The organism is Pseudomonas sp. L-22-4S-12, from assembly GCF_009799935.1.
GTDB lineage: Bacteria > Pseudomonadota > Gammaproteobacteria > Pseudomonadales > Pseudomonadaceae > Aquipseudomonas.
Genome location: NZ_WELL01000009.1, coordinates 74015 through 129873 on the forward strand (window position 1 = coordinate 74015; position 55859 = coordinate 129873).

At 65.8% G+C, this 55859-nt stretch carries 54 protein-coding genes and 1 tRNA gene (1 of these 55 cut by a window edge); 30 read left to right on the forward strand and 25 right to left on the reverse strand.

What is annotated here, in order from left to right; translation table 11 throughout:
- Together F3I16_RS18495 and F3I16_RS18500 are read left to right on the forward strand one after the other, a co-directional pair.
- Window positions 1-2708 (forward strand): type I secretion C-terminal target domain-containing protein (locus F3I16_RS18495; protein WP_160495014.1); only part of this gene is annotated, 2708 nt, incomplete at its 5' end.
- 139 nt (window positions 2709-2847) lie between these two features.
- Window positions 2848-3189, forward strand: a complete 342-nt coding sequence (locus tag F3I16_RS18500; protein ID WP_160495015.1) for a tryptophan synthase subunit beta — start codon at window positions 2848-2850, stop codon at window positions 3187-3189.
- Between the two features lie 78 nt (window positions 3190-3267).
- Here the strand turns inward: F3I16_RS18500 and lapD are convergent, their stop codons facing one another.
- From lapD to F3I16_RS18520, 4 genes are all read right to left on the reverse strand, one after another.
- Window positions 3268-5214 carry a cyclic di-GMP receptor LapD gene (lapD, locus tag F3I16_RS18505; RefSeq protein ID WP_160495016.1) on the reverse strand — a complete coding sequence of 649 codons (1947 nt, stop codon included), beginning with the start codon at window positions 5212-5214 and terminating at the stop codon, window positions 3268-3270.
- 9 nt (window positions 5215-5223) lie between these two features.
- The gene (gene lapG, locus F3I16_RS18510) at window positions 5224-5922 is read right to left on the reverse strand and encodes a cysteine protease LapG (RefSeq protein WP_160495017.1); all 699 of its coding nucleotides are present in this window, start codon (window positions 5920-5922) and stop codon (window positions 5224-5226) included.
- A gap of 84 nt (window positions 5923-6006) precedes the next feature.
- Entirely contained in the window at window positions 6007-6408 is a 402-nt protein-coding gene (locus F3I16_RS18515) for a YbaN family protein (protein ID WP_160495018.1), read from the reverse strand.
- Between the two features lie 9 nt (window positions 6409-6417).
- Complete coding sequence (locus F3I16_RS18520; protein ID WP_160495019.1) at window positions 6418-7005, reverse strand: YecA family protein; 588 nt, start codon at window positions 7003-7005, stop codon at window positions 6418-6420.
- Window positions 7006-7133: 128 nt separating this feature from the next.
- Between F3I16_RS18520 and recQ the strand changes: the two genes are divergently transcribed.
- From recQ to F3I16_RS18545, 5 genes are all read left to right on the forward strand, one after another.
- Entirely contained in the window at window positions 7134-9260 is a 2127-nt protein-coding gene (gene recQ, locus F3I16_RS18525; protein ID WP_160495062.1) for a DNA helicase RecQ, read from the forward strand.
- Between the two features lie 95 nt (window positions 9261-9355).
- Window positions 9356-10504, forward strand: coding sequence for a diguanylate cyclase (locus F3I16_RS18530; RefSeq protein ID WP_160495063.1), 1149 nt, complete (start codon window positions 9356-9358; stop codon window positions 10502-10504).
- Window positions 10505-10586: 82 nt separating this feature from the next.
- Window positions 10587-11603: a DUF2804 domain-containing protein gene (locus tag F3I16_RS18535; RefSeq protein WP_160495020.1), complete on the forward strand. Its 1017-nt coding sequence runs from the start codon at window positions 10587-10589 to the stop codon at window positions 11601-11603.
- Between the two features lie 120 nt (window positions 11604-11723).
- Window positions 11724-12158, forward strand: a complete 435-nt coding sequence (locus F3I16_RS18540; RefSeq protein WP_160081531.1) for a MarR family transcriptional regulator — start codon at window positions 11724-11726, stop codon at window positions 12156-12158.
- An 8-nt stretch (window positions 12159-12166) separates the two neighbouring features.
- On the forward strand, window positions 12167-12460 hold the full coding sequence (locus F3I16_RS18545) for a SelT/SelW/SelH family protein (protein ID WP_160495021.1): 294 nt from the start codon (window positions 12167-12169) through the stop codon (window positions 12458-12460).
- Between the two features lie 3 nt (window positions 12461-12463).
- Here the strand turns inward: F3I16_RS18545 and F3I16_RS18550 are convergent, their stop codons facing one another.
- Genes F3I16_RS18550 through F3I16_RS18560 form a run of 3 tightly spaced genes read right to left on the reverse strand, consistent with a single transcriptional unit; the run spans window position 12464 to window position 14488 of the window.
- Window positions 12464-13336, reverse strand: coding sequence for a DMT family transporter (locus F3I16_RS18550; protein ID WP_160495022.1), 873 nt, complete (start codon window positions 13334-13336; stop codon window positions 12464-12466).
- Window positions 13333-13668, reverse strand: coding sequence for a tRNA-binding protein (locus F3I16_RS18555; RefSeq protein ID WP_160495023.1), 336 nt, complete (start codon window positions 13666-13668; stop codon window positions 13333-13335). The genes F3I16_RS18550 and F3I16_RS18555 overlap by 4 nt, the downstream gene beginning before the upstream one ends.
- Before the next feature lie 58 nt (window positions 13669-13726).
- A complete protein-coding gene (locus F3I16_RS18560; protein ID WP_160495024.1) occupies window positions 13727-14488 on the reverse strand; it encodes an AraC family transcriptional regulator in 762 nt (253 codons plus the stop codon).
- A 134-nt stretch (window positions 14489-14622) separates the two neighbouring features.
- On the opposite strand from F3I16_RS18560, the gene F3I16_RS18565 reads away from it, so the two are divergent.
- On the forward strand, window positions 14623-15429 hold the full coding sequence (locus F3I16_RS18565; protein WP_160495025.1) for a UDP-2,3-diacylglucosamine diphosphatase: 807 nt from the start codon (window positions 14623-14625) through the stop codon (window positions 15427-15429).
- Complete coding sequence (locus F3I16_RS18570; protein WP_160495026.1) at window positions 15426-16457, forward strand: glycosyltransferase family 1 protein; 1032 nt, start codon at window positions 15426-15428, stop codon at window positions 16455-16457. Before F3I16_RS18565 ends, F3I16_RS18570 begins: the two co-directional genes overlap by 4 nt.
- 138 nt (window positions 16458-16595) lie before the next feature.
- Here the strand turns inward: F3I16_RS18570 and F3I16_RS18575 are convergent, their stop codons facing one another.
- Together F3I16_RS18575 and F3I16_RS18580 are read right to left on the reverse strand one after the other, a co-directional pair.
- On the reverse strand, window positions 16596-17987 hold the full coding sequence (locus tag F3I16_RS18575) for an adenylate/guanylate cyclase domain-containing protein (protein ID WP_256670230.1): 1392 nt from the start codon (window positions 17985-17987) through the stop codon (window positions 16596-16598).
- A 237-nt stretch (window positions 17988-18224) separates the two neighbouring features.
- Window positions 18225-18542 carry an Mpo1-like protein gene (locus tag F3I16_RS18580; protein WP_160081517.1) on the reverse strand — a complete coding sequence of 106 codons (318 nt, stop codon included), beginning with the start codon at window positions 18540-18542 and terminating at the stop codon, window positions 18225-18227.
- A gap of 126 nt (window positions 18543-18668) precedes the next feature.
- Here F3I16_RS18580 and F3I16_RS18585 point away from each other — a divergent pair, with 126 nt between their 5' ends.
- Window positions 18669-19670: an AraC family transcriptional regulator gene (locus F3I16_RS18585; RefSeq protein ID WP_160495028.1), complete on the forward strand. Its 1002-nt coding sequence runs from the start codon at window positions 18669-18671 to the stop codon at window positions 19668-19670.
- A gap of 151 nt (window positions 19671-19821) precedes the next feature.
- Here the strand turns inward: F3I16_RS18585 and F3I16_RS18590 are convergent, their stop codons facing one another.
- Complete coding sequence (locus F3I16_RS18590) at window positions 19822-21276, reverse strand: TrkH family potassium uptake protein (protein WP_160495029.1); 1455 nt, start codon at window positions 21274-21276, stop codon at window positions 19822-19824.
- A 70-nt stretch (window positions 21277-21346) separates the two neighbouring features.
- The gene (locus F3I16_RS18595) at window positions 21347-22801 is read right to left on the reverse strand and encodes a TrkH family potassium uptake protein (RefSeq protein WP_160495030.1); all 1455 of its coding nucleotides are present in this window, start codon (window positions 22799-22801) and stop codon (window positions 21347-21349) included.
- A gap of 162 nt (window positions 22802-22963) precedes the next feature.
- On the opposite strand from F3I16_RS18595, the gene F3I16_RS18600 reads away from it, so the two are divergent.
- Complete coding sequence (locus tag F3I16_RS18600; RefSeq protein WP_160495031.1) at window positions 22964-23524, forward strand: nitroreductase family protein; 561 nt, start codon at window positions 22964-22966, stop codon at window positions 23522-23524.
- 49 nt (window positions 23525-23573) lie between these two features.
- Here F3I16_RS18600 and F3I16_RS18605 read toward each other — a convergent pair whose 3' ends face one another.
- The 6 genes from F3I16_RS18605 to F3I16_RS18630 form a co-directional block, all read right to left on the reverse strand.
- Window positions 23574-24905, reverse strand: a complete 1332-nt coding sequence (locus tag F3I16_RS18605) for a HAMP domain-containing sensor histidine kinase (RefSeq protein ID WP_160495032.1) — start codon at window positions 24903-24905, stop codon at window positions 23574-23576.
- A 67-nt stretch (window positions 24906-24972) separates the two neighbouring features.
- Window positions 24973-25416: a Spy/CpxP family protein refolding chaperone gene (locus F3I16_RS18610; protein ID WP_160495033.1), complete on the reverse strand. Its 444-nt coding sequence runs from the start codon at window positions 25414-25416 to the stop codon at window positions 24973-24975.
- A 114-nt stretch (window positions 25417-25530) separates the two neighbouring features.
- Window positions 25531-26208, reverse strand: a complete 678-nt coding sequence (locus F3I16_RS18615; protein WP_160495034.1) for a response regulator transcription factor — start codon at window positions 26206-26208, stop codon at window positions 25531-25533.
- A gap of 8 nt (window positions 26209-26216) precedes the next feature.
- Window positions 26217-26621, reverse strand: a complete 405-nt coding sequence (locus F3I16_RS18620; RefSeq protein WP_160495035.1) for a translation initiation factor 2 — start codon at window positions 26619-26621, stop codon at window positions 26217-26219.
- Window positions 26622-26694: 73 nt separating this feature from the next.
- Window positions 26695-26994 (reverse strand): YciI family protein, encoded by a 300-nt coding sequence (locus tag F3I16_RS18625; RefSeq protein ID WP_160491270.1) that lies wholly within the window; start codon window positions 26992-26994, stop codon window positions 26695-26697.
- A gap of 1 nt (window position 26995) precedes the next feature.
- A complete protein-coding gene (locus F3I16_RS18630) occupies window positions 26996-27586 on the reverse strand; it encodes a septation protein A (protein WP_160081497.1) in 591 nt (196 codons plus the stop codon).
- A 332-nt stretch (window positions 27587-27918) separates the two neighbouring features.
- Here F3I16_RS18630 and F3I16_RS18635 point away from each other — a divergent pair, with 332 nt between their 5' ends.
- Window positions 27919-28788 (forward strand): PHP domain-containing protein, encoded by an 870-nt coding sequence (locus F3I16_RS18635; protein ID WP_160495036.1) that lies wholly within the window; start codon window positions 27919-27921, stop codon window positions 28786-28788.
- A gap of 13 nt (window positions 28789-28801) precedes the next feature.
- Window positions 28802-29431, forward strand: coding sequence for an L-threonylcarbamoyladenylate synthase (locus F3I16_RS18640; protein WP_160495037.1), 630 nt, complete (start codon window positions 28802-28804; stop codon window positions 29429-29431).
- 47 nt (window positions 29432-29478) lie between these two features.
- On the opposite strand, the gene F3I16_RS18645 is transcribed toward F3I16_RS18640, so the two are convergent.
- Window positions 29479-29835: a PA2779 family protein gene (locus tag F3I16_RS18645; protein ID WP_160495038.1), complete on the reverse strand. Its 357-nt coding sequence runs from the start codon at window positions 29833-29835 to the stop codon at window positions 29479-29481.
- Window positions 29836-30155: 320 nt separating this feature from the next.
- Between F3I16_RS18645 and F3I16_RS18650 the strand changes: the two genes are divergently transcribed.
- From F3I16_RS18650 to rluB, 3 genes are all read left to right on the forward strand, one after another.
- Window positions 30156-30854, forward strand: coding sequence for a ScpA family protein (locus tag F3I16_RS18650; RefSeq protein ID WP_160495064.1), 699 nt, complete (start codon window positions 30156-30158; stop codon window positions 30852-30854).
- Window positions 30854-31630 (forward strand): SMC-Scp complex subunit ScpB, encoded by a 777-nt coding sequence (gene scpB, locus F3I16_RS18655; RefSeq protein ID WP_160495039.1) that lies wholly within the window; start codon window positions 30854-30856, stop codon window positions 31628-31630. The genes F3I16_RS18650 and scpB overlap by 1 nt, the downstream gene beginning before the upstream one ends.
- Window positions 31631-31788: 158 nt before the next feature.
- Window positions 31789-32970 (forward strand): 23S rRNA pseudouridine(2605) synthase RluB, encoded by a 1182-nt coding sequence (rluB, locus tag F3I16_RS18660; protein ID WP_160495040.1) that lies wholly within the window; start codon window positions 31789-31791, stop codon window positions 32968-32970.
- A gap of 52 nt (window positions 32971-33022) precedes the next feature.
- Here rluB and F3I16_RS18665 read toward each other — a convergent pair whose 3' ends face one another.
- The 5 genes from F3I16_RS18665 to F3I16_RS18685 form a co-directional block, all read right to left on the reverse strand.
- Complete coding sequence (locus F3I16_RS18665; RefSeq protein ID WP_160495041.1) at window positions 33023-33949, reverse strand: GGDEF domain-containing protein; 927 nt, start codon at window positions 33947-33949, stop codon at window positions 33023-33025.
- Between the two features lie 206 nt (window positions 33950-34155).
- Window positions 34156-34896: a YciK family oxidoreductase gene (locus F3I16_RS18670; RefSeq protein ID WP_160495042.1), complete on the reverse strand. Its 741-nt coding sequence runs from the start codon at window positions 34894-34896 to the stop codon at window positions 34156-34158.
- Window positions 34897-34943: 47 nt separating this feature from the next.
- Window positions 34944-35615, reverse strand: a complete 672-nt coding sequence (gene mupP / locus F3I16_RS18675) for an N-acetylmuramic acid 6-phosphate phosphatase MupP (RefSeq protein ID WP_160495043.1) — start codon at window positions 35613-35615, stop codon at window positions 34944-34946.
- Between the two features lie 5 nt (window positions 35616-35620).
- Entirely contained in the window at window positions 35621-36319 is a 699-nt protein-coding gene (ubiG, locus tag F3I16_RS18680) for a bifunctional 2-polyprenyl-6-hydroxyphenol methylase/3-demethylubiquinol 3-O-methyltransferase UbiG (RefSeq protein ID WP_160495044.1), read from the reverse strand.
- A gap of 11 nt (window positions 36320-36330) precedes the next feature.
- Entirely contained in the window at window positions 36331-37665 is a 1335-nt protein-coding gene (locus F3I16_RS18685; protein ID WP_160495045.1) for a TRZ/ATZ family hydrolase, read from the reverse strand.
- A gap of 106 nt (window positions 37666-37771) precedes the next feature.
- Between F3I16_RS18685 and mtnA the strand changes: the two genes are divergently transcribed.
- The 14 genes from mtnA (at window position 37772) to F3I16_RS18755 (ending at window position 55398) form a co-directional block, all read left to right on the forward strand.
- Window positions 37772-38851, forward strand: coding sequence for an S-methyl-5-thioribose-1-phosphate isomerase (gene mtnA, locus F3I16_RS18690; RefSeq protein WP_160495046.1), 1080 nt, complete (start codon window positions 37772-37774; stop codon window positions 38849-38851).
- Between the two features lie 234 nt (window positions 38852-39085).
- The gene (gyrA, locus tag F3I16_RS18695) at window positions 39086-41881 is read left to right on the forward strand and encodes a DNA gyrase subunit A (RefSeq protein WP_160495047.1); all 2796 of its coding nucleotides are present in this window, start codon (window positions 39086-39088) and stop codon (window positions 41879-41881) included.
- Between the two features lie 7 nt (window positions 41882-41888).
- On the forward strand, window positions 41889-42974 hold the full coding sequence (serC, locus tag F3I16_RS18700; RefSeq protein ID WP_160495048.1) for a 3-phosphoserine/phosphohydroxythreonine transaminase: 1086 nt from the start codon (window positions 41889-41891) through the stop codon (window positions 42972-42974).
- The gene (pheA, locus tag F3I16_RS18705) at window positions 42974-44071 is read left to right on the forward strand and encodes a prephenate dehydratase (protein ID WP_160081467.1); all 1098 of its coding nucleotides are present in this window, start codon (window positions 42974-42976) and stop codon (window positions 44069-44071) included. Before serC ends, pheA begins: the two co-directional genes overlap by 1 nt.
- Before the next feature lie 9 nt (window positions 44072-44080).
- A complete protein-coding gene (gene hisC, locus F3I16_RS18710; protein ID WP_160495049.1) occupies window positions 44081-45193 on the forward strand; it encodes a histidinol-phosphate transaminase in 1113 nt (370 codons plus the stop codon).
- 4 nt (window positions 45194-45197) lie between these two features.
- Window positions 45198-47429, forward strand: a complete 2232-nt coding sequence (locus F3I16_RS18715; RefSeq protein WP_160495050.1) for a bifunctional prephenate dehydrogenase/3-phosphoshikimate 1-carboxyvinyltransferase — start codon at window positions 45198-45200, stop codon at window positions 47427-47429.
- Window positions 47426-48115 carry a (d)CMP kinase gene (gene cmk / locus F3I16_RS18720; protein ID WP_160495051.1) on the forward strand — a complete coding sequence of 230 codons (690 nt, stop codon included), beginning with the start codon at window positions 47426-47428 and terminating at the stop codon, window positions 48113-48115. Before F3I16_RS18715 ends, cmk begins: the two co-directional genes overlap by 4 nt.
- Window positions 48116-48257: 142 nt before the next feature.
- On the forward strand, window positions 48258-49943 hold the full coding sequence (rpsA, locus tag F3I16_RS18725) for a 30S ribosomal protein S1 (protein ID WP_160081459.1): 1686 nt from the start codon (window positions 48258-48260) through the stop codon (window positions 49941-49943).
- Window positions 49944-50210: 267 nt separating this feature from the next.
- Window positions 50211-50495: an integration host factor subunit beta gene (ihfB, locus tag F3I16_RS18730; RefSeq protein ID WP_137971639.1), complete on the forward strand. Its 285-nt coding sequence runs from the start codon at window positions 50211-50213 to the stop codon at window positions 50493-50495.
- Window positions 50496-50516: 21 nt separating this feature from the next.
- Window positions 50517-50804, forward strand: a complete 288-nt coding sequence (locus F3I16_RS18735) for a lipopolysaccharide assembly protein LapA domain-containing protein (protein ID WP_256670231.1) — start codon at window positions 50517-50519, stop codon at window positions 50802-50804.
- A 153-nt stretch (window positions 50805-50957) separates the two neighbouring features.
- Complete coding sequence (locus F3I16_RS18740) at window positions 50958-51923, forward strand: SDR family oxidoreductase (RefSeq protein ID WP_160495052.1); 966 nt, start codon at window positions 50958-50960, stop codon at window positions 51921-51923.
- Complete coding sequence (locus F3I16_RS18745) at window positions 51920-52927, forward strand: glycosyltransferase family 4 protein (RefSeq protein WP_160495053.1); 1008 nt, start codon at window positions 51920-51922, stop codon at window positions 52925-52927. The genes F3I16_RS18740 and F3I16_RS18745 overlap by 4 nt, the downstream gene beginning before the upstream one ends.
- A gap of 47 nt (window positions 52928-52974) precedes the next feature.
- Window positions 52975-54975 (forward strand): nucleoside-diphosphate sugar epimerase/dehydratase, encoded by a 2001-nt coding sequence (locus tag F3I16_RS18750; RefSeq protein WP_160495054.1) that lies wholly within the window; start codon window positions 52975-52977, stop codon window positions 54973-54975.
- Window positions 54976-55065: 90 nt separating this feature from the next.
- A complete protein-coding gene (locus F3I16_RS18755; RefSeq protein WP_160495055.1) occupies window positions 55066-55398 on the forward strand; it encodes a ComEA family DNA-binding protein in 333 nt (110 codons plus the stop codon).
- Window positions 55399-55556: 158 nt separating this feature from the next.
- Here F3I16_RS18755 and F3I16_RS18760 read toward each other — a convergent pair.
- Window positions 55557-55632: transfer RNA gene (locus tag F3I16_RS18760), tRNA-Asn, on the reverse strand.
- Between the two features lie 67 nt (window positions 55633-55699).
- On the reverse strand, window positions 55700-55859 hold the end of the coding sequence (locus F3I16_RS18765) for an amino acid aminotransferase (protein ID WP_160495056.1). It continues 1037 nt past the right edge of the window; 160 of the gene's 1197 nt are visible here — the last part of the coding sequence; its start codon lies beyond the right edge, outside the window; it ends in the stop codon at window positions 55700-55702.

Below are 55859 nucleotides of genomic sequence, written 5' to 3' on the forward strand. Positions count from 1 at the left end.
ACACCCTGGCCGACAACGAAACCCATGCCGATGCGGCGGGCGAGAACAGCCTGTTCGAAGACTTCGCGGTGCTGCTCACCGACCAGGACGGCCAGTTCGACAGCGACACGCTGTCGGTGAACATCATCGACGACGTGGCCGAAGCGCAGAACGACACGGACTCGCTGGCGGCCGGTGGATTTGGCCCGGCGACGGGCAACGTGATCACCGATGCGGCGGCGGGCGATGCGGGCGACAGCGACACGGGCGCGGACACCCGCGGCGCGGACGGTGCGCAGGTGTCCTCGGTGACGGCGACGACGGCCGGTGGTGCGCCGACGGTGGTGGCGGGCGCGACCGTGGTGCAGGGCGAATACGGCGTGCTGACGCTGAACCCGGATGGTTCCTACAGCTATGTGCGCGATGCCGGTACGCCGGGCGGCGTGTCGGACGTATTCACCTACACGCTGCAGGACGGCGATGGCGACACGGACACGGCGACGCTGACGATCGCGATCGGCAACACGCCGCCGGTGATCAGCAACCTGACCCCGTCGGCCAATGGCGGCGACGTGACGGTGGACGAGGATGACCTGGCCGATGGCTCGGACAGCTCAAAAGAGAGCCTGACGCAGTCCGGCAGCTTCACCATCAGCTCGCCTGATGGCGTGGCCGCGCTGACGATTGGCGGGGTGAGCTTCATCAGCAACGGCGTGTTCACGGCGGGCTCGTTCGTCACGGACCTGGGCAACACGCTGAGCGTCACGGCCTACGACCCGGTAACGGGCGTGGTGAGCTACAGCTACACCCTGGCCGACAACGAAACCCATGCCGATGCGGCGGGCGAGAACAGCCTGTTTGAAGACTTCGCGGTGCTGCTCACCGACCAAGATGGCCAGTTCGACAGCGACACGCTGTCGGTGAACATCATCGACGACGTGCCGACGGACTTCTGCCCGGATGGCGCGCATGTCGTGCTGGGAGTTGCCTCGCCTTTGCCTCAGCCTCTGGTGATCGAACGGGCCCTGAACTTTGCCGCGGGCGCCGGGGCGGATGGAGTCGGCAGCGTCGCGTTCAACCTGAGCCTGAACGTGGACAGCGACAACAACGGCATTATGGATGCGCAGGCCTTCACGGATGCGGATGGCCTTCAGCTCTACATGCGCAACGAAGAGTTGTTCCTGTCCTATGATGGCGATACCCAGCACCTTGTCGCCAAGACCCTGGACGGCGAGGTGGCCTTCACGGCCGTGATAGATGCCGATGGCGATGTGTCCATCACCATGTTCAGCGGCTCCTTCATCAGCAACACGGTCATCACCACGGTGACGGATCTTAGCGGAGTCGGTGGCGGGGATGTGCCCTTCAAGGGCCTCAACCTCACTATCAAAGATGGCGGCAAGACAGTGCCGGATCCGGATGACAGCAACGACGTGCTGGTGTCCTCGGAAATCCGGCCCTTCAACGATGCCGATGCCGGGAGTGTCAACAGTAACGCCAATTCACTGGGGGTTGGCCAGGGCAATGAGGTTTCCAATGGCGAGGTCATTCGTTATGACCTGGTTACGGGGCTGAGCATCAACGACCAGCAAAACAATGAGAGCTACAGCTTCGATGGCTATCAGGAAACCTTCGCCTTCCGGCAAAAGATCCTCATCGAGGGTGGTAGCAAGGATGCCGACTTCAAACTGCGGATCTACAAGGAGACAGGTGCCTTGTCTGGCACTACGTCCCTGGTGGGCTCGAGTCTGGTGGCGCAGCAGCTGGCCCTGCTCATTGCTGAAATCACCCTCTACGACGCCCAGGGCAACGAACTCAGCGATGCCGATAAGCAGAATCATGTGGCCCTGGACCCGGACGACAGCAACGGCCTGATTCTCTTCGATATTGCCGATGGCTGGACCTTCGAGATCAACAGCGTCGACGGGCTTGGCCAGAAGCAAGCCTTCAACGCCATCGAAATCGAGGCTATCGAGTCCACCAACGGCGTCGTGAACGCTGACGGCACGGTGACCAGCTTCAAGCTGGGCGAGTTCTCCTTTGGCGAGTCGACAGATATCAATCCGGTCTCGTTCGAGTTGCCCGTGATCGGTACCGATGGCGATGGCGATTCGGTGACCAGCTCGATTGACGTGACGGTCTACCCGGACACCAAGAGCATTGTGGGAACCTCGGCGATTGATACCCTCACCGGCGATGGCGGGGAAAACTATCTCTTCGGGCTTGCCGGCAACGATACCCTGGTGGGCAATGGCGGCGACGACATCCTGCTGGGTGGCTTGGGTAGCGACAGCCTGGATGGCGGTGCCGGCAGTGATGTCTTTGTCTGGCAGGCCGGCGAAGGTGTCGGTGGGGGGGTGACCGATACCGTGCTGAATTTCGCCAAGGGCTTCAATACCGGCGGCGACCAACTCGACCTGTCGGATCTGCTGACCTGCGAGGATGGCGGGGTGGGCAATCTGGGCAACCTGCTGCAGTACATCGACATCTCAACGGCCAACATGTCGGGAGACGCGGGATTGCTGGATACCGTGATCAAGGTGAGCACCACGGGCGACTTCAACCCGCTCGATCCCACCGGGACGGCGCCCGCTGCCGGCCTGGTCGACCAGACCATCGTTCTGCAGGACGTCAACCTGATGGATGCCGGGTCAGGTTACGGCTCCACCGAAGGCAGTGTGATCCTGGGGATGCTCGGTGACGGCACGCTGAAGATCGATACCGTTTGACCTGCGTGTGTACGATCAGCCCGCTACCCTTGCTGGGGTAGCGGGCTTTTTTATGCACGGTTCCGTTCACTAGCTGCATGGGCTTTGCCGTGTTGCAGCGCTCAAGCGGGGCTTGGTTTTCATGCCTGGAGGGCATCGCATGGTGTATGTGCAACGGGACGATGAAGGGCGTTTGCTGCGGGTGGAGCACGACCCTTTCGACGGGATGACCGAAACCCTGGCGATTGAAAGCGCGGAGCTGCATAGCTGGCTGAGCGCCAAGGAGGAAGTGAAGGAACGCCTGGCCAGCCTGAAAGAGTCCGACCTCGAACTGGTGCGCGTGCTGGAGGATGTGGTCGGTGTGCTGGTGGCCAAAGGCGTGATCCGCTACACCGACCTGCCCGAGGCGGCGCGGCGCAAGCTGGACCGGCGCGCGGTGACGCGGGCGGAGATCGAGGGGCTCAGCGGTCTGCTGGGCGAAGACGAGGGGCATCTGATCTGATCCGTAGCGCTGGCGGGGCGCTCTGCATGCGGCACGCGAGCTGCCGCGGGCTGCCTTTGCCGTACGCCAGGCTGCTTGTCAGTTCTTCCAGGGCGCCGGCGCGCCGATCAGGCGGCCCATGGCGCCCTGGATGCCCAGCTCGCTGAGCGCCGCCAGCTCGCCTTCGGTCTCCACCATCTCGGCTATCAGCGGCAGGTCGATGCTGTTGGTGGCGCGGAAGATGGCTTCGATGAACAGGCGCTTGTCGCTTTCCTGGTCGATGGCGCGGATATAGGTGCCGTCGATCTTCAGGTAGGCCAGGCCCAGGTGGGTCAGGTTGCCGATCAGGCTGAAGCGCCCGCCGAAGTGCTGCAGGCCCAGGCTGAAGCCGGCTTCGCGCACGCTCTGGCTGAGCTTCTCCAGTTCCGCAGGAGGCGGCAGGTGGCGTTCGTCCAGCTCCAGGGTCAGCAGCGGGCCTTGCTCCGGGTGCTCCTTGAGCAGGCCGAGCAGCTTCGCCAGGCTGGCCGGTTCGCGCAGAGTCGCGGCGGACAGGCTGAGCGCCAGGGGCTGCGGGTGCTGGGCGAGATGCGCCAGGCTGTGTTCGAGCATGACCAGGTCGAGGCGCGCGGCCCAGCCCAGGCGCTCGATCCAGGGCAGGAAGCGACCGGCGACCACGGCTTCGCCCTGCGGGTCGAGCAGGCGGGCGAGCACCTTGAGGTGCAGCGGCTGGTTGCGATCGGCGCAGCGGGTGACCGGCTGGAAGTACAGCTGCAGCTTGCTCTGGCTGAGCGCTGCGTCGATCCAGGTGCGCCAGTCGTGCAGGCCATGTCCGTTGTTGCTGGTGAAGTCGTCCAGGCGCTCCCATGGCTTGCCGGGATTGCTCTGCGCCTGGGCCAGCGCCTGGTCGGTACGGCCGATCACATCGCCGACCGCCTCGCCGGGGCGGAAGGCGGCAATGCCCAGGTGCGCCACCGGCGTGCAGTCGCTGGCACCGGTCTGGCGCAGGCTTTCCAGGCCCTCGATCAGTTCCTGGGCCAGGCGGTCGGCGTCTTCGCCGGCCAGGCCGGGGGCGAGCAGGGTGAACTCGCCGCCGCGGCTGCGCGAGGCCAGCCAGTCCGGGGTGCCGCGCTCGGCCAGCAGGCGGGTGAGCAGTTCGCCGATGGCGCTGATCAGCTGGTCGGTCTTTTGCCCACCCAGGCGCTGGTTGAGGCCGCCCAGGTCGTTGACGCGCAGGAACATCAGGTAGCCGGCGACATGCTGTTCGGCCAGGCTCAGCTGGTTGGCCAGGCGGATGTCGAACAGCCGCCGGTTGGCCAGGCCGGTGAGGCTGTCCTGGTAGGCCTCTTCGCGTAGCTTTTCGCTGCGCGCGGCCTCTTCGGCGAACAGGGTCTTGAGCTTCTCGACCATCTGGTTCATGGCCATCACCACCCGTTTCAGTTCGGGGGTGCGCGGCACCTTGGGCAGGGTGAGGAACTCGCGGCGGGTGATGGCCTGGGCCTGCTGCACCATGGTGTCGAGCGGGCGCAGCTGGGTACGCAGCAGCCAGCCGCCGAGAATGGCGCTGACCAGGCCGCACAGCAGCAGCCAGAGCAGGCTGCCGATGGCGCTGTCCCAGAGTTTGGCCAGGGCGAACTGCGGGTGGCTGAGTACTTCGACCCGCGCGGCCTGTTCCCAGCCGCGCATGATCAGCGCGTCGCCGCCCTGGGGCTCCAGATCGACCAGGTCGACGAACCAGGACGGCACCTGGTCCGAGGTCACCGTGGTGCGCCGCTCGACTATGACTTCCTCGCTGGGGATGCGCACCACGCGGATGGTGGCGAAGTAGCCGCTGTCGAAGATCGAGCTGACCATCAGCTCGATCATCGCCGGGTCGTCCACGTGCGGGGTCATCGACAGGCCCAGCGCCGTGGCGGCATCCTGGGCGTGCGAGCGCAACTGGCTGAGCAACTGCTCGCGGGACGACTCCACGCCGGCGATGAAACTGCCGGTGAAGGCCACCACGAGGAACAGGCAGATGGCGAGAAATAGCTGTTTCAGCAGAGACATAGCGTTCTCCTAACCCTCTCCGATGGCGAAGCCTTCGGCCCGCATCTTCTTCAACAGATCCTGCCAGCGCGACAGCTTCTTGGAGTCGCTCTTCTTGCCGGTCGTGCCCGGCAGGTACAGGCCTTCGGCATTGAAGGCATAGACCGGCAGCAGATCCTGGCGCTGGGAGGCCGGGCGAATCTCGCCGACCAGGTTGTCCAGCACCAGGGGCTCGGCGCTCGGGCTGGCGTAATAGGTCAGCACCATGTGCGCCTGGTTGTACTGCAAGGCTTTGACGTAGGTGATGCGCAGCTTTTCACTGGGGATGCCGAGGCGGCGCAGGGTGAAATACTTGGCGATGGAGTAGTCTTCGCAGTCGCCGGCGCCCTTGATCAGCGCCTCGAGCGGGGTGGCCCAGTAGTCGTCCTGGCGCCAGTTGCGGATGTCGTCGGTGAAGCGGAACTGGCGGTTGAAGAAGCGGTTGACCACGGCCAGCTTCTCGCGCTCGGGCAGCTTGGCGCTGCTCTGGATCAGTTCGTCCCAGGCTTCGATGCGGCCCTTGCCGACGCTCAGGGTGCCGTAGCGCTTTTCCGCAGTCTGGATGACCAGGGCGAAATCCCAGTTGGCCCGCGCCGCGACCCCCAGCAACAGGCCCAGCAGCAGGCCGAGCGCCAGCCACGCAGCCGGGCGGCGCGGTGCTCGTCCCTGAAGGCGTGGCCGAGGTGGCATGCGATCAATCCTCGCGGAAAGTTCAGCAAGTCTAGGCAGCGTGTCAGGTTTTTGCCGGCTTTGTTCGCCGGCCAGGCGGGCTGGTCAGCGGCTGGGCAGGGTTTTCTGGCGGAGGATGTACAGGCTGACCAGCACGGCGCTGGCCAGCATGCCGGCGCGGGCCCAGGGCAGCGGCACCAGGTAGCAGGAGAAGGCGATGCTCAGCCACATCAGGCCGATGGCGTAGGCCTTGGCCTTGAGCGGGATGCCGTTGCCTTCCAGGTAATCGCGGATCCACGGACCCAGGTGGCGATGGCCGACCAGCCAGTGATAGAAGCGCCGCGAGCTGCGCACGAAGCAGGCGGCGGCCAGCAGCAGGAAGGGCGTGGTCGGCAGCACCGGGACGAAGATGCCGATCACCCCCAGCAGCACGCTCAGCCAGCCCACCGCCAGCAGCGCATAACGCACGCTGCGGTGACGGCTCTGCTGGATGTCGCTGTGCGCCATCAGCGCGCCTTAGTGATGGCGGGGCTTGAGCAGCGCCGGCTTCTCTTCCGGCGCGTGGCACAGGAGGAACAGGGCGGTGAGCAGCTCGGGGATCTGGTCGACCATGCTGTCCACCAGATCGCGGTCACGGGCGATCTCGGCGAACTCGGGCTGTTCGTCGAACAGGCCGGAGGCGACCATGATCGGCAGCAGCAGCTCGCTGACCTCGTCTTCGGCGTCTTCGAACCACACCGATTCGCGCAGGAACACGCCTTCCATGAAGCCGATGCACCAGCCGCGCAGGTCGGAGTCGTCCGGCACTTCGCCGAGGTCGACCTCGCAGGGGAATTCCGGATCATCGTCGCTGGCCAGCTGGCGGCCGATATGGCCCTTGAGCTGCAGCAGGGTGGCTTCGATTTCCTCACGCTCGGCGTCGCTGCGGTAGTGCGGCGGCTCGGCGAACAGGGCGTCGATCCACTCGCGCTCCGGTACCGGCTCCGGGCAGATCGACAGGGCGGTCAGATAGCCGTGTGCGGCCACGTAGTCCAGGGCCTCCTCGTGCAGTTCATCGGCATCGAGAAAGGCTTGCAGACGGGACAGTTGCTCGGCGAAAGACATCGTGGGCTACCTTGAGAAAAGAATCTTTTCGATTCTAGCCCCCTGAGTGGGCAAAAGCACGGCCGACAGGCGTTGGCTGCAGGGGCATGCCGCTCGCGTATACTGCGCCGCTGCATATGGAGACCGGCATGCTCGACCAGGCGCTACGCATTCTCAAAGACGTTTTCGGCTACGACGCCTTCCGCGGCAACCAGGCGGCGATCATCGAACGCGTGGCGGCGGGCGGCGATGCGCTGGTACTGATGCCCACCGGCGGCGGCAAGTCGCTGTGTTTCCAGGTGCCGGCGCTGCTGCGCGAAGGCCTGACCGTGGTGGTGTCGCCGCTGATCGCGCTGATGGACGACCAGGTCGCCACCCTCGACGAGCTGGGCGTGGCCGCGGTGGCGCTCAACTCCACCCTGGACGCCGAGGCCCAGCGCGAGATCGCCGAGCGCATCCGTCGCGGCGAGATCAAGATGCTCTACCTGGCCCCCGAGCGCCTGGTCCAGCCGCGCATGCTGGCCTTCCTGCAGCGCCTGCAGATCGGCCTGTTCGCCATCGACGAGGCGCACTGCGTGTCGCAGTGGGGCCACGACTTCCGCCCCGAATACCTGCAGCTGGGCCAGCTCGCCGAACTGTTCCCCAATGTGCCGCGCATCGCCCTGACCGCCACGGCGGACATGCGCACCCGCGAGGAGATCGTCCAGCGCCTGCACCTGGAAAACGCCGAGCGCTTTCTCTCCAGCTTCGACCGGCCGAACATCTTCTACCGCATCCTGCCCAAGGATCAGCCGCGCAAGCAGCTGCTGGCCTTCCTCGCGGCGCGCAAGGGCGATGCCGGCATCGTCTACTGCCTGTCGCGCAAGAAGGTCGAGGAGGTCGCGGCCTTCCTCAGCGAGCAGGGCTACCCGGCGCTGCCGTACCACGCCGGCCTGGCCAACGACCTGCGCGCCTACCACCAGAAGCGCTTCCTCAACGAGGAGGGGCTGATCATGGTGGCCACCATCGCCTTCGGCATGGGCATCGACAAGCCCAACGTGCGCTTCGTTGCCCACCTCGACCTGCCCAAGTCGTTGGAAGCCTACTACCAGGAAACCGGCCGCGCCGGCCGTGACGGCCTGCCGGCGGATGCCTGGATGGCCTACGGCCTGCAGGACGTGATCTTCCTCAAGCAGATGCTCAGCAATTCCGAGGGTGACGAACGGCACAAGCGCGTCGAGCAGCACAAGCTCGATGCCATGCTCGCCCTGTGCGAGGAGACCCGCTGCCGCCGCCAGGCGCTGCTGGCCTACTTCGACGAGGATATGCCGCAGCCCTGCGGGCATTGCGACAACTGCGTCGACGGCGTGCAGACCTGGGATGCCACCGAACCGGCGCGCCAGGCGCTGTCGGCGATCTACCGCAGCGGCCAGCGCTACGGCGTCGGCCACCTGGTCGACATCCTGCTGGGCCGCGAGAATGACAAGATCCGTGCGCCCGGCCATCAGCACCTGGCCGTGTTCGGCATGGGCAAGGCGCTGAGCGAGGGCGAGTGGCGCACCCTGTTCCGCCAGCTGGTGGCCCGCGGCCTGGCCGATGTCGACCTCGACGGTTACGGCGGCCTGCGCCTGTCCGACAGTTGCCGGCCGCTGCTGCGCGGCGAAGTCAGCCTGCAGCTGCGCCGCGACCTCAAGCCGCAGCAGGCGGCCAAGGCCTCCGGCAGCAGTGCCAGCCAGTTGGTGCGGGTGGATGAGCGCGAGCAGTGGGAGGCCCTGCGCGCACTGCGGCGCAAGCTGGCCGAGGAGCACGGCGTACCGCCTTACGTGATCTTCCCCGATGCCACCCTGCTGGAAATGCTGCGCAGCCGCCCGGCCTCGCTGAGCGACATGGCCCAGGTCAGCGGCGTCGGCGCGCGCAAGCTGGAACGCTATGGCGAGGCCTTCCTCGAAGTGCTCAATGGCGCCGTGGAGACGGCCCCGGTGGTGGCCGACCTGCGCCACGAGTTGGTCAGCCTGGCGCGCGCCGGGATGACCCCGCTGCAGATCGCCAGCCAGCTCAAGTGCAGCGAGAAGAACGTCTACAGCCTGCTGGCCGAGGCCATCGGCCGCCAGCAGCTGAGCCTGGAGCAGGCGCTGGATCTGCCGGAGGACCTGCTCGGCGAGATCCAGGACGCCTTCCTCGATGGCGAGGGCGAACTGCCGCCGGTGGCGGCGCTCGCCGAGCAGTTCGCCGGGCGCGTCGAGGACGGCGTGCTGCACTGCGTGCGCGCCGCCCTGCAGGCCGAGTTCGAGGTGTGAGCGGCGGCGCTGGGCTTGTCGCCGGCACCCCCGCCCTCTAAGGTGGCTGCACAGGTTCGCGTGTCGAGGTGTCGGTGTCGCTGTATCGCACTTGGTTGGCCGATGTGCCCGCAAATCCCTATGCCGAGCAGCTCAAGCAGGGCGTGCAGCGCCTGCGCTTCGCCCGCCCGCTGGAGCGCCAGTACCGCCTGTACCAGCGTCAGGAAAGCTACGGCCTGCGGCGCATAGCCCTGGCCTTCGGCGTGCTGGTCTGGCTGGCGTTCGCCGTCCTCGATCAGCTGGTGATCGGCGCGCCGGAGCGCTGGTGGGCGCTGGCCCTGCGCCTGGGCGTGCTGGTCCTGCTGCTGGGCTACGCCTGGTTGCTGCTGCGCCAGCCGCATTCGCCCTGGCTGGGGCCCTTCAGCCTGCTGTGCATCACCGCGCTGGGCGTCTCGGCCACGGCGGTGGTGGGCATCGCCCACCTGCGCCATCCGCACTTCCCCTACGAAGGCCTGCTGCTGATCTGCATGGCCGCCTACTTCCTGGTGGGCCTGCGCCTGAGCGAGGCGCTGCTCAGCTCGGCGATCATGCTGGCCGCCTACCTGGCATTCGACAGCTGGGCCGGCACCGCGCCGGCGCGGCTGGCCAACAACCTGGTGTTCCTGCTGTTTGGCAACCTGATGGGCGCGGTGGGCTGCTACCTGCTGGAGTACCGCTCGCGCGAGCACTTCCTGGTGGGCAACCTGCTGCAGGCGCTCGCCGAGCAGGACAGCCTGACCTGCCTGCACAACCGTCGCAGCTTCGACCGCCAGCTCGAGCGCCTGTGGCGCCAGGCCCAGCGCGAGCGGGTGCCGGTCGCGCTACTGCTCGGCGATGTCGACCACTTCAAGGCCTACAACGACCGCTACGGCCACCAGGCCGGCGATGCGGTGCTGCGCCAGGTCGGCCAAGTGTTCCAGCAGGCCGCCCGGCGCCCGCTGGACATGGCCGTGCGCATGGGCGGCGAGGAGTTCGCCGTGCTGCTCTACGACATCGATGCCGCGCAGATGCTGCAGCGCGCCGAGGCGTTGCGCCAGGACGTCGAGGGCCTGCAAATCGAGCATGCCGGCTCCACCAGCGCCGCCGTGGTGACCCTGTCGATCGGCGTGGTCTGCCTGCTGCCGCAGCCCGGCCAGGCCCCGAGCAGCCTGTATCAGCAGGCCGACCGCTGGCTGTACGAGGCCAAGGCGTTTGGCCGCAACCGGGTGATGAGTACGGCGCTCTAGGTCCGTCGCTTTGGCGCATTCTGTCGCCAGACGCACGCCGGCCGGCTGCTAGCATCGCCGTTTTCGCCGCCGAGCAGTGCCGATGCAACGACTGATCCAGGCCAATGGCCAGCCCCATTACGGCATCTTCGCCGAGGCCCCGGGCCTGGTGAACTACCGCGACTTCGACTTCCGCTCGCCCATGGGCCGGCGCCTCGGTGCCCTGGCCAAGTGGCGGCGCTTCCATCAGTTCCAGTACTTCGGCCTGGTCAGCCACGAGCTGATCGGCGGCTGCGCCCTGGGCAACCTGAGCCTGCTCGGCGTCGGCTTCGTCTATCTGTTCCATCCGTCCAGCGGACGCCTGATCGAACGCCAGTTCCGCCTGCCCCTGGGCTTTGGCAGCCGCTTCTCGCAGCAGCCGGACGACGGCATCTGCGAGTTGCGCAGTGGCGGCAACCTGCTGCGCCTGGAGAATCGCCCGCAGCCGAAGGAGAAGCGCCTGCTGGTCGAGCTGGACGACGGCACGCGCATCGACGCGTACTTCTCCGAGCAGCAGCCGGCCTTTCAGCCCATGTGCATCTGTACGCCCACGGCGGTCAACGGCTGGGTCTACGCGCAGAAGGTCGCCGGGGTGCGCTGCCGCGGTACGGTGCAGAGCGCGCTGGGCGATTTCGATCTGCAGGCGCTGGACGCCTTCGCCCACCACGACTGGTCGGCCGGCTACATGCGCCCGGAAACCCACTGGAACTGGGCCTGCCTGTCCGGCGAGGTGGGCGGCGTGCGGGTCGGCCTGAACCTGTCCTGCGGGGTCAACGAAACCAGCTTCAGCGAGAACTGCTACTGGCTGGACGGCGAGCTGATCCAGGTCGGCGGCGTGCACTTCCAGTTCGACCGCGACGACCCGCTGCAGCCCTGGCAGATCCGCTCCGCCGATGGCCAGGTCGAGCTGCGTTTTCGCGGCCACGGCCTGCACCGCGAACGGCTCGACCTGGGCCTGCTGGCGAGCAACTTCAAGCAGGTCTTCGGCTGCTTCGAGGGCGTCCTGCGCCCACCGGGCCGGGCTCCGCTGGTGATCGAGCAGCTCTGGGGCTTCGTCGAGGATCAGTATGTGAAATGGTAACGGCGGGCTTGGCGGGGGCCCGCGGCGGAGTTATGGTTAGGTGACTAATAATTAGGTTTTTCTGCTGTCTGCCCGCCATAGGGGCAGGCGGGCGGTGGCAGGAACCGGGAAATCGTCACTATGAATAACTTTGCGCAACACAGTTTCGGCATGCAGCTGGCTCAACTTTCCCGCGCCTGGCGCGCCGAACTGGATCGCCGCCTGGCCGGCCTCGGCCTGTCCCAGGCGCGCTGGCTGGTCCTGCTGCACCTGGCCCTGCACCAGGAGCCGCCGACCCAGCGCGAGCTGGCGAAAACCGTCGGGGTCGAGGGGCCGACCCTGGCCCGCCTGCTCGACGGCCTGGAGGCCCAGGGCCTGGTCCAGCGCCAGGCCGTGCCGGAAGACCGGCGGGCGAAGAAGGTGCTGCTCAGCCCGCAGGCCCGCCCGCTGATCGAGCAGATCGAGAGCATCGCCATGGGCCTGCGCAAGGAGCTGTTCGCCGGCGTCAGCGAGGAAGACATGCAGCTCTGCCAGCGGGTCCATGCCCAGGTCCTGGCCAATCTGGAAAAGAACTGAGGTTGCCCATGAGCGAAGCCACGCGAGCCGCCAAACCCGAGGTGGTCATCACCTACTGCACCCAGTGCCAGTGGCTGCTGCGTGCCGCCTGGCTGGCCCAGGAACTGCTCAGTACCTTTGCCGACGAGCTGGGCAAGGTCAGCCTGGAACCGGGCAGCGGCGGGGTGTTCCGCATCAGTTGCGACGGCAGCCAGCTGTGGGAGCGCAAGGCCGATGGCGGTTTCCCCGAGGCCAAGGTGCTCAAGCAGCGCCTGCGCGACCTGATCGACCCGGCCCGAGACCTGGGCCACAACGACCGCTAGCGGTCAGCTGAGGTCGTCGACGCTCGGGCTGTGCTTGCTCAGGCGTGCCGAGAGCACCGTGGCCAGCACGATCAGCGCGCCGCCGCAGAGCATGCGCAGCCCCGGCTGTTCGTGGAACAGCCACCAGGCGAAGGCGATGCCGTAGACCGGCTCCAGGGCGAACACCACCGAGGCGTTGCGCGCGTTGAGCACGCGCAGGCTGGCGACGAACAGGCTGTGCGCCAGCGCCGTGCAGAGCAGGCCGAGCAGGCCGATCCACAGCCAGTCGAGCGGGCGCACCGCGGGCAGCAGGCTCCAGGCAAAGGGCAGGCTGCACAGCAGGATGCTGACGTTCTGCCACAGCGCGGCCTGGGCCGGGTGCAGGCCGCGGGTGGTGGCGCGGTTGCTCACCGACACCAGGGCGAACAGCAGGCCGGACAGCACCGCCCAGGCCAGGCCGAGGGTAGCCTGGTTGCCGAAGTCGAAATTCGGCGTGACCAGCACCAGGCCCAGGCAGACCAGGCCGACCACCGCCCATTCGCCACGGCGCACCCGCTCCTTGAACAGCAGCCCTTCGAGCAGCACGGTAAAGGCCGGGAAGGTGGCGAAGCCGAGGGTGGCCACCGCCACGCCCGCCACCTTCACCGCGATGAAGAAACTCCACCAGTGCCCGCCGAGCAGCAGGCCGGCACCGGCCAGGGCCAGGCGGCGCTGCCAGCTGGGCCGCTCCTGGCCGGCGGCGGAGCGGGCGAACAGGCCCAGGGCGCCGACGGCGAACAGGGCGCGGCCGAACACTATGACCACCGGGGCGGCCAGGGCCAGCTTGCCGAAGATCCCGGACAGGCCGAAGAACAACGCGCCCAGGTGTAGGGCCAGAAGTGCCTTGCGCCGGTTCATGCCAGGCGGGCGCCGTTGGGCAGCGGATGCTCGAAGCTGGCCAGCACCACCTTGCCGCCCTCGTCGTAGACGCCGGTGACCAGCACCTCCGAGCGGATCCCGGCGATGCGCTTGGGGGCGAAATTGCACACGCAGAGGACCTGGCGGCCGATCAGCTGCTCGGCCGAGTAGTGCGCGGTGAGCTGGGCGCTGGAGGTCTTGATGCCCAGCTCGCCGAGGTCGACTTCCAGCACATAGGCGGGTTTCACGGCTTTCTCGTTGAGGCGGGCGCTGCGCAGGGTGCCGACGCGCAGTTCCACGCGCTCGAAATCCTGCCATTCGATGGTTTGCATAGGCGACTCCTGAATATCGGCAGAGTCTAGACGGCGCCCGCGCGCCCGGTCTGTCGGGCTACTCCCGGGATTTGTCGCGAGACTCGCGGCGCAGCTGGCGCGGCGTGCTGCCGAGCTGGCGTGCCAGGGCCGCGGTGAAGGCGCTCTGCGAGGCGTAGCCGACCCGCGCGGCGACTTCGCCGACCGCCAGGTTGCTGGCCAGCAGCAATTCGCGGCCCAGCTGCAGGCGGCGGCTGCGCACGTAGTCCATCGGCGTCTGCCCGGTTTCGTCGAGGAAGCGCGCATGGAAGCGCGCCACCGACAGGCCGCACAGGCGTGCCAGGTCGGCCACCTGCAGCGGGTGGGCGCAGTGGCGCGCGATATGCGCATCCAGCGCGGCCAGCGGCAGGCCCGGGCTCGCCGCCGGCGGGCTGCTGCTCAGGCTGGCCAGCAGCAGGGCGGCGCCTTGCTGGGCGATCACCTCATCGTTGATCGGGCTGGCGGCCAGCCAGTTGACCAGCTGGCTCTGCGCCGGATTGAGCAGCACCCGGCCGGGGCGTTCGAGCAGACGCCGGCCGGCATCGGCATGGGCGCCCAGGCGCTGCTGCAGCCAGCCGTCCGCGGGCACGTCGAGCACCAGGCAGTGGCTGCCGGCGGCACTGGCGCAGGCATGGTGAGCGCTGGGCGGCACCACGGCGAGGCTGTGGCTGAGCACCTGGCAGCCCTGGCCGGCGACTTCGAAATCCAGGCAGCCGGACAGGCCGAACACCAGTTGGGCGTGCTCATGGCTGTGGGCGATCTGTTCGTGGCGGTACTGGCGCAGGGAGAGGACCGGGTGCATGGCGGGCTCCTGAAACGAGCTGGCAGTCTACACCGTGGTCGCGCTCGGGTGCTTGTCATCGCGCTGCAACCTGGATGTCACGGTGCCTTCACCGCTGGCGTGCACGCTCGCGCTAAACCCAGCGGAGAACGCCGATGAGCATCGCCGAGCGCAGCACACCCAGCCGCAAGCAACGAGTCCGCACCCTGTGGATCTCCGACGTGCACCTGGGCACCCGCGACTGCCAGGCCGAGCGCCTGGCCGAGTTCCTCAAGCGCTACCAGGCGGACAGGATCTACCTGGTCGGCGACATCATCGACGGCTGGAAGCTGCGTGGCGGCATCTACTGGCCGCAGGCCCACACCAACGTGATCCGCCGCCTGCTGACCATGAGCAAGCGCGGCACCGAGGTGATCTATGTCACCGGCAACCACGACGAGTTCCTGCGCCGCTACTCGCGGCTGATCCTCGGCAATATCCAGCTGGTCGATGAGGCCGAACACCTCACCGCCGACGGCCGCAAGCTGCTGGTGATCCATGGCGACCAGTTCGACGTGATCACCCGCTACCACCGCTGGCTGGCCTTCCTCGGCGACAGCGCCTACGAAGTCACCCTGACCCTCAACCGCTGGCTCAACCACTGGCGCGAGCGCTACGGCTACGGCTACTGGTCGCTATCGGCCTACCTCAAGCACAAGGTCAAGACCGCGGTGAACTTCATCAGCGACTTCGAGGAGGCGATCGCCCACGAATGCGTCAAGCGCGGCTTCGACGGCGTGGTCTGCGGGCATATCCACCACGCCGAGATCCGCCGGGTCGGCGAGGTCGAGTACCTCAACTGCGGCGACTGGGTGGAGTCGTGCACGGCGCTGATCGAGCACCTGGATGGCGGCATCGAGCTGTACCGCCTGGCCGAGGCCCAGGCCCGCGAGGCCCAGCTGGCCATCGGGCAGGTGGCATGAGGATTCTCATCGTCAGCGATGCCTGGCTGCCGCAGGTCAACGGCGTGGTCACCAGCCTGCAGGCGCTGGTCGCCGAGCTGCGCGGCCTCGGCCACCTGGTCAAGCTGCTGTCGCCGCAGGATTTTCGCACGCTGCCGTGCCCCAGTTACCCGGAGATTCCGCTGGCCTGGGACCTGTGGCGGGTCGGCCCGGCGCTCCGCGAGTTCCGCCCGGACTGCGTGCACCTGGCCACCGAGGGCCCGCTCGGCTGGGCCGCCCGGCGCTGGCTGGGCCGGCGCGGGCTGGCCTTCTCCAGCGCCATCCATACGCGCTTTCCGGAATACGTGCACGGCCGCTGGCCGCGGATTCCGCTGAGCTGGGGCTACGCCTACCTGCGCCGTTTCCACCGGCCGAGCCAGGCGGTGCTGGTGAGTACCGAGCGCATGCGCGAGGCGTTTGCCGCCCACGGCCTGCGACGCCTGCAGCTGTGGCGCAAGGGCGTGGATGGCACGCAGTTCCGACCGCAGCCAGGACTGCCGGGCGAGCCGGTGTTCCTCTACGTCGGGCGCCTGGCCGCGGAGAAGAACCTGCGGGCCTTCCTCGACCTGGACCTGCCGGGTGAGCAGCGCGTGGTCGGCGACGGCCCGCAGCGCGCCGAACTGCAGGCGGCCTATCCCCGGGCGCGCTTTCTCGGCTACCAGCAGGGCGCCGAGCTGGCGCAATCCTTCGCCACGGCCAGCGTGCTGGTGTTCCCCTCGCGCACCGACACCTACGGCCTGGTGATGCTCGAAGCGCTGGCCTGCGGCACGCCGGTGGCGGCGTTCCCGGTGGCCGGGCCGCTGGATGTACTGGAGGAGGGCGTCAGCGGGGTGATGCGCGAGGATCTGCGCGAGGCCTGCCTGGCGGCCCTGCAGCTGGACCGCGGGCGGTGCGCGGCGCTGGCGGCGCGGCAGTCGTGGCGGGCCTCGGCGCTGGAGTTCCTGGCCCGGCAGCCGTTGCTGGATGGCGAGCCGGTGCCGGTCGAGGAGCTGCAAGCCCTGCAGACGTAGGTTGGGTTGAGGTGCGCAGCGCCGAAGCCCAACAGTACTCCCGGAAACACGTGTTGGGCTTCGCTGCGCTCAACCCAACCTACGCGCGCAACCCAACTTGCTCCAGAATGCAGAAGCCGCCTTGCGGCGGCTTCTTCGTTACAGGATGACCTTGTCGCGCAGCTTTTCGGCGGCCTGGTTGAGGGCCTGGATGACCTTTTCCTTGTCGTAGTTCTGGATGCCGTTGGTATCCAGGTACATGGAAAAGCCCGGCAGCTCGTGTTCGACATAGCTGGACTTGGCGCCCAGATCGCGGCGGAAGTCCACCACCTGGTAGATCTGCACCGGGCGGCTGAAGCCCTTGACCGCGATCTGGCCCTTGTCGCGGCACATGATCACGTCCTTGGCCAGGGAATAGGTCTCGTGGGAGATCAGGATCTCGCCGGCCTCGGCCGCGCTTTCCAGGCGGCTGGCCAGGTTCACTTCGCGGCCGATGATGGTGTAGTCCATGCGCGTGTCGGCGCCGAAGTTGCCCACCGTGCAGTAACCGGTGTTCAGGCCCATGCGGATTTCCAGCGGCTTGGTGATGCCCTGGGCGCGCCACTGCTGGCGCAGCACCTTCATGTGCTTGCGCATGGCGATGGCCATGGACACGGCGTTCACCGCATCCTTCTTGGCGCCCTGGGTGGCCGGGTCGCCGAAGAACACCATGACGCTGTCGCCGACGAACTTGTCGATGGTGCCGCCGTATTTCAGGGCGATCTTCGACATTTCGTTGAGGTAGGTGTTGAGCAGGTCGGTCAGGGCCTCGGCTTCCAGTTCCTCGGACAGCTCGGTGAAACCCTTGATGTCGGAGAAGAACACGGTGAGCTTCTTGCGCTGGGTTTCCAGGCGCACGTGCTTCTTGCCGCTGAAGATCATTTCCCAGACCTGCGGCGACAGGTACTTGGCCAGGTTGCGCGCCAGGCGGGCGGCCTTTTCCTGTTCCTTCTTGATCTCGCTGCGGACCTGGGTCAGGTGGCGGCTCTGCTGGTTGACGAAATAGGCGGTGATGCAGATGTACAGGGTGGTCAGCAGGATGCTGACCAGGGCCACCAGGATCGGCGTGCTGGCATTGACCCGCGGCTGGGCCAGGGTGCTGGTCAGCGCCACGCTGCCGGCGGCTACCAGCAGGGCCAGGCCCATGTGGCGCAGGCCGCCGGAGATCAGGGTGCTGAAGCTCAGGGTGAGCAGGAACATCAGCGTCGGCACCACCGAGAAGCCCATCAGCACGGCGGCCATGCCGGCATGCACGGCGTCGATGAACAGCAGCACCAGGTGGGTCTTTTCCGGGTAGTCGCGCTTGAAGCGGTTGCCCAGGTGGTGGGCCAGGTGCGGGTAGAGCAGGGCGTAGGGCACCATCCACAGGATGTCGTAGCCGAAATGCTGGGAGTAGGTGCCGGCGGCGAGGCTGGCCGCCGTCGCGATATAGGCCAGCACGCGGGAGTAGTACTCGCGCAGCACGGGGGTGGAATGGACCCGCAACGGGTCCTGGGCGACAGACTTAATCAAATGCGAATGATCCCTGCTGGTTTTCTGGCGCTTCTGGCGAGCGCCTGGGTGGTCTGCAAGACCTGAGCCAAGGCTATGGCAAGGCGGGATCATAACCATGTGCGGGGCCGGCGGCCAAGCAGGATCGCCGAACGGTGGGCCCGGCGTGCGCTCGCGCCGTGGCCCGGCAGGGGGAAGTCGACCGGCAGCTGGCGGCTGATCCGCGTGCTTGAGCGGACCAGCGCCGGACTCAGGTTCTCAGAAGCGGATGCGCCCGGTGAAGGCGTCCTTGAGCATGACCCAGTCGCCCATGAAGCTGTACAGCGGGTACTTGAAAGTGGCCGGGCGGTTCTTCTCGAAGACGAAGTGGCCGACCCAGGCGAAGCCGTAGCCGGCCACGGGCAGGGCCAGCAGCCACAGCCACTGCTGGCTGGCCAGGGCATAGCCGAGGATGCCGAGCACCAGCAGGCTGCCCACGTAGTGCAGGCGGCGACAGACATCGTTGCTGTGCTCCTGCAGGTAATAGGGGTAGAACTCGGCAAAGCTGTGGAAGCGTTCGGTGGTTGCGGCGCGCATGGCGTACCTCCTGTCATTGTCGGCTGGCAGTGTAGGGCGACTGTCTCCGGCGGCCAGTGACATACAGTGCCAGTTTAGTATCCTCATGGCGCCATTTCGTGCCGACCAACCTAATAAGAACAATCGATGAGCGAACGTACCACTTCATCCAGCTGGGCATCCGGCATCGTCGCGGCCCTAGAACTGGGCGGTGTCGATTGCCGCAGCCTGTTTGCCCGTCTCGGCCTCGACTATGCGGCGCTCGCCGATGCCGACGCGCGCTTCCCCCAGGACGCCATGACCCGCCTGTGGCACCTGGCGGTGGAAGCCTCGGGCAATCCGGCCATCGGCCTGAACATGGCCAAGGTGGTACGCCCGTCATCCTTCCATGTGGTGGGCTACGCGCTGATGTCCAGCCGCAATCTGCTGGAAGGCTTCGCCCGCCTGGTGCGCTACCAGCGCATCATCGCCGAGGGCTCGGACCTCGGTTTCCAGCCGACGGCCGACGGCTACCAGTTGACCCTGGTGATCCATGGCGATCGCCTGCCATCGGCCCGGCAGAGCGCCGAAGCCTCGCTGGCCTACTCCCTGGCCTTCTGCCGCTGGCTCACCGGCAAGCCGCTGACGCCGCGGCTGGTCAGCTTCCAGGGGCCGCCGCCAGTGGATCTGCAACCCTACAAGGAGGTGTTCCAGGGGCCGCTGAAGTTCAATGCCGAGCACTATGCGCTGCTGTTCGAGCGGGCCGACCTGGATGCGCCGCTGCCCACCGCCAACGAGGCGCTGGCGCAGCTGCACGACCGTTTCGCCGGCGAATACCTGGCGCGCTTCTCGGACAGCCGGGTGATCCATCAGGTGCGTCAGGTGCTCTGCCGCCTGCTGCCCCAGGGCGAGCCCAAGCGCGAGGCGGTGGCCCAGGCTCTGCTGCTGTCCGAGCGCACCCTGCAGCGGCGCCTGCAGGACGAGGGCACCAGCTACCAGCAACTGCTGGACGACACCCGCCGCGAGCTGGCCGGGCAATACCTGGCCCAGCCCAACCTGACCCTGCTGGAAATCGCCTATCTGCTGGGCTTCGCCGACCCGAGCAATTTCTTCCGCGCCTTCCGCCGCTGGTTCGACACCACCCCGGGCGAGTACCGCGCCGGTCTGTAGCCCACCTCTCAGAACCTGCTCAAGGTCTCGCGAGCTAGAGGCATGCAAGGCAAAAGCAGGCGAAGAAGCGCAGTTTACGACTGGTAAATGAGCATTCTGAGCCTACTTTTAACGCCGCAGGTCAGACGCGCAGCAGACGTTGAACAGGTTCTCAGTGGCGCCAGAAGGCCGGCAGCAGTAGCACCAGCACGGTGAGGATTTCCAGGCGGCCGAGCAGCATGCCGATGGTCAGCAGCCACTTGGCGCTGTCCGGCAGGCTGGAGAAGTTGCCGGCCGGGCCGATGATCGGGCCCATGCCGGGGCCGACACCGGCCACCGTGCTGGCCGCGCCGGACAGCGCGGTGATCCAGTCCAGCCCGCACAGGGTCAGGGCCAGGGCCAGGGTGGCGATGGTGATGGTGAAGAAGAACGAGAAGGTCAGGATCGAGCGGACGATGTCCTCGTCCAGGCGGTGGCGGTTGTACTGCTGCTTGATCACCGCCCGCGGGTGCACCAGCTGCTGCAGGTTGGCCTTGAGCAGGATGTAGGCGACCTGGAAGCGGAAGATCTTCAGCCCGCCGGCGGTGGAGCCGGAACAGCCGCCGACGAAGCCCAGGTAGAAGAACAGCATGGTGGCGAACGGGCCCCACAGGCTGTAGTCGCCGAGGGCGAAGCCGGTGGTGGTCATCACCGAGGTGAGGTTGACCGCGACATGGCGCAAGGCCTCCAGCCAGTGCAGCTGGTTGGTCGCCCAGTACCAGGTGGCGAGCACCAGCCAGCTGCTCAGCAGGATGAACAGGAAACCGCGGACCTGGGCGTCGCGCAGCAGCGCCTGGTAGTTGCCGCGCAGGGTCGATACGTAGAGCACGAAGGGCAGGCTGCCGAGGATCATCACCACGACCGCCACCCAGTGCACCGCCGGCTCCTGCCACTTGGCCAGGGATGCGTCGGAGGTGGAGAAGCCGCCGGTGGCGATGGCCGACATGGCGTGGTTGATGGCGTCGAACGGGTTCATCCCGGCCAGCCAGAAGGCCAGCACGGCCAGGGCGCTGAGGCCGACATAGGCCAGCACCATGTACTTGGCGACCATGTGCGAGCGTGGCATGACCTTGTCCGAGCGGTCCGAGGATTCGGTCTGGAACAGGCGCATGCCGCCGATGCGCAGCATCGGCAGGATGGCCACGGCCATGGCGATGAAGCCGATGCCACCGAGCCAGTGCAGCAGCGAACGCCAGATCAGCACCCCCGGCGACATGCTGTCCAGGCCGCTGAAGATGGTGGCGCCGGTGGCGGTGATGCCGGACATGCTCTCGAAGTAGGCATCGGTAAAGCTGACGTGCTGGGTGAACAGGAACGGCACGGCGGCGAAGATCGACACCAGGATCCAGCTCGACACCGTCAGCATGTACATGTCGCGCGGGCGCAGCTGGCTGTTCTGCGGCCGGCCCTGGGCCACCAGGGTGATCCCGGCGATAAAGGTGATCAGGCTCGACCAGAGAAAGGCGTTGATGCCCTGCGGCTGTTCGTAGATCAGCAGGGTGCCCACCGGCACCAGCATGCTGATGGCCAGGGTGATCAGGAAGATGCCGTTGATGAAGCCGAGGATGCGCAGGGTGGGCAGGGTCATGGGGTGCTATGGCGCCGGGTCGATGGGCTGAGTCTAGGTGCGCGGCGGGCGCAGGCCGAGGCGCTGGTCATCAATGTTTCCAGAATGCCTTGGTGAACAGCACCAGCACGGTGAGGATTTCCAGGCGGCCGAGCAGCATGCCGATGGTCAGCAGCCACTTGGCGCTGTCCGGCAGGGTCGAGAAGTTGCCGGCCGGGCCGATGATCGGGCCCAGGCCCGGGCCGACGTTGCACACCGCGGTGGCGGCGCCGGTCAGCGCGGTCACCCAGTCCAGGCCGGTGAGGGTCAGACCGAGGGCGATCACGCCGATGGTGATGGTGAAGAAGAAGGAGAAGGTGATCAGCGAGCGGACGATGTCTTCGTCCAGATTGTGGTTGTTGTACTGCTGCTTGATCACCGCGCGCGGGTGCACCAGCTGCTGCAGGTTGGCCTTGAGCAGCACGTAGGCGACCTGGAAGCGGAAGATCTTCAGGCCGCCGGAGGTGGAGCCCGAGCAGCCGCCGACGAAGGTCAGGTAGAAGAACAGCAGCACGGCGAAGCTGCCCCAGGTGGTGTAGTCGCCCAGGGCGAAGCCGGTGGTGGTGACCACCGAGGTGACGTTGACCGCGACGATGCGCACGGCATCCAGCCAGGCATGCTCGGAGTTGGCCCACAGCCAGGTGCCGAACACCAGCCAGGTGAGCAGCAGGAAACCGACGAAGCCGCGTACCTGGTGGTCCTTGAGCAGCGCCTTGCGGTGGCCGCGCAGGGTGGCGACGTAGAGCATAAAGGGCAGGCCGCCGAGGATCATCAGCAGCACCGCGACCCAGTGCACCGCCGGTTGCTGCCAGTTGGCCAGGGACGAGTCGGAGGTGGAGAAACCGCCGGTGGAGATCGAGGCCATCGAATGGTTGATCGCCTCGAACGGCGTCATGCCGGCGGCCCAGAAGGCCAGGAAGCCGAGGCCGGTGAGCGCCAGATAGATCAGCAGGATGTACTTGGCGGCCATGTGCGAGCGCGGCATGACCTTCTCGCCCCAGTCCGAGGATTCGGTCTGGAACAGGCGCATGCCGCCGACCCGCAGCAGCGGCAGGATGGCTACCGCCATGCCGATGAAGCCGATGCCCCCCAGCCAGTGCAGCATCGAGCGCCAGATCAGGATGCCCGGCGACATCTTGTCCAGCCCGACCAGAATGGTGGAGCCGGTGGTGGTGATGCCGGACATGGTCTCGAAGAAGGCATCGGTGTAGCTGATATGGGCGATGATCACCATCGGCAGGGCGGCGAAGCAGCACACCACCACCCAGCTGGCGGTGGTCAGCAGGTACATGTCGCGCGGGCGCAGCTGCAAGTGCTGCGGTCGGCCGGGAATGACCAGGGCCAGGCCGGCGGCGAAGGTGATCAGGCTGGACCAGAGAAAGGCATTGAGGTCTTCAGTCAGCTCGAACGCAAACAGGGTCAGCATGGGGATGACCATGCTGGCGGCCAGGGTGATCAGGAAGATACCGAGGATGAAACCGATGATGCGCAGAGTCGAGACGGCCATGAGGCACTCGAATGACGGGAAAGGCCGGCATTCTACCTGCCTGCCCGGCTGGCTAGAAGTAGTGCTTTGGCAAGGCGGGCGTGCTGTTGCGGGTGCCGCTTTGCCGTGACAAAACGCCGGCGGCCCCTAAAATGCCAGCCTACTTCCCAGAGGATATGGCCGATGCAAGCCCTCGATCTGTTGCTCAACCGCGTGTCCGTAGGCCGCCTGCTCGATCCCGCGCCGGATGCCGCGCAGCGCGAGGTGCTGTTTCGCGCGGCCCTGCGCGCGCCCGACCACGGCCAGCTGCGGCCCTGGCGTTTCCTGACGGTGGAAGGCGAGGCGCGTGTGCGCCTGGGCGAGCTGTTCGCCAGCGCGCTGCTGGCCGGCAACCCCGAGGCCAAGCCGGAGGCCCTGGACAAGGCGCGCGGCATGCCGCTGCGCGCGCCGCTGCTGGTGGTGGTGATCGCCCGGCTGAGCGAACACGCCAAGGTGCCGCAACAGGAACAGCTGCTCTCGGCCGGTTGCGCGGCGCACGGCCTGTTGCTGGCGGCGCAGGCGCAAGGCTTCGGCGCGGTCTGGCGCACCGGCGAGCTGGCCAGCGATGCGCAGGTGATGGCCGGGCTGGGCCTGGCGGCCAACGAGCGCATCGTCGGCTTCGTCTACCTGGGCAGCTTCGAGGGCGCGCGGCGCACGCCGGCGCCTTTGGCCGTCGCCGACTTCGTCGGCAGCTGGCCGGGCTGAAGGGCTTCGCCGGCCAGGCGGCCGCCGCTGATCCCGTTCTGCTAGGTCCTCACAGGGCTGGGCCGTGCAGCGGCAGCTCCAGGCTGGCGACAAAGCCGCCGTCCGGGTGGTTGGCCAGCAGCAGGCGGCCGCCATGCCGTTCGGCGCTGCGCCTGGCGATGGCCAGGCCCAGGCCGTGGCCTGCGGCGCTCTGCCCGGGGGCGCGGAAGAACGGCTCGCCGAGCTTCTCCAGCAGTTCCTCCGGCACCCCCGGACCATGGTCGCGCAGGCTGATCAGCAGATGCTGGGCGTGCCGCGTCACGGCGATCTCGATCGGCTGGCCGGGCGGGTTGAAGCGCAGGGCATTGCGCAGCAGGTTGTCGAGGGCGCGGGCGAGCATGTCCGGCCAGCCCTGGAACGTCAGCGTCGGATCGTCCAGCTTGACCTGCAGCTGCTGCTCGGGAGCGCTCAGGCGCGCGTCGTCCTGCAGGTTGTCGAGCAGCTTGCCCAGCTCGATCGGTTGCGCGCTGCCGGGTTCGGCATCCAGGCGGGCGAGGGCGAGGATTTCGCTGATCAGGCCTTCCAGGCGGTCGCACTCCTGGGCCAGGCGTGGCCACAGCTTGTCGCGCTCCTCCGGCTCGGCGCGTTCGGCCAGGGCCAGAGCGATGCGCAGGCGCGCCAGCGGTGAACGCAGCTCGTGGGACACGTCGCGCAGCAGCTGACGCTGGCTGCCGATCAGGCCCTGCAGGCGCGCGCCCATGCGGTTGAAATCGCGTGCCAGCACGCCGAACTCGTCGCGGCGGTCGGCCAGGCGCGCCAGGCTGTGCTGCTGGTAGGCGGTCTGGCCGAGGTCATGCACGGCGCCGCGCAGGCGCCCGAGCGGGCGGGTGATGGACAGGGTCAGCAGCAGGCTCAGGGCGGTCAGCACGACCAGGGCGATGCCCAGGGCGCTGAGCGGCCAGAGCAGGCTGTCGCGGTGCCATTCGGCCAGTTCCGGGTGGGGGATGCGGTAGATGAACAGGTAGGTCTTGCCGCTGTCCGGGTTGGTGTATTCGTCGGTCAGGCGGCGCCAGGGCAGGCGCTTCTCGTTGCGCTGGCGGGCTTCGAAGGCGGCGGCGCGCGGCGGGAAGGTGCCGTAGACCAAGGCCTGGCCGTCCTCGTCGAGCACCTGGGTGTCGACATGGAAGCGCCGCTTGCGCCGTTCCAGGAAGTCCTGGGCGGCCTGGGCGCCCTGCTGCTCGTAGCGCTGGCTCCAGCGTTCGGGCAGGTTGCGCAGCGCCGGGTGGTTGCTGAGGATCCAGGCATCCTGGTTCAGGGCGTGGCCCAGCAGCAGGGAGAGCCCGGCAACCAGGGCGATGGCCAGCCAGAAGCTGGCAAAGATGCGCCAGAACAGTGAACGCACGGGGACTCCTCAATCGGCAAAACCCGCCAGCAGTACCTGCCTGGCGGGTGGGGTGAGATGGGCCGGGTTATTCGGCCTTGCTGGCCTTCTCGGCCTTCCAGGCCTCGAACTCCTCGCGCTCGGCGCGGCGCTTGTCCATTTCCGCCTTGTGCGCGTCGAAGGTCTTCTGCTGCTCCGGGGTGAGAATGGCGCGGATGGCCTTGTCATGCTCCAGGCGCGCGGTCTCGATTTCCTTCTGCATGGCCTGCTGGTCGGCTGCCGGCAGCTTGTCCAGGTACTTCTGGGTGATGGCGCGCGGGTTGTCCTTGCGCTCGCGCATCAGCTTGCCCATCTGCTCGCGCTGTTCTGCGCTGAGCTCGAGGTCCTTGAACATCCGCATGCCGTGGCCGCGCTGCTCGCCGTGCATGGACGGGTGGCAGGGGCCTTGCTCGTGCGGGCCGCCTTCGGGCATGGCCAGGGCCACGGCGGGCAGGGTGGCGGCGATCAGCAGGGCGATCAGGGTCTTGCGCATGGTGTGTCTCCTTGTCTGGATGCCGGTGGGTTACCGGATGAGCTCAGTTTAGGGAGGGCAAGGTCAGGCGCGGTCAGCCGAGGGTAAAGGCTGGGTAAAGAGCGCTGGCGCGCGTCAGGCGCTGTAGTAGTAGCCGCGGCTGCGCAGGGCGACGATGCGCGGGCGGCCGTCGGCATGGGCGCCGAGCTTTTTGCGCAGGTTGCTGACGTGCATGTCCAGGCTGCGGTCGTACAGGGTCAGTTTGCGGCCGAGGGCCAGCTGGGCCAGGGTCTGCTTGTCCACCGGCTCGCCGGGATGCTGCAGCAGGGCTTCCAGCACGCGGCTTTCCGAGAGGGTCAGGCTGATTTCCTGCTCGCCGATGCTGGCCACCCCGCGGACCTGGCTGTAGCTCAGGTCGCCCAGCTCCAGGCGCGCATTGCCGGCTACCGGCGCGCTGCGGCGCAGCACGGCGCGCAGGCGGGCGGTCAGCTCGCGCGGGTCGCAGGGCTTGGCCAGGTAGTCGTCGGCGCCCAGTTCCAGACCGAGGATGCGATCCAGCGGCTCGCCGCGGGCGGAGAGCATCAGCACCGGCAGTTCCGGGTGCTCGCTGCGCAGTTGCTTGAGCAGTTCCAGGCCGCTGCCGTCGGGCAGCATGACGTCGAGGATGACGGCGGCCGGTGTGTGCTGCGCCAGGGCGGCGCGGGCGCTGCTGCCGTCATGGCTGGCGCGCACCAGGAAGCCCTCCTGCTGCAGCCAGCTGGCCAGCAGTTCGCAGAGTTCCTGGTCGTCGTCGATCAGCAGCAGTTCGCTCATGGTTGCGCTCAGACCCACTGACTCTGGCGTTTGTTCCGTCGCCCGCCACTCAGGCGTCCGACGACAAAGGCCAGCAGGGCAGTGCCGGCGCCGACGGCAAACCACATCTGCTGTTCGCTGAGCAGTTTTTCCGGCTGCTGGGCCAGGCTTTCCTTGAGTTTCAGCTTGAGCCGTTGGTTTTCCTGGCGCAGGCGGCCGAGCAGGGCGCTTTCACGCTCGGCCTCGGCCGTGGCGCTGTCCTCGTCGGTCGTGCTGTCGAGGGGCGCTGGCGGCATTGCCGCCGGTGCGGAGCCGGGCATGGGAGCGGCCACCGTGCCGGGCGCCGTTATCGCCGGCAGCGCCAGCTCTTCGGCGGCCAGCCAGGGCGTGAAGGCCAGGGCGACGAGCAGCAGTGACAGCGGACCTGTGCGCATGAGGAACTCCAGTTTCCCGTTTGTTGTTATGGGTTATGCATGGCGATGACTTGCGGATGGATCAGAAAAAATTTCAGGGCAGTACCAGCTTGAACGGTTTGACCAACACGCTGGCGTACACGCCGGCGGCCCGGTAGGGATCGGCGTCGGCCCAGTTCTGCGCGGCGCTCAGGGATTCGAACTCGGCGACGATCAGGCTGCCGCTGAAGCCGGCCGGGCCCGGGTCGTTGCTGTCCACCGCCGGGTGCGGGCCGGCCAGGACCAGGCGGCCTTCGCTCTTCAGCTGTTCCAGGCGGGCCAGGTGCGCCGGGCGGGCGGCCAGGCGCTGTTCGAGGGAGTTGGCTACATCGCTGGCGATAATGGCGTAGAGCATGTCAGTCCTTGCTTTGCTGGGGAGCGTCGTCGTGCATGTGGCGCGCCAGGTAGACGCCCTGGCCGACCAGGAACAGCACGGTCATGCCCAGGCTGCCGAACACTTTGAAGTCGACCCAGATGTCGTGGAAGGTGAAGGCGACGAACAGGTTGGCGCAGCCGCTGAAGATGAAGAAGGCGATCCAGGCCAGGTTCAGGCGCGTCCAGATCGGTTGCGGCAGGTTCACCGCGTGGCCCAGCATGCGCTGGATCAGCAGCTTGTTGCCGATGAAGTGGCTGGCGGCGAAACCGGCGGCGAACAGCCAGTTGACCACCGGCGCCTTCCACTTGAGGAAGGTTTCGCTGTGGAAGGCCAGGGTCATGCCGCCGAACAGCAGGCAGGCGACCAGGGTCAGCCACTGGCCTTTTTCCAGCTTGCGCTGCACCAGCAGCAGGCTGCCGTAGACCAGCACCGAGCTGGCGATCAGCACCGCGGTGGCGCTGAAGATGCCGCCCAGCTCGACGCTGTGGCCGGCCAGTTCGACGGTGCGTGGATCGAGCTTGTAGACGATGAAGAACAGGATAAGCGGGATGAAATCGATGAATTGTTTCACGGCAGCAGCCAGAAGCGGGATGTGCCGGCATAATAACAAACATCATTCACACAGGGTCTGTTGATGTTTGGACACGACCGCGACGGAGGCCCGCTTGGCGCAGGGCTAGGCGCGAGGAGAGAAGTTTGGTTATTCCAAATGAACGACGAGTAACGACGGCCTGCGCCAAGCGGGCCCCGTCCCTTCGGGTTGCGCAGCAAATGGCGCCATGCGTTGTTGCGGAACTTGGCAAGGGGATCGCCATTGCCTGCGTTCCGCGCCTAGCCTGGCGTCATTTGCTGCGGCAACGCGGCTCGCGGCCAAACATCAACAGACCCTAGGAAAGTGGCCCCATGAAAGTTGATCTGCACTGCCACAGCACCGCGTCGGACGGCGTTCTCGCGCCCGCCGTGGTGGTTGCGCGGGCCCATGAACGGGGCGTGCAGATGCTGGCGCTGACCGACCACGACACCCTCGAGGGCCTCGCCGAGGCGCGCCGGGCCGCCGCCGAGCTGGGCCTGCAGCTGATCAACGGCATCGAACTGTCCTGTACCTGGGGCGGCGCTACTATTCATGTATTGGGCTACGCTTTCGCCGCCGACGCCCCGGCTTTGCAGCAGGCCATCGGCGAACTGCACCAGGGCCGCTGGCTGCGCGCCGAGGAAATTGCCCGGCGCCTGGCCGCCAAGGGCATGCCTGGTGCGCTGGAAGGTGCCCGCGCGGTGCAGCAGGCCCTGGGTGACAGCGGCAACGCACCGGCGCGACCGCATTTCGCCGAGTTCCTGGTGCGCGCCGGGCATGTGCGCGACCACGCCGAGGCGTTCCGCAAGTGGCTGGGCTCGGGCAAGCTGGGCGATGTGAAGCAGCATTGGCCGACCCTGGAACAGACGGTCGGCACCCTGCGCGAGGCGCGTGCCTGGATCAGCCTGGCGCACCCCTGGCAGTACGATTTCACCCGTAGCAAGCGGCGCCGCCTGGTGGCCGACTTCATCGCCGCCGGCGGCCATGCGCTGGAAGTGGTCAATGGCCTGCAGCCGGCCGAGCAGGTTGGCGGGCTGGCCATTCTGGCGCGAGAATTCGGCATGCTGGCCAGTGTCGGCAGCGATTTCCATGCACCGGGCGACTGGTCGGAGCTGGGCATGTACCGTCCGTTGCCCGAAGACCTGCCACCCTTGTGGGAGCGTTTCAGTGATGTCCACCGCCCAACTTCTACTGCCCCCTGAACAGGGAGAGGTCATGAGTCAGTTCTTCCAGGTCCACCCGGAAAACCCGCAGGCGCGCCTGATCAAGCAGGCGGTGGAGATCGTCCGCTCGGGCGGGGTGATCGTCTACCCCACAGATTCCTCCTATGCCATCGGCTGCCTGATCGGCAACAAGGGCGCAGTCGAGCGCATCCGTCGCCTGCGCCAGCTGGACGACAAGCACAACTTCACCCTGGTGTGCAGCGACCTGTCGCAGATCGGCCTGTTCGCCAAGGTCGATACCGCCGCCTTCCGCCTGCTCAAGGCGCATACCCCGGGGCCCTATACCTTCATCCTTAGCGCCACCCGCGAGGTGCCGCGCATGCTGCTGCACGAGAAGCGCCGCACCATCGGCCTGCGCGTGCCGGCGCATCCCATTGCCCTGGCGCTGGCCGAGCAGCTGGGTGAGCCGCTGATGAGCGTCAGCCTGATCCTGCCCGGCGAGGGGTTGCCGATGAGCGATCCCTACGAGATGCGCCAGGTGCTCGAGCACCATGTCGACCTGATCATCGACGGCGGCTACGGCGGCCTGGAGGCCTCCACCGTGGTCAACCTGGCCGACGGCGAGCCGCAGGTGCTGCGCGTCGGCTGCGGCGATCCGACGCCTTTCGCCAGCGAAGCCTGAGGCGCACTGCCGCCTGCCTCAGGTCGTCCGAGTGCGCTGCCGCCCGTTCACAGGGCTATCGCGACCAGGATGGCGACCAATAGAATGATCACCACATCCATGCCGCTGAGCGCGCCGCCGGCCGGCAGGGCATCGATGCGCTGGGCCAGGCTGGCCACTTCCTCGGCGGTCAGGGCATCCACCCGGGTTTTCGCCAGGGCTGCCGGCACGTCCATGGCCTGCAGCTTGTCCTGCACCGTGGCGCGATCGAGAAACACCTGAACCTTGGCGCGGTCGGTCTGCATGGTTTGTTCGGCCACTGCGTCTTGCGTGGCGATCATCCCGGCTTCCAGCGGCAAGGCCACGAGGGCGGCCAGGCAGGCCAGCAGCAGGGCGAAGGCGAGGGGGAGTGGAAAGGTCTTCATGGCGGGCTCCCTGGTTGAGGTTCGCCTGGCGAACCGTTCAAGGCGGGTCGAGAGGGCGGCCCTGGCATTTTCTCCAGTCGGGTAGAATGCCGCGGCGTTCACTCGTTCTATTTCGACCCGCCAGCCGCGCGGCCGGTTCCGCCGGTCTTGGCTGGTGTGCGCGCCGCCGGTTTTTCACCGATCAAGAGAGTGCCATGCAAACGACCCCGCCCGCCGATCCCGCCAGCCAGTCCGGTGCCCAGCAGGAGCTGCCGTTCGCCCTGGTCTACGGCCAGGCGGTCACCGAGCTGCCGCTGGACCTGTACATTCCGCCGGATGCCCTGGAGGTATTCCTCGAGGCCTTCGAGGGCCCGCTCGACCTGCTGCTGTACCTGATCCGCAAGCAGAACATCGACATCCTCGACATCCCGGTGGCGGAAATCACCAAGCAGTACATGGGCTACGTCGAGCTGATGAAGTCGGTGCGCCTGGAGCTGGCCGCTGAATACCTGGTGATGGCCGCCATGCTCGCCGAGATCAAGTCGCGCATGCTCCTGCCGCGTTCGGCCGAGGCCGAGGCGGAAGAGGACGACCCGCGCGCCGAGCTGATCCGCCGCCTGCAGGAGTACGAGCGCTACAAGGCCGCCGCGGAAAACCTGGACGGCCTGCCGCGGGTCGGCCGCGACCTCAGCGTGCCGCGCCTGGACGCCCCCGAGGCCCGCGCGCGCAAGCTGTTGCCGGAGGTCAGCCTGGAGGAGCTGCTGCTGTCCATGGCCGAAGTGCTGCGCCGCGCCGACATGTTCGAGAGCCACCAGGTGACCCGTGAGGTGTTGTCCACCCGCGAGCGCATGAGCGAGGTGCTGGAACGCCTCAAGGGCGGCGCCTTCGTGCCGTTCGTCGAGCTGTTCAGCGCCGGCGAAGGGCGCCTCGGTGTGGTGGTGACTTTCATGGCGGTGCTGGAATTGATCAAGGAATCCCTGGTGGAGCTGGTGCAAAATGAAGCCTTTGCGCCCATCCACGTGCGTGCCCGAGCCGAATGATGAACCTCAACGACCCGAAAGAGCTGGCCTCCCTGCTGGAAGCCTTCCTCCTGGCCTCCGGCAAGCCGCAGTCGCTGGAGCGTATCAGCGAACTGTTCGATGAGGCCGAGCGCCCCGAACTGGCCACCATCCGCAATGCCCTGAGCCTGCTGGCCAAGTCGTGCAAGGGCCGCGCGTTCGAACTCAAGGAGGTGGCCTCCGGCTATCGCCTGCAGGTGCGTGAGCAGTTCGCCCCCTGGGTCGGCCGGTTGTGGGAAGAGCGCCCGCAGCGCTACTCGCGCGCCATGCTGGAAACCCTGGCGCTGATCGCCTACCGCCAGCCGATCACCCGTGGCGAGATCGAGGATATCCGCGGCGTGGCGGTCAACAGCCAGATCGTCAAGACCCTGATGGAGCGTGAGTGGATCCGCGTGGTCGGCTATCGCGACGTGCCGGGCAAGCCGGCGATGTTCGCCACCACCCGCCTGTTCCTCGACCATTTCAACCTGAAGAACCTCGACGAGCTGCCGACCCTGGCCGCCCTGCGCGAGCTGGAGCCCGAGCCGGTGCTGGAGCTGGACGACGAGCTGCCGGTGCCGGTCGAGCTGCAGGCGCGTGCCGATGCCGCCGCGGGCGAGGAGGCGGGCGAGCCGCGCGACGAAACCAGCTTCCGCAGCCTGCTGGCCGAGCTGGACTCCATGGAGCAGGGGCTGAAGACCGACTTCGACGACCTGCCGGAGCCCGAAGACGAGGCCGAGGCCATGGGCGATCTGGACGGACCGGACCGGCAGCATTGACAGGTCGCAAGGCCAAGGGCCGGCGCAAATCCCGCTAGGCGGTCTATAGTCTGCCGTGCGCCGCGGCGCCGATCCGCGTATGATGCGCGACCTTTTGCCGCCAGCTCCTCCGGGTTTGGCGGCGCTCTCAGCATTAATTACACCGGGAGGTGCCGAGCATGAGTGAATTCGAAACCGATAGTGAAGTCAGCCGTCCCAGCGGCGAGAAGCTGCAGAAAGTCCTGGCCCGCATGGGCCAAGGCTCGCGCCGCGATATCGAACAGTGGATCAGCCAGGGCCGGGTCAAGGTCAACGGGGTGATCGCTACCCTCGGTGCGCGGGTCGACCTGCATGACGCCATCAGCGTCGACGGCCACCTGCTCAAGCGCGAGGAAATGGCCGAAAGCGTGCGCCGCGTGCTGATCTACAACAAGCCCGATGGCGAGATCTGCACCCGCGACGACCCGGAAGGCCGCCCGACCGTGTTCGACCGCCTGCCGCGGCCGAAAGAGGGGCGCTGGATCAATATCGGCCGCCTCGACATCAACACCACCGGTCTGTTGCTGTTCACCACCGACGGTGAACTGGCCAACCGCCTGATGCACCCCTCCTACGAGATGGACCGCGAGTACGCGGTGCGCGTGCGCGGCGAAGTCACCGACGAGATGATCGAGCAGCTGAAGGCCGGCGTGATGCTGGAAGACGGCCCGGCCAAGTTCACCGACATCAAGGAAGCGCCGCGCGGCGACGGCTTCAACCACTGGTACCACTGCGTGGTGATGGAAGGGCGCAACCGCGAGGTGCGCCGCCTGTGGGAATCCCAGGGGCTGGTGGTCAGCCGCCTGAAACGCGTGCGTTTCGGTCCGGTGTTCATGACCTCCGACCTGCCCATGGGCCGCTGGCGCGAGCTGACCCAGCGCGAAGTGGACATCCTCAGCGAGGAGGTCGGCCTGCCCTCGGTGGCCATGCCGGCGATGAAGGAGAAGATGCGCGACAAGCTCGATCGCCTGCAGCGCAAGTCGGCGCGTCCGCTGGGCAAGGGCGAGCGGCCCAAGCGTACCCTGCGTCCGGCGCTCGATCTGGCTGGCAGCGAGGCGCCGCGTCCGGCGCGCGCCCCGCGTGACGATGCCGAGCGCGCCCCGCGTGCGCCGCGCAAGGATGGCGAGCAGCGTACCCCGCGTGGCCCGCGCAAGGACAGCGGCGAGCGTCAGGCTGGGCGTGGTTCGGCGGTGGCCGAGCGTCCGTCCGACGTGAACAAGAAGCGCACGCCGCGCCCGGCCAACGAGTCCGGCGAGCGTCCGGCGCGCAAGCCGCGTCCGAGTGGCGATGGCCAGCGCCCGGGCTTCGGCCGCAAGCGCTGATCGCCAGCAATGCAAAAGGGGCTCCGCGGAGCCCCTTTTTGTTGCGCGACGATTAACCGGCCAGGGACAGCCGGTTGCGCCCCTCGCGCTTGGACACATACAGCGCGTTGTCGGCGCGGCGTTGCAGGCTGTCGCCCGACTCGCCGGGCAGCAGGGTGGCGCAGCCGATGCTCACGGTCAGGTCGATGGCGTGGCCGTCGACCAGGTATTGCAGGCCCAGCACCGCCATGCGCAGACGCTCGCCAACCATGGCGGCGGCTTCGCGGCTGGTGTTGGACAGCAGCACCATGAACTCCTCGCCGCCGTAGCGGAACACCATGTCGATGTTGCGCAGGCTGTGTTTCAGGGCGCCGGCCACGGCCTTGAGCACTTCGTCGCCGGTGATGTGGCCGTGGCTGTCGTTGATCCGCTTGAAGTGATCGATGTCCAGCATCAGCACCGACAGCGGTTGCAGGTTGCGCCGGGCCAGGTCGATCTCGCGCTGCAGGGCCTGGTTCATGGCGATGCGGTTGCCGGTATCGGTCAGCGGGTCGCGCAGGGCGGTCTGCAGCGCCGCGCGGTAGAGCAGGGCATTGCGCAGCGGGAACAGCAGGCTGGCCAGCAGCGATTCCAGCTGGCCCAGTTCGTCTTCGCTGAAGCGATGGTTACGGCGGAACACCAGCTCGCCGAGGTATTCGCCCTCGTGGCTCAGGCGATAGCCGGCCGAGTGGCTGGCGCGCTCACCCAGCTCCAGGCGCAGGTCGCAGGCGCTCAGCTGGTAGCTCAGCGCATGCAGGGGCACCAGACGCTGCACTTCGCGGAAAAACAGCTCGAGGATGCGCTCGACTTCCAGCGAGGTCTGCAGCTGCAGGCCCAGTTGCTGGCGCAGCTGGGCCAGGCTGACCGGTTTCAGCGGTTGCTGGTTGCGGCTGGCATAGCCCAGGCGCTGCAGCTTGGCGGCATCGAAATCGATGGTGTTGGACTGATTGTGCGGAACCATGGAGCTCAACCTCTGGCGCTGGGCGCTTGATACAGGAAGTAGAGCGAATTCCATGCCAATGTAATAAAAGTCTTTTATTTCATTGGTTTAGGTTGTTTTTGCGGGAGCTTGCGGCAAGCTCTTGCCGGTAGTTTGGCGGTGATGGTGGCAATCTGATGCCGTTCACGGAATGCGGCCGCCGGAAAACCGGCGGCTGTCGCGGGTGCTTACTGGGCGTCGAAGGCCTGGCCGTTGACGCCCTTGCTGTCCGGGCCCATCAGGTACAGGTAGACCGGCATGATGGCTTCCGGCTCCGGGTTGTTCGCCGGGTTCTCGCCCGGGTAGGCCAGGGCGCGCATGCTGGTGCGGGTGGCGCCGGGGTTGACGCTGTTGGCGCGCACGTTGCTGATGCCGTCGACTTCGTCGGCCAGCACCTGCATCAGGCCCTCGGTGGCGAATTTGGACACCGCATAGGCGCCCCAGTAGGCGCGGCCCTTGCGTCCGACGCTGCTGGAGGTGAAGACCACGGAGGCATCATCCGACAGCTTGAGCAGCGGCAGCAGGGTGCTGGTGAGCATGAACATGGCATTCACGTTGATCTGCATGACGCGCATGAAGTTGTCGCCGGACAGCTGCTCCAGCGGCGTGCGCGGGCCGACGATGGCGGCGTTGTGCAGCAGGCCGTCGATCTTGCCGAACTCGGTTTCCAGCATGGCGGCCAGTTCGTCGTACTGGTGCGGCAGGGCGGTTTCCAGGTTGAACGGGATCACCGCCGGTTGCGGATGGCCGGCGGCCTCGATCTCGTCGTAGACCTGGCTCAGGTTGGCCTCGGTCTTGCCCAGCAGTAGCACGGTGGCGCCATGGGCGGCGAAGCTCTTGGCGGCGGCGGCGCCGATGCCGCGGCCAGCGCCGGTAACCAGGATCACCCGGCCTTGCAGCAGGTCGGGGCGGGCTTGGTAGTCAAACATGCGGATGTCTCTCTAAAAAGTGTGGCTGAGGGCCGTGATTCGGGCGTTCAGCAGCTGCACAGGGCGCGATCGAGCACGCCACGCAGTTCCAGGGGATGGTCTACCACTACGTCGGCGCCCCAGTGGCGGGGGTTGTCGTCCGGGTGGATGTAGCCGTAGGTGACCGCTGCGGTCTTGCAGCCGGCGGCGCGCCCGGCTTCGATGTCGCGTTCGTCGTCGCCGACGAACAGGGCTTCACCGGGCTGGACGCCGATGCGGGCGCAGGCCAGCAGGAGCATTTCCGGGTCGGGTTTGCTGCGGCTGACGTGATCCGGGCAGACCAGCACGGCCGAGCGTGCGGCCAGGCCCAGCTGCTGCATGATCGGCTCGGCGAAGCGCGCCGGCTTGTTGGTGGCCACGCCCCAGATCAGCTTGGCCTGCTCGATGTCGGCGAGCAGTTCGGCCATGCCCGCGAACGGCTGGCTGAACACGGCGCAGTGCTGCTGGTAGCGCTCGAGGAACTCCAGGCGCAGGGCCTCGAAGCCGTCGGCCGCGCTGTTCATGGTGAAGGTGGCGGCGACCATGGCGCGCGCGCCGCCGGACACCTGGTCACGGATCAGCTTGTCGTCGATCGCCGCCAGGCCGCGCTCCAGGCGCATGGCCTGGCACACGGCGATGAAGTCCGGGGCGGTGTCCAGCAGAGTCCCGTCCATGTCGAAGAGTACGGCTCGCAAACGCATGCGCCTCACTCCTCGCGCAGGGTCTGGATCATGTAGTTGACGTCCACGTCCGCGGCCAGCTTGTAGTGCTTGGTCAGCGGGTTGTAGGTCAGGCCGATGATGTCCTTGACGGTCAGGCCGGCGGCGCGGCTCCAGGCGCCCAGTTCGGATGGGCGGATGAATTTCTTGAAGTCGTGGGTGCCGCGCGGCAGCAGGCGCATCACGTACTCGGCGCCGACGATGGCGAACAGGTAGGCCTTGGGGTTGCGGTTGATGGTGGAGAAGAACACCTGGCCGCCGGGCTTGACCATGCGGAAGCAGGCGCGGATCACCGAGGACGGGTCCGGTACGTGTTCGAGCATCTCCAGGCAGGTGACCACGTCGAACTGCTCGGGCATCTCCTCGGCCAGGGCTTCGGCGGTGATCTGCCGGTACTCGACGCTGACCCCGGATTCCAGCTGGTGCAGCTGGGCCACGGCCAGCGGCGCTTCGCCCATGTCGATGCCGGTCACCGTGGCGCCGCGCTGGGCCATGGCTTCGCTGAGGATGCCGCCGCCGCAGCCGACGTCCAGCACCTTCTTGCCGGCCAGGCCGACGCGTTCGTCGATCCAGTTGACCCGCAGCGGGTTGATGTCGTGCAGTGGCTTGAACTCGCTCTCGCGATCCCACCAGCGGTGGGCGAGGGCTTCGAATTTGGCGATTTCGGCGTGGTCGACGTTGCTCATGGGGCTTTCCTTCAAATCGAATGCTGGTCGGCAATGCGGGCGCCCCAGGCGCGGGCATTGGCGATGATGCGCTCTTCGTCCAGGCGCGTCAGGCGGCCCTGGTCGAGCAGTTGTTTGCCGCCGACCCACAGGTGGCGCACGCAGCTGCGGCCGCCGGCGTAGATCAGCTGGGAGACCGGGTCGTAGACCGGCTGCTGGGCCAGGCCGGCGAGGTCGAAGGCGACCAGGTCGGCCTGCTTGCCCAGCTCCAGGGAGCCGGTCTGCTCGTCCAGGCCGAGGGCGCGGGCGCCGTTGAGGGTGGCCATGCGCAGGGCGCTGTGGGCGTTCAGGGCGGTGGCGCTGCCGGCCACTGCCTTGGCCAGCAGGGCCGCGGTGCGGGTTTCGCCGAGCAGGTCGAGGTTGTTGTTGCTGGCCGCGCCGTCGGTGCCGATGGCCACGTTGACGCCGGCCTGCCAGAGCTTTTCCACCGGGCAGAAGCCGCAGGCCAGCTTGAGGTTGGACTCCGGGCAATGGATCACGCTGCTGTTGCTTTCCACCAGCAGGGCGATGTCGTCGTCGCTGACCTGGGTCATGTGCACGGCCTGGAAGCGCGGGCCGAGCAGGCCCAGGTTGGCCAGGCGCTGCAGCGGGCGCATGCCGTGCAGCTCCAGGCTCTGCTGCACCTCGAAGGCGGTCTCGTGCACGTGCATGTGGATGCCGGCGTCCAGCTCCTCGGCCAGCATGCGCACGTTTTCCAGCTTGTCGTCGCTGACCGAGTAGGGCGCATGCGGGCCGAAGGCGATCTTGATCCGCGGGTGCAGCTTGAGTTCGTCGAGCAGTTTGAGGCCCTTGCGCAGGGCCTCGTCGGCGTCGCGGGCGCCGGGAGTGGGGAAGTCCAGCACGGGAATGGTCATCTGCGCGCGGATGCCGCTCTTGTGCACCAGTTCGCTGGCCACTTCCGGGAAGAAGTACATGTCGGAGAAGCAGCTGATGCCGCCCTTGAGCTGTTCGGCGATGGCCAGTTCGGTGCCGTCGCGCACGAACTCCTCGTCGACCCACTTGGCCTCGGCCGGCCAGATATGGTCCTGCAGCCAGCTCATCAGCGGCAGGTCGTCGGCCAGGCCGCGGAACAGGGTCATCGCCGCATGGCCGTGGGCGTTGATCAGGCCGGGGCTGAGCAGCTGGTCCGGCAGCTCGCGCACTTCCTTGGCCGGGTGCTTGAGTGCCTCGGCGCGCGGTGCGATCAGGGCGATGCGGCCGTCGCGAATGCCCAGCCCGTGTTCACGCAGCACCACCCCGGCAGGCTCGACCGGCACCAGCCAGGTGGGCAGGAGCAGCAGGTCGAGCGGTGCGCGCTGGTCGGGCATGGCGAGATATCCGAGGTAAATAAAAAGTGGCAGCAGTATAACTGAGCCATAGCGGCGGCCGCTCGCTATAATCCGCGGCTTTTCGTTTCGGCAAGTGGGGTGGGCCATGCGCGAGCAATTGCTGGCGGCGGAGAAGGTAAAGGCCATTGAATGGCGAGATGGCAGGCTGCATTTGCTCGATCAGCGCCTGCTGCCGCGCGAGGAAGTCTGGCTGGCTTACGACACGGCTGCCGGGGTGGCCGAGGCCATTCGCCAGATGGTGGTGCGCGGTGCGCCGGCCATCGGCATCGCGGCGGCCTACGGCCTGGTGCTGGGCGCCCGTGAGCGTCTGGCCGAGGGCGATGCCTACTGGCAGGTGGCACTGGAAGGCGACTTCACCGTGCTGGCCGAGTCGCGGCCGACCGCGGTCAACCTGTTCTGGGCCCTGGAACGCATGCGCGAGCGCCTGCAGCGGCTGAAACCGGGCGAGGCGCCCCTGGCGGCGCTGGAGGCCGAGGCTGTCGGCATCCATGACAGCGACCGCGAGGCCAACCTGACCATGGCCCAGTACGGCATGGAGTACATCCGCAAGCACCAGGGCAGCCCGCAGAACATCCTCACCCACTGCAATACCGGGGCCCTGGCCACCGGCGGCTTCGGCACGGCGCTGGGGGTGATCCGTGCGGCGTACCTCGATGGCCTGATCGAGCGGGTGTATGCCGACGAGACCCGGCCCTGGCTGCAGGGCTCGCGCCTGACCGCCTGGGAGCTGGCGGGCGAGGGTGTGCCGGTCACCCTGAACGTGGATTCGGCGGCGGCGCACCTGATGAAGGAACGTGGCATCACCTGGGTCATAGTCGGCGCCGACCGCATCACCGCCAATGGCGATGTGGCCAACAAGATCGGCACCTACCAGCTGGCCGTCTGCGCCATGCACCACGGCGTGCGCTTCATGGTGGTGGCGCCCAGTTCGACCATCGACATGGGCCTGGAAGACGGCGACGACATTCCCATCGAGGAGCGCGACGGGCGCGAGCTGCTGGATGTCGGCGGTCAGCGGATTGCCGCCGACGTGGAGGCCTACAACCCGGTGTTCGATGTCACCCCGGCCGACCTGATCGATGTGATCGTCACCGAGAAAGGCATAGTCGAGCGGCCGGATGCGGCGAAAATGGCGCAACTGATGTGCCGCAAGCGCCTGCACTGAGTCGTGCCGGGGCGCTGGCCGGCCTGCCCGGTGGGGTAGGTCTGCCGCGGCGATTGTGGTAACCTCCGGCAGTTTTCCGGACGCCCTGCACAAGGTCGTTCATTAGCGCGAATTGTTGGCTTAACTCGTTGATTTGTCGTGAGTCGCTGCTGGGCAAGAGCGACAACGGCGGACTCCGGTCACGCCCGGGAAGGGTGCGACGGGGTTTCACCAGAAAAAGGAACCAGGCTTCTCATGGGCGAACTGGCCAAAGAAATCCTCCCGGTCAATATCGAAGACGAGCTGAAACAGTCCTATCTCGACTACGCGATGAGCGTGATCGTCGGCCGCGCCCTGCCGGATGCGCGCGACGGTCTGAAGCCCGTGCACCGTCGCGTGCTGTTCGCCATGAGCGAGCTGGGTAACGACTGGAACAAGGCGTACAAGAAATCTGCCCGTGTGGTCGGTGACGTCATCGGTAAGTACCACCCGCACGGCGACACGGCGGTGTACGACACCATCGTGCGTATGGCCCAGCCGTTCTCGCTGCGCTACATGCTGGTCGACGGTCAGGGCAACTTCGGTTCGGTGGACGGCGACAACGCCGCGGCCATGCGTTACACCGAAGTGCGCATGGCCAAGCTGGCCCATGAACTGCTGGCGGACCTGGACAAGGAAACCGTCGACTGGGTGCCCAACTACGACGGCACCGAGCAGATCCCGGCGGTCATGCCGACCAAGATCCCCAACCTGCTGGTCAACGGTTCCAGCGGTATCGCCGTGGGCATGGCGACCAACATCCCGCCGCACAACCTCTCCGAAGTGATCGACGGTTGCCTGGCGCTGATGGACAACGGCGAGCTGACCGTCGACGAGCTGATGCAGTACATCCCCGGCCCGGACTTCCCCACCGCGGGCATCATCAACGGTCGCGCCGGCATCATCGAGGCCTACCGCACCGGCCGTGGTCGCATCTACATGCGCGCCCGTGCCGAGATCGAGGACATCGACAAGGTCGGTGGCCGCCAGCAGATCGTCGTCACCGAGCTGCCGTACCAGCTGAACAAGGCGCGGCTGATCGAGAAGATCGCCGAGCTGGTCAAGGAGAAGAAGCTCGAAGGCATCACCGAACTGCGCGATGAGTCCGACAAGGACGGCATGCGCGTGGTCATCGAGCTGCGTCGCGGTGAAGTGCCGGAGGTGATCCTCAACAACCTCTACGCCCAGACCCAGATGCAGAGCGTGTTCGGCATCAACGTGGTGGCTCTGGTCGATGGCCAGCCGCGCACGATGAACCTCAAGGACATGCTCGAGGTGTTCATCCGTCACCGCCGCGAAGTGGTGACCCGCCGTACCGTCTACGAGCTGCGCAAGGCCCGTGAGCGTGGCCACATCCTTGAAGGTCAGGCCGTTGCCCTGTCCAACATCGACCCGGTGATCGAGCTGATCAAGACCTCGCCGACCCCGGCCGACGCCAAGGAACGCCTGATCGCCGCCGCCTGGGAATCCAGTGCCGTGGAAGCCATGGTCGAGCGCGCCGGCGCCGACTCCTGCCGTCCGGACGATCTCGATCCGCAATACGGCCTGCGCGAAGGCAAGTACTACCTGTCGCCCGAGCAGGCCCAGGCCATCCTCGAGCTGCGCCTGCACCGCCTGACCGGCCTGGAGCACGAGAAGCTGCTGGCCGAGTACCAGGAGATCCTCACCCAGATCGGCGAGCTGATCCGCATCCTGACCAGCGCCACGCGCCTGATGGAAGTGATCCGCGAGGAGCTGGAGAAGGTCAAGGCCGAGTTCGGCGACGCCCGTCGTACCGAGATCATGGCCTCGCAGACCGACCTGACCATCGCCGACCTGATCACCGAAGAAGAGCGCGTGGTGACCATCTCCCACGGCGGCTACGCCAAGTCTCAGCCGTTGGCCGCCTACCAGGCCCAGCGTCGCGGCGGCAAGGGCAAGTCGGCCACCGGGGTGAAGGACGAGGACTACATCGAACACCTGCTGGTTGCCAACAGCCACGCCACCCTGCTGCTGTTCTCCAGCAAGGGCAAGGTCTACTGGCTGCGCACCTTCGAGATCCCGGAAGCCTCGCGCACCGCGCGTGGCCGTCCGCTGGTCAACCTGCTGCCGCTGGACGAGGGCGAGCGCATCACCGCGATGCTCCAGGTCGACCTGGAAGCCGTACGCCAGCAAGCGCCGGAAGGTGAAGACGGTGACGACGTGATCGAAGGCGTGCTGGTCGAGCAGGAAGAAGTCATCGAAGAAGTCGGCGACGACGAAGACGCCGATGACGACAGCGCCGACGAGCCGACCGGTACCTATGTGTTCATGGCGACCGCCTTTGGTACCGTGAAGAAGACCCCGCTGGTGCAGTTCAGCAAGCCGCGCAGCTCCGGCCTGATCGCCCTGCGTCTGGAAGAGGGCGACACCCTGATCGCTGCCGCCGTTACCGACGGCGCGCGTGAAGTGATGATGTTCTCCGATGGCGGCAAGGTCATCCGCTTCAAGGAAAGCAAGGTGCGCACCATGGGTCGTACCGCCCGCGGCGTGCGTGGCATGCGCCTGCCGGAAGGCCAGCGCATCATCTCCATGCTGATTCCGGAAGCCGGCGCGCAGATTCTCACCGCGTCCGCCCGTGGTTACGGCAAGCGCACCGAGATGGCTGAGTTCCCGCGTCGCGGTCGTGGTGGCCAGGGCGTGATCGCCATGGTGATCAACGAGCGCAACGGCAACCTCATCGGTGCCATCCAGGTGCAGAACGGCGAGGAGATCATGATGATTTCCGACCAGGGCACCCTGGTGCGTACCCGCGTCGACGAACTGCGCTGCCTGGGTCGCAACACCCAGGGCGTGATCCTGATCAAGCTGGCCGCCGACGAGACCCTGGTCGGCCTGGAGCGGGTGCAGGAGCCGTCCGGCGGGGATGACGACGAGAACGACGGTGAAGAACTGAACGGCGAAGTGGCTGCCGAAGGCGCCGCTGTCGAACCAGTGGAAGCGGCGGATCAGGGCGATGACGCCTCGGTAGATGCCCCAAGCGACGAAGAGTGAGATTGACGTGAGCAAGCGAGCCCATAACTTCTGCGCCGGTCCGGCGGCGCTTCCCACCGCGGTACTCGAGCGCGCCCAGGCCGAGATGCTCGACTGGCAGGGCAAGGGCCTTTCCGTGATGGAAATGAGCCACCGCAGCGACGAATACGTGGCCATCGCCGAGAAGGCCGAGCAGGACCTGCGCGACCTGCTGACCATCCCGTCGGACTACAAGGTGCTGTTCCTCCAGGGTGGTGCCAGCCAGCAGTTCGCCGAGATCGCGCTGAACCTGCTGCCGGAAGATGGCGTCGCCGATTACATCGACACCGGCATCTGGTCGAAGAAGGCCATCGAGGAAGCCAGCCGCTACGGCAACGTCAACGTCGCCGCCAGCGCCAAGGCCTACGACTACTTCGCCATTCCCGGGCAGAACGAGTGGCAGCTGTCGAAGGACGCCGCCTACCTGCACTACGCCAGCAACGAGACCATCGGTGGCCTGCAGTTCGACTGGGTGCCGGAAGTCGGTGATACCCCGCTGGTGGTGGACATGTCCTCGGACATCCTCTCCCGCGAGATCGACGTGTCCAAGTTCGGCCTGATCTACGCCGGCGCGCAGAAGAACATCGGCCCCAGCGGCCTGGTGGTGACCATCGTCCGCGAGGACCTGCTCGGTCGCGCCCGCAGCATCTGCCCGACCATGCTCAACTACAAGGTCGCGGCCGACAACGGCTCGATGTACAACACCCCGGCGACCTATTCCTGGTACCTCTCCGGCCTGGTCTTCGAGTGGCTCAAGGAGCAGGGCGGCGTGGCCGCCATGGAGCAGCGCAACAAGGCCAAGAAGGACCTGCTGTACAAGGCCATCGACGCCAGCGACTTCTACAGTAACCCGATCGCCAGGAACGCCCGTTCCTGGATGAACGTGCCGTTCCGCCTGGCCGACGAGAAGCTGGACAAGGCCTTCCTGGCCGGCGCCGAGGCGCGCGACCTGCTCAACCTCAAGGGCCACCGTTCGGTGGGCGGCATGCGTGCCTCCATCTATAACGCCACCGGCCTGGATGCGGTGGAGGCCCTGGTGGCCTACATGGCGGAGTTCGAGAAGGAGCACGCCTGATGAGTGACGTCGATCAGCTCAAGGCGCTGCGCGTTCGCATCGACAGCCTGGACGAGAAGATCCTCGAGCTGATTAGCGATCGCGCGCGCTGCGCCCAGGAAGTGGCGCGGGTGAAGATGGCCACCCTGGCGGAAGGCGAGAAGCCGGTGTTCTATCGCCCCGAGCGCGAGGCCTGGGTGCTCAAACACATCATGGAGCTGAACAAGGGGCCGCTGGACAACGAGGAAGTGGCGCGGCTGTTCCGCGAGATCATGTCCTCCTGCCTGGCCCTCGAGCAGCCGCTGAAGATCGCCTACCTCGGTCCGGAAGGCACCTTCTCCCAGGCTGCGACGCTCAAGCACTTCGGTCATGCGGTGATCAGCCAGCCGATGGCGGCGATCGACGAGGTATTTCGCGAAGTGGCCGCCGGTGCGGTCAACTTCGGCGTGGTGCCGGTGGAAAACTCCACCGAGGGTGCGGTCAACCACACCCTCGACAGCTTCCTCGAGCACGACATGGTCATCTGTGGCGAGGTGGAGCTGCGCATCCACCATCACCTGCTGGTCGGCGACACCACCAAGACCGACAAGATCACCCGCATCTACTCCCATGCCCAGTCCCTGGCCCAGTGCCGCAAGTGGCTGGACGCGCACTACCCGAATGTCGAGCGCGTGGCGGTTTCCAGCAACGCCGAAGCGGCCAAACGGGTGAAGAGCGAGTGGAACTCGGCGGCCATCGCCGGCGATATGGCGGCGAGCCTGTATGGTCTGAGCAAGCTGTTCGAGAAGATCGAGGATCGCCCGGACAACTCCACGCGCTTCCTCATCATCGGTAATCAGGAAGTGCCGCCGACCGGCGACGACAAGACCTCGATCATCGTGTCGATGAGCAACAAGCCGGGCGCGCTGCACGAACTGCTGGTGCCGTTCCACACCAACGGCATCGACCTGACCCGCATCGAGACCCGCCCGTCGCGCAGCGGCAAGTGGACCTACGTGTTCTTCATCGACTTCGTCGGCCATCATCAGGACCCGCTGATCAAGGACGTGCTGGAAAAGATCAATCAGGAAGCCGTGGCCCTCAAGGTGCTGGGTTCCTACCCGAAAGCGGTCCTCTAAGGAGCCTCCATGAGTTGCGATTTCCTCGCCCGTGCCGTGCCGGGCGTGCAGAAGCTCTCGCCCTACGTGCCGGGCAAGCCGGTCGATGAACTGGCCCGCGAGCTGAATCTCGACCCGGCCGGCATCGTCAAGCTGGCCAGCAACGAGAACCCGCTGGGCCCTTCGCCCAAGGCGCTGGAAGCCATTCGCGCGGCACTGCCTGAGCTGACCCGCTACCCGGACGGCAACGGCTTCGAGCTGAAGACCAGGCTGGCGGCGCGTTGCGGCGTGAGCGCGGCGCAGGTGACCCTGGGCAATGGCTCCAACGACATCCTCGACTTGGTTGCTCGGGCCTGGCTGGCGCCGGGGCTGAATGCGGTGTTCAGCCAATACGCCTTCGCCGTCTACCCGATCGCCACCCAGGCGGTCGGCGCCCGGGGCAAGGCGGTGCCGGCCAAGGCACATGGTCATGACCTGGAGGCCATGCTGGCCGCCATCGATGCCGATACCCGCGTGGTGTTCATCGCCAACCCGAACAACCCGACCGGCACCTGGTTCGGTCCCCACGCGCTGGAGCGCTTCCTCGCCCGTGTGCCGCAGGATGTGCTGGTGGTGCTGGACGAAGCCTATATCGAGTACGCCGAGGGCGATGAGCTGCCGGATGGCCTCGACTACCTGGCGCGCTATCCCAGCCTGATCGTCTCGCGCACCTTCTCCAAAGCCTATGGCCTGGCCTCGCTGCGCGTCGGCTATGCGCTGTCTTCGCCGCAGGTGGCCGATGTGCTGAACCGCGTGCGCCAGCCGTTCAACGTCAACAGTCTGGCCCTGAGCGCCGCCTGCGCCGCGCTGGACGATGCCGACTATCTGGCCGAGAGCCGTCGGGTCAACGACGCCGGCATGGCTCAGCTGGAAGCCGGCCTGGCCGCGCTGGGCCTGCAGTGGATTCCCAGCAAGGGCAACTTCATCGCCGTGGATTTCGCTCGCGATGCGGCACCGATCAATCAGGCACTGCTGCAGGCCGGGGTGATCGTGCGTCCGGTGGCCGGTTACGGCATGCCGACCTTCCTGCGCGTGTCCATCGGCACCCAGGCGGAAAACGCCCGCTTCCTCGACGTGCTGGGTCAGGTGCTCGCGCGTGGCTGATGTCATGCCGGTGCCATCTGTGCCTGCCAAGCTCGGTCGCCTGGTGGTGGTCGGCCTGGGCCTGATCGGCGGCTCGTTTGCCAAGGGCATGCGCGAGAAAGGCTTGTTCACTGAGGTGGTCGGCGTCGATCTGGATGTCGAGTCGCGCCGCCTGGCGGTGGAGCTGGGCGTGGTCGATCGCTGCGAAACCGACCTGGCGGCCGCCTGTCAGGGGGCTGCGGTGATTCAGCTGGCGGTGCCTATCCTGGCCATGGAGAAGCTGTTGGCGCAGTTGGCCACCTTCGAGCTGGGCGAGGCGGTGTTGACCGATGTCGGTAGCGCCAAGGGCAACGTGGTGCGCGCGGCGCGCCTGGCCTTCGCGGGCGACCATCCGCGCTTCGTGCCGGGCCATCCGATCGCCGGCTCCGAGCAGAGTGGGGTGGAAGCTGCCAATTCCCGGTTGTTTCGTCGCCACAAGGTGATCCTGACGCCGCAGGAGTCGACCGATGCCGCCGCCCTGGCGCTGGTCGACGGGCTGTGGCGCGAGCTGGGGGCGGATGTCGAGCACATGCAGGTCGAACACCACGACCAGGTGCTGGCCGCCACCAGCCATTTGCCGCATCTGCTGGCCTTCACTCTGGTCGACTCGCTGGCCAAGCGCAGCGAGAACCTAGAGATTTTCCGTTACGCCGCCGGCGGTTTCCGCGACTTCACGCGGATTGCCGGCAGCGATCCGGTGATGTGGCACGACATCTTCCTCGCCAACCGCGAGGCGGTGCTGCGCACCCTCGATGCATTTCGCGACGACCTCGACGCCTTGCGCGACGCGGTTGACGCAGGGGACGGGCATCAACTGCTGGGCGTGTTCACCCGCGCCCGGGTTGCCCGCGAGCATTTCAGTAAAATCCTGGCCCGTCGGGCCTATGTGGACGCCATGCATTCGAACGACCTGATTTTCCTCGCCAATCCTGGTGGCTCCCTGTCCGGCCGCATCCGCGTGCCGGGCGACAAGTCGATTTCCCACCGCTCGATCATGCTCGGCTCGCTGGCTGAAGGCACCACCGAGGTGGAGGGCTTCCTCGAAGGCGAGGATGCGCTGGCCACCCTGCAGGCGTTCCGCGACATGGGAGTGGTCATCGAAGGCCCGCACCACGGCCGGGTGACCATTCACGGGGTCGGCCTCAATGGCCTCAAGCCGCCGCCCGGCCCGCTCTATGTCGGCAACTCGGGTACGTCCATGCGCCTGCTGTCCGGTCTGCTCGCCGGGCAGCCGTTCGACACCACCCTGACCGGCGATGCCTCGCTGTCCAAGCGGCCGATGAGCCGGGTGGCCAAGCCGCTGCGCGAAATGGGGGCGATCATCGAGACCGCTCCGGAAGGCCGTCCGCCGCTGACCATCAAGGGTGGCCAGCGCCTGACCGGCATGCATTACGAAATGCCGATGGCCAGCGCCCAGGTCAAGTCCTGCCTGCTCCTGGCCGGCCTGTATGCCGCCGGTGAAACCGCGGTGACCGAGCCAGCGCCGACCCGCGACCATACCGAGCGCATGCTGCGTGGCTTCGGCTACCCGGTGGCGGTCGACGGCAGCGTGGCTCGCATCGAGTCCGGGCACAAGCTCAGCGCCACCCACATCGAAGTCCCGGCGGATATTTCCTCGGCGGCTTTCTTTCTGGTGGCGGCGAGCATCGCCGAGGGCTCCGAGCTGGTACTGGAGCATGTCGGCATCAACCCTACCCGTACCGGGGTGATCGATATCCTCAAGCTGATGGGGGCCGATATCAGCCTGGAGAACCAGCGCGAGGTGGGTGGCGAGCCGGTGGCGGATCTGCGCGTACGCGCCGCCAAGCTGAAAGGCATCGACATTCCCGAAGACCTGGTGCCGCTGGCCATCGACGAATTCCCGGTGCTGTTCATCGCCGCGGCCTGCGCCGAAGGGCGCACCGTGCTGCGTGGCGCCGAGGAGCTGCGGGTCAAGGAGTCCGATCGTATCCAGGTGATGGCCGACGGCCTGCTCGCCCTGGGCGTGAAGGCCGAGCCGACCCCGGACGGCATCATCATCGAAGGCGGCCCGATCGGTGGCGGCGAGGTGTGGAGCCACGGCGACCACCGCATCGCCATGTCCTTCAGTGTGGCCTCGCTGCGCGCCAGCGCACCGATCCGCATCCATGACTGTGCCAACGTGGCCACCTCGTTCCCCAACTTCCTTGGCCTGGCGGCCCAGGCCGGTATCCGCGTGGCGGAAGAGGGCAAGGCATGACTGGCTTGGCGACGGTGATCACCATCGATGGGCCGAGCGGCTCGGGCAAGGGCACGGTAGCCGGCCTGCTGGCGCGCCAGCTGGGCTGGAACCTGCTGGACTCCGGTGCCCTGTACCGCCTGCTGGCCTTCGCCGCGCGCAATCATGGCATCGACCTGACCAATGAAGAGGCGCTGAAGACTTTGGCGGCTCACCTGGACGTGCAGTTCATCGCCGCCAGTGGCGGTCACGGCCAGCGCATCATCCTCGAAGGCGAGGAAGTGACCGACGATATCCGCAACGAGCAGGTCGGCGCAGGTGCTTCCCAGGTCGCCGCCTTGCCGGCGGTGCGTGATGCGCTGCTGCAGCGCCAGCGCGCCTTCCGCGAAGCGCCGGGCCTGGTGGCGGATGGTCGCGACATGGGCACGGTGGTGTTCCCCGAGGCGCCGCTGAAGATCTTCCTCACCGCGAGTGCCGAGGAGCGCGCCCGTCGTCGCTATCTGCAGTTGAAAGGCAAAGTGGAAGGTGTTAGCCTGCCGAGTCTACTAGACGAGATTATTGCACGTGATGAGCGTGACATGCAGCGCGCAGTGGCGCCACTGAAGCCGGCAACCGATGCCATTCAGCTGGATTCCACCGAGCTGTCCATCGAGCAGGTACTGGAAAGAATTCTCAGCGAGGTCGCCAATCGCGATCTCGCCGGGTAGTAAAAGACCGCACTCACGCGGTCGACAAGGAGGCGTGCAGGAGACCAGTCAACGTCCTGCAGGCCTCTTTTTACATCACGAACCCACATTGTCTGGAGTGTGGTTTGGGCAGATTCCCTGCCCTTGATCAACAGGAATCAACATGAGCGAAAGCTTTGCAGAACTTTTTGAAGAAAGCCTAAAGACTCTTAATCTTCAGGCTGGCGCGATCATCACCGCGATCATCGTCGACATCGACTATCAAGCTGGCTGGGTAACCGTCCACGCTGGTCTGAAGTCCGAAGGCCTGATCCCGCTTGAACAGTTCTACAACGATGCTGGCGAACTGGCCATCAACGTTGGTGATGAAGTTCACGTGGCGCTGGACGCGGTTGAAGATGGCTTTGGTGAAACCAAGCTGTCCCGCGAAAAAGCCAAGCGTGCTGAGTGCTGGATCGTTCTGGAAGCAGCTTTCGCCGCTGAAGAAGTGGTCAAGGGCGTTATCAACGGTAAGGTTAAGGGCGGCTTCACTGTCGACGTTAACGGCATCCGTGCGTTCCTGCCGGGCTCCCTGGTCGATGTTCGTCCGGTGCGTGATACCACTCACCTGGAAGGCAAAGAGCTCGAGTTCAAGGTCATCAAGCTGGACCAGAAGCGCAACAACGTTGTCGTTTCCCGTCGCAGCGTCCTGGAAGCGGAAAACAGTGCCGAGCGCGAAGCTCTGCTGGAATCCCTGCAGGAAGGCCAGCAGGTCAAAGGTATCGTCAAGAACCTCACCGACTACGGTGCGTTCGTTGACCTGGGCGGTGTCGATGGTCTGCTGCACATCACCGACATGGCCTGGAAGCGTATCAAGCACCCGTCCGAGATCGTCAACGTTGGCGACGAGATCGACGTCAAGATCCTCAAGTACGACCGCGAGCGCAACCGCGTCTCCCTGGGCCTGAAGCAACTGGGCGAAGACCCATGGGTTGCCATCAAGGCGCGTTACCCGGAAGGTACCCGTGTTACCGCCAAGGTCACCAACCTGACCGACTACGGCTGCTTCGCTGAGCTGGAAGAAGGCGTTGAAGGCCTGGTGCACGTGTCCGAGATGGATTGGACCAACAAGAACATCCACCCGTCCAAAGTCGTTAACGTCGGCGACGAAGTGGAAGTTCAGGTTCTCGACATCGACGAAGAGCGTCGTCGTATCTCCCTGGGCATCAAGCAGTGCAAGTCGAACCCATGGGAAGACTTCTCTGGCCAGTTCAACAAGGGCGACAAGATCTCCGGCACCATCAAGTCGATCACCGATTTCGGTATCTTCATTGGTCTGGACGGCGGCATCGACGGCCTGGTTCACCTGTCCGACATCTCCTGGAACGAAGTGGGCGAAGAAGCCGTACGTCGTTTCAAGAAGGGCGACGAGCTGGAAACTGTCATCCTCTCCGTTGATCCGGAGCGCGAGCGCATCTCCCTGGGCATCAAGCAGCTGGAAGACGATCCGTTCTCCAACTACGCCTCGCTCAACGAGAAGGGCACCATCGTTCGTGGCACCGTGAAAGAAGTTGACGCCAAAGGCGCCATCATCGATCTGGGCAACGATATCGAAGCGACCCTGAAAGCCTCCGAAATCAGCCGTGACCGCGTTGAAGACGCGCGCAATGTACTGAAGGAAGGCGATGAAGTCGAAGCCAAGATCATCAGCATCGACCGCAAGAGCCGCGTAATCAGCCTGTCCATCAAGTCCAAAGACGTCGAAGACGAAAAGGACGCGATGAAAGAGCTGCGTACCAAGCAAGAAGTTGAAAGCACCGGTCCGACCACCATTGGTGATCTGATCCGCGCGCAGATGAACCAGAACTAAGTTCAGGTTGATCAGAAAAAGGGCGACTTCGGTCGCCCTTTTTTGTGCCTGTCGGTTTTTCTGGGAAGCGGCTTGGTGTCCGGCCATGGGTGGCTTGTGACACTGCTGCGCGGCAAGCCCATGGGGGCAATCGGTGCAAGGCGAACTATTTGCCCGACTCCTGCGATTTTGCGCTAACACCTTGTTTTATAGGCTGTTCAAAAGCTGACCAGCATGCTAAAACCTTCCTATCTAGTGATCTAGCCGCTTGAAAAAGAAGGGAAAACCATGACCAAGTCGGAGTTGATCGAGCGCATTGTCACCCATCAGGGGTTGCTGTCCTCAAAGGATGTTGAGCTGGCGATCAAGACCATGTTGGAACAAATGTCGCAGGCTCTGGCCACTGGGGATCGCATTGAGATCCGCGGTTTTGGCAGCTTTTCCCTGCACTATCGGGCGCCACGTGTCGGTCGCAACCCGAAGACCGGGGAGTCGGTGCGTCTGGACGGAAAATTCGTCCCGCACTTCAAGCCGGGGAAGGAGCTGCGTGACCGGGTCAACGAAGATGAATGAATTCGTCTCGCGGGGGCTGGCATGCTGAGCCACTTGAAGCGTTGGCTGCTGCTGGGCGGGCTGTTGCTGGTGGCGCTGGCCGTGCTGGTATTCGTGCTGGAAAATCGCCAGCAAAGCCATCTGGTGTTCCTCGGCTGGTTGACCCCTGAGTTTCCCGTCGCGGTGCTGATGTCCGCCGCTTTCATCCTCGGTGTGCTGTTTTCCCTGCTGCTCAATCTCTGGCTGCTGGGCCGTCTGCGCCTGCGCATAGCTCGCCAGCAGCGCGATCTGCAGCTGTTGCGGCGACAGCAGGCCGAGACCAAGGAATAGTCGAGCGAATTCTTCGCGACAATGTAGTTGCGTGCCTAGGTCTTTCTTAGCCAGACCTACGGTGGCGTGTGCTTCCCTTGAATTGGCGGTTTTGGGGTGATCCGCCGTCTATTCCGATTTTTCTTACTGGGTGCAGGTAGGGGCTGTAGGCGAATGCGTGTTCTGGTCACCGGTGCAGGAGGTTTTGTCGGGCGCGCTCTGGTCGAGCATCTGTGCTTGAATCCTGCGTTGCAGATCGTGGCAGGCCTTCGCTGCGCCGGGAAATGTTCCGCAGGTCCTGCTGTCGAGATGCTCGAACTGGGGGATCTGGCGCAGGGTGGCCTTGATGCTGCAGTTTTGCGGGGCACTGCAGTGATCGTGCATTGTGCAGCCCGGGTGCATGTGCTGGCGGAGCGCAATAGCGATCCGCTGCAGGCGTTCCGCCAGGTCAATGTGCAGGGAACGCTGGGCCTGGCGCAGGCGGCGGTGCAGGCGGGAGTGAAGCGCTTTGTTTTCATCAGTACGGTCAAGGTCAATGGTGAGGAAACCGTGGCGGGTTCCAGCTTTCGTGCCGATGACCGACCGGCTCCCGTCGATCCCTACGCCATCTCCAAGTTCGAGGCCGAGCAGGGGTTGCTGCAACTGGCTTCGGAGACGGGGCTGGAAGTCGTCATCGTGCGACCGCCGCTGGTCTATGGGCCGGGTGTCGGCGCCAATTTTCTCAGCATGATGACCTGGCTGAGTAAGGGCTGGCCTTTGCCGTTGGGTGCCATTGATAACAGTCGCAGCTTGGTGGCTTTGCCGAATCTGGTTGATCTGATCGAGTGTTGTCTGGCCCATCCTGCTGCGGCCAACCAGGTTTTCCTGGTCAGTGATGGCGAGGATCTTTCCAGCTCCGAGCTGTTGCGTCGTGTCGCTTCGGCCTTGCGTCGGCCCGCGCGCCTGTTGCCTGTTCCGGCTTGGCTGTTGCGTTCGCTGGCGACGATGCTGGGGCGTCAGGATATGGGGCAGCGTCTGTGTGGTTCGCTACGGGTCGACATGGCAAAGACTTATCAGCGTCTTGGCTGGTGCCCTCCGGTTTCCAGTGCCATAGCGTTGCAGCAGGCGGTTGACTATTTTCTCGAGCGCCAGTCGGCATGATGGCGCTGTGGCCATTACCTGCGGTATTTCTTGGGGCGCTGCTGATAACGTGGGGGCTGCGTCGCTATGCGCTGTTGCGCAATGTGCTGGATATTCCCAATTCACGCAGCTCCCATACGCAACCGACACCGCGTGGCGGTGGTTTGGCCATAGTGCTGGCCTTCTCCTTGGCGCTGCCCTGGGCTAGCTGGATGGGCGCATTGTCCATGGTGCACCTGTGGGCATTGGTGGGGGCGGGGTGGCTGGTTGCCTTGGCGGGCTTTGTCGATGATCACCTCTCCCTGGGGGCGCTTTGGCGCCTGCTGGCACATTTCGTCGCGGCCATCTGGGCGCTGGTGTTCCTGGGGGGGGCGCCTGATCTGCTGGTGTTGGGGGTTGCCGTCGATCTCGGTTGGATCGGTTTTGCCCTGGCCGTGCTCTATCTGGTCTGGCTACTCAATCTCTACAACTTCATGGATGGCATAGACGGCCTTGCCGGCATCGAGGCGCTCACGGTTGGGCTGGGCGCCGCGCTGCTGTATGCCTGGCTGGGTTTGTGGGACGCGCTGCTGCTGCCGGTAGCACTGGCTCTGGCCGCCGGTGGTTTCCTGGTCTGGAACTTCCCTCCAGCGCGGATATTCATGGGCGATGCCGGCAGTGGTTACCTGGGACTGATCATCGGCATGCTGTCCCTGCAGGCAGCCCTGATCGATCCGGGCCTGCTGTGGGTATGGCTGATCCTGCTAGGGGTATTCATCGTCGATGCGACGTTGACGCTGGGGCGGCGTCTTGCTCGGGGTGAGAGGATCTATGAGGCGCATCGCAGCCATGCCTATCAACATGCTGCCCGTCACTATGGGCGACACCTGCCCGTGACTTTGGCTGTCGCAGCGATCAATATATTCTGGCTATTGCCTATTGCCTGCTGGGTTGCGCAAGGGGGCGAAGGGCTGGCAGGGGTTTTCCTGGCTTACCTGCCGCTGATCTGGCTGGCGCTGTACTTCAGGGCGGGCGTGGACGGTTGAAACGCTGTGGCGGTTGATCGCGTTAGAGAATAATAACGAGAATAAACATGGATCCTCTGACTTTGCGCACCTGGTTATTGCGCTGGCCGCGTCGCTACAAGCGTCTCGTCCAGGTTGCCGCGGATGTGGCTATTACCTGGCTGGCGCTGTGGCTGGCCTTCTGGGTTCGCTTGGGCTCGGATCGGTTGGTCAATCCGTTCGGTGATCATTTGTGGTTGTTTGTGGCGGCCCCCCTGTTGGCTATTCCCGTATACATTCGCCTGGGAATGTATAGAGCCGTTCTGCGCTATCTGGGCAATGATGCTCTGCTCACCATCTTTCGTTCGGTTACCGTCGCTGCCTTGTTCCTGGCGCTGCTGGTGTACTGGCATCACGATGTCCGGGCGGTAGTGCCGCGTTCGCTGGTGTTCAACTACTGGTGGCTCAGTCTGGTGATGGCGGGCGGGTTGCGTCTGTTCATGCGCCAATACTTCATGGGTGACTGGTTCAACGTGCGTCACGCCATGAGCCTGATGGGGCGTGATGATGGGTTGCCAAAGGTGGCCATCTACGGGGCGGGGACCGCTGGCAACCAGCTGGCAGCGGCCCTGCGTTCTGGGCGCGCCATGCGCCCGGTGGCTTTCATCGACGATGATCCAAGCATTTCCTTCCGGGTCATCTCGGGGTTGAAGGTCTACAAACCCAAATATATCGAGCAGATGATTAGCGAGAGCGGTGCCCAGGAGATCCTGCTCGCGATTCCGTCGGCAACGCGGACTCGGCGCCGAGAAATCCTGCACTACCTGGAAGCCTTTCCCCTGCATATCCGCTCGGTACCGGACATCCTGGACTTGGCCAGCGGTCGGGTTAAGGTCGAAGATATCCAGGAGGTCGATATTGCGGATTTGCTCGGCCGTGATGCAGTGCCGCCACAGATGGCGCTGTTCGAGCTGTGCATTCGTGGGCGGGTGGTATTGGTGACCGGTGCTGGCGGTTCGATAGGGGCAGAGTTGTGCCGGCAGATCCTTGGCTGCTCACCGAAGACCCTGATCCTTTTCGATCACGGCGAGTTCAACCTGTACAGCATTCATGCCGAGCTGGAGGCTAGGGGGCGCCGCGAATCCCTGCCCGTCAGGCTCGTGCCGATCCTGGGGACTGTGCGGGCTGCCGAGCGCCTGCAGGACGTGATGCTGTCCTGGGGGGTCAATACGGTCTACCACGCAGCGGCCTATAAGCATGTGCCTATGGTCGAACACAATATTGCCGAGGGCGTGCTCAACAACGTGCTGGGGACCTTGCATGCGGCGCAGGCAGCGCTGAAGGCCGGTGTCGAGCACTTCGTGCTGATTTCCACCGACAAGGCCGTGCGCCCGACCAACGTAATGGGTAGCACCAAGCGCCTGGCAGAAATGCTCTTGCAGGCCTTGAGTAGGGAGTCCGCACCGATTTTGTTTGCTGATCGGGCGAACTTGCATCGGGTCAACAAGACCCGCTTCAGCATGGTGCGCTTTGGCAATGTGCTGGGATCTTCCGGTTCGGTCATTCCGCTGTTCCGTGAGCAGATCAAGCGTGGTGGGCCGGTTACAGTGACGCATCCAGCCATGACCCGCTATTTCATGACCATTCCGGAGGCCGCCCAGTTGGTGATCCAGGCTGGAGCAATGGCGCAGGGGGGCGAGGTGTTTGTCCTGGATATGGGGCAGCCGGTGAAGATTCTCGATCTGGCCGAGAAGATGATTCATTTGTCCGGACTCAGCGTGGATGCCGAGGATAACTCGCAGGGCGACATCCGTATCGAGTTCACCGGGTTGAGGCCCGGCGAGAAGCTGTATGAAGAGCTGCTGATCGGCGATAACGTCAATCCGACCTGTCACCCGATGATTATGCGTGCCGCCGAAGAAAGCTTGCCCTGGGATGCCATGAAGGCAGTGCTCGAGGCGTTGCTTCAAGCGCTGGAGCGAGACGATTACGACCGGGTTCGCCAGCTACTGCGTGAGACTGTTAGCGGTTACTGCCCAGAAGGTGAGATTGTCGATTGGATTCATGTGCAGCGCCGCACAGAACACTGAGCTTGCCGGTTTGACAGGGCCGTTGCAGCAACTAGCTTGAAAGTGTGGCAGGGGTACGCCACGCCCATCAATAGCAAAAGGAACTTTGCAATGCTCAAGAAAAATCTGTCTGCCCTGGTCTTTTCCTGCCTTGCCACTCTGTCTGCTGCTGTCTTCGCGGCGGAGCCGGTCACAAGCCAACCTTCGTCCGTCGATGCAAGTCAGTCTGCGGTTGCTGCCGGGGTGGCGCGTGTCAATCTGAATACCGCCGATGTGCCTGCCCTGGAAAGTGGCTTGGTGGGTATTGGCAAGGTCAAGGCTCAGGCTATTGTCGATCACCGCACTGCCAATGGCCCGTTCACCTCGGTTGACGAGTTGCTGGAAGTCAAAGGCATTGGTGCGGCCACTCTGGAGAAGAATCGCGACAGGTTGAGTGTGAACTGACGCGGCGGGTCGCTGGGTGGTAAAAGCCGGTCGTTGACCGGCTTTTTTGTGGCCGCGCTTCGGTTGTCTGCCAGGGGCTGAAGCTGCTTTGCGGGGTGATGGGCAATTATCGCGGGCAATGAAAAAAGCCCCAGGTTTTCACCTGGGGCTTTTGAATTTGGCTCCGCGACCTGGACTCGAACCAGGGACCCAATGATTAACAGTCATTTGCTCTACCGACTGAGCTATCGCGGAACTGCGGTGCGTATCCTACTGATTAAAAAGGGGAAGTCAACACCCTGTGGGGACTTCCCGAGTTTTTTCAGAGAACCTGGACGATGGCCTTGGTCACGGCGTCCAGGTTGCTGCGGTTGAGTGCGGCGACGCAGATGCGGCCGGTGCCGACCGCGTAGATGGCGAACTCGTTCTTCAGGCGTTCGACCTGCTCGGCAGTCAGGCCGGAGTAGGAGAACATGCCGCGC

Coding starts and splice junctions, on each gene's coding strand:
- F3I16_RS18500 (WP_160495015.1), top strand. CDS start 2,848: ATGGTGTATGTGCAACGGGACGATGAAGGGCGTTTGCTGCGGGTGGAG.
- lapD (WP_160495016.1), bottom strand. CDS start 5,214: ATGTCTCTGCTGAAACAGCTATTTCTCGCCATCTGCCTGTTCCTCGTG.
- lapG (WP_160495017.1), bottom strand. CDS start 5,922: ATGCCACCTCGGCCACGCCTTCAGGGACGAGCACCGCGCCGCCCGGCT.
- F3I16_RS18515 (WP_160495018.1), bottom strand. CDS start 6,408: ATGGCGCACAGCGACATCCAGCAGAGCCGTCACCGCAGCGTGCGTTAT.
- F3I16_RS18520 (WP_160495019.1), bottom strand. CDS start 7,005: ATGTCTTTCGCCGAGCAACTGTCCCGTCTGCAAGCCTTTCTCGATGCC.
- recQ (WP_160495062.1), top strand. CDS start 7,134: ATGCTCGACCAGGCGCTACGCATTCTCAAAGACGTTTTCGGCTACGAC.
- F3I16_RS18535 (WP_160495020.1), top strand. CDS start 10,587: ATGCAACGACTGATCCAGGCCAATGGCCAGCCCCATTACGGCATCTTC.
- F3I16_RS18540 (WP_160081531.1), top strand. CDS start 11,724: ATGAATAACTTTGCGCAACACAGTTTCGGCATGCAGCTGGCTCAACTT.
- F3I16_RS18545 (WP_160495021.1), top strand. CDS start 12,167: ATGAGCGAAGCCACGCGAGCCGCCAAACCCGAGGTGGTCATCACCTAC.
- F3I16_RS18550 (WP_160495022.1), bottom strand. CDS start 13,336: ATGAACCGGCGCAAGGCACTTCTGGCCCTACACCTGGGCGCGTTGTTC.
- F3I16_RS18555 (WP_160495023.1), bottom strand. CDS start 13,668: ATGCAAACCATCGAATGGCAGGATTTCGAGCGCGTGGAACTGCGCGTC.
- F3I16_RS18560 (WP_160495024.1), bottom strand. CDS start 14,488: ATGCACCCGGTCCTCTCCCTGCGCCAGTACCGCCACGAACAGATCGCC.
- F3I16_RS18565 (WP_160495025.1), top strand. CDS start 14,623: ATGAGCATCGCCGAGCGCAGCACACCCAGCCGCAAGCAACGAGTCCGC.
- F3I16_RS18570 (WP_160495026.1), top strand. CDS start 15,426: ATGAGGATTCTCATCGTCAGCGATGCCTGGCTGCCGCAGGTCAACGGC.
- F3I16_RS18580 (WP_160081517.1), bottom strand. CDS start 18,542: ATGCGCGCCGCAACCACCGAACGCTTCCACAGCTTTGCCGAGTTCTAC.
- F3I16_RS18585 (WP_160495028.1), top strand. CDS start 18,669: ATGAGCGAACGTACCACTTCATCCAGCTGGGCATCCGGCATCGTCGCG.
- F3I16_RS18590 (WP_160495029.1), bottom strand. CDS start 21,276: ATGACCCTGCCCACCCTGCGCATCCTCGGCTTCATCAACGGCATCTTC.
- F3I16_RS18595 (WP_160495030.1), bottom strand. CDS start 22,801: ATGGCCGTCTCGACTCTGCGCATCATCGGTTTCATCCTCGGTATCTTC.
- F3I16_RS18600 (WP_160495031.1), top strand. CDS start 22,964: ATGCAAGCCCTCGATCTGTTGCTCAACCGCGTGTCCGTAGGCCGCCTG.
- F3I16_RS18610 (WP_160495033.1), bottom strand. CDS start 25,416: ATGCGCAAGACCCTGATCGCCCTGCTGATCGCCGCCACCCTGCCCGCC.
- F3I16_RS18615 (WP_160495034.1), bottom strand. CDS start 26,208: ATGAGCGAACTGCTGCTGATCGACGACGACCAGGAACTCTGCGAACTG.
- F3I16_RS18620 (WP_160495035.1), bottom strand. CDS start 26,621: ATGCGCACAGGTCCGCTGTCACTGCTGCTCGTCGCCCTGGCCTTCACG.
- F3I16_RS18625 (WP_160491270.1), bottom strand. CDS start 26,994: ATGCTCTACGCCATTATCGCCAGCGATGTAGCCAACTCCCTCGAACAG.
- F3I16_RS18635 (WP_160495036.1), top strand. CDS start 27,919: ATGAAAGTTGATCTGCACTGCCACAGCACCGCGTCGGACGGCGTTCTC.
- F3I16_RS18640 (WP_160495037.1), top strand. CDS start 28,802: ATGAGTCAGTTCTTCCAGGTCCACCCGGAAAACCCGCAGGCGCGCCTG.
- F3I16_RS18645 (WP_160495038.1), bottom strand. CDS start 29,835: ATGAAGACCTTTCCACTCCCCCTCGCCTTCGCCCTGCTGCTGGCCTGC.
- scpB (WP_160495039.1), top strand. CDS start 30,854: ATGAACCTCAACGACCCGAAAGAGCTGGCCTCCCTGCTGGAAGCCTTC.
- rluB (WP_160495040.1), top strand. CDS start 31,789: ATGAGTGAATTCGAAACCGATAGTGAAGTCAGCCGTCCCAGCGGCGAG.
- F3I16_RS18665 (WP_160495041.1), bottom strand. CDS start 33,949: ATGGTTCCGCACAATCAGTCCAACACCATCGATTTCGATGCCGCCAAG.
- F3I16_RS18670 (WP_160495042.1), bottom strand. CDS start 34,896: ATGTTTGACTACCAAGCCCGCCCCGACCTGCTGCAAGGCCGGGTGATC.
- mupP (WP_160495043.1), bottom strand. CDS start 35,615: ATGCGTTTGCGAGCCGTACTCTTCGACATGGACGGGACTCTGCTGGAC.
- ubiG (WP_160495044.1), bottom strand. CDS start 36,319: ATGAGCAACGTCGACCACGCCGAAATCGCCAAATTCGAAGCCCTCGCC.
- F3I16_RS18685 (WP_160495045.1), bottom strand. CDS start 37,665: ATGCCCGACCAGCGCGCACCGCTCGACCTGCTGCTCCTGCCCACCTGG.
- mtnA (WP_160495046.1), top strand. CDS start 37,772: ATGCGCGAGCAATTGCTGGCGGCGGAGAAGGTAAAGGCCATTGAATGG.
- gyrA (WP_160495047.1), top strand. CDS start 39,086: ATGGGCGAACTGGCCAAAGAAATCCTCCCGGTCAATATCGAAGACGAG.
- pheA (WP_160081467.1), top strand. CDS start 42,974: ATGAGTGACGTCGATCAGCTCAAGGCGCTGCGCGTTCGCATCGACAGC.
- hisC (WP_160495049.1), top strand. CDS start 44,081: ATGAGTTGCGATTTCCTCGCCCGTGCCGTGCCGGGCGTGCAGAAGCTC.
- F3I16_RS18715 (WP_160495050.1), top strand. CDS start 45,198: ATGCCGGTGCCATCTGTGCCTGCCAAGCTCGGTCGCCTGGTGGTGGTC.
- cmk (WP_160495051.1), top strand. CDS start 47,426: ATGACTGGCTTGGCGACGGTGATCACCATCGATGGGCCGAGCGGCTCG.
- rpsA (WP_160081459.1), top strand. CDS start 48,258: ATGAGCGAAAGCTTTGCAGAACTTTTTGAAGAAAGCCTAAAGACTCTT.
- ihfB (WP_137971639.1), top strand. CDS start 50,211: ATGACCAAGTCGGAGTTGATCGAGCGCATTGTCACCCATCAGGGGTTG.
- F3I16_RS18735 (WP_256670231.1), top strand. CDS start 50,517: ATGCTGAGCCACTTGAAGCGTTGGCTGCTGCTGGGCGGGCTGTTGCTG.
- F3I16_RS18740 (WP_160495052.1), top strand. CDS start 50,958: ATGCGTGTTCTGGTCACCGGTGCAGGAGGTTTTGTCGGGCGCGCTCTG.
- F3I16_RS18745 (WP_160495053.1), top strand. CDS start 51,920: ATGATGGCGCTGTGGCCATTACCTGCGGTATTTCTTGGGGCGCTGCTG.
- F3I16_RS18750 (WP_160495054.1), top strand. CDS start 52,975: ATGGATCCTCTGACTTTGCGCACCTGGTTATTGCGCTGGCCGCGTCGC.
- F3I16_RS18755 (WP_160495055.1), top strand. CDS start 55,066: ATGCTCAAGAAAAATCTGTCTGCCCTGGTCTTTTCCTGCCTTGCCACT.